General features: G+C 70.0%; 54 protein-coding genes (1 of these 54 cut by a window edge). 33 read left to right on the top strand and 21 right to left on the bottom strand.

What is annotated here, in order from left to right:
* The 4 genes from AC1PPL_RS17310 to AC1PPL_RS17295 form a co-directional block, all read left to right on the top strand.
* The coding region (locus AC1PPL_RS17310; protein WP_479973769.1) for an ABC transporter substrate-binding protein at nucleotides 1–889 on the top strand (889 nt) is incomplete at its 5' end.
* A gap of 132 nt (nucleotides 890–1021) precedes the next feature.
* On the top strand, nucleotides 1022–2929 hold the full coding sequence (locus AC1PPL_RS17305; protein WP_479973768.1) for an ABC transporter permease: 1908 nt from the start codon (nucleotides 1022–1024) through the stop codon (nucleotides 2927–2929).
* Entirely contained in the window at nucleotides 2926–3684 is a 759-nt protein-coding gene (locus AC1PPL_RS17300; protein ID WP_479973767.1) for an ABC transporter ATP-binding protein, read from the top strand. The genes AC1PPL_RS17305 and AC1PPL_RS17300 overlap by 4 nt, the downstream gene beginning before the upstream one ends.
* A complete protein-coding gene (locus tag AC1PPL_RS17295; protein ID WP_479973766.1) occupies nucleotides 3681–4460 on the top strand; it encodes an ABC transporter ATP-binding protein in 780 nt (259 codons plus the stop codon). Before AC1PPL_RS17300 ends, AC1PPL_RS17295 begins: the two co-directional genes overlap by 4 nt.
* A 30-nt stretch (nucleotides 4461–4490) precedes the next feature.
* On the opposite strand, the gene AC1PPL_RS17290 is transcribed toward AC1PPL_RS17295, so the two are convergent.
* Complete coding sequence (locus AC1PPL_RS17290) at nucleotides 4491–5408, bottom strand: LysR family transcriptional regulator (RefSeq protein ID WP_287965690.1); 918 nt, start codon at nucleotides 5406–5408, stop codon at nucleotides 4491–4493.
* Nucleotides 5409–5516: 108 nt separating this feature from the next.
* On the opposite strand from AC1PPL_RS17290, the gene AC1PPL_RS17285 reads away from it, so the two are divergent.
* Nucleotides 5517–6326 (top strand): SDR family NAD(P)-dependent oxidoreductase, encoded by an 810-nt coding sequence (locus tag AC1PPL_RS17285; RefSeq protein WP_479973765.1) that lies wholly within the window; start codon nucleotides 5517–5519, stop codon nucleotides 6324–6326.
* Nucleotides 6327–6455: 129 nt separating this feature from the next.
* On the opposite strand, the gene AC1PPL_RS17280 is transcribed toward AC1PPL_RS17285, so the two are convergent.
* Entirely contained in the window at nucleotides 6456–8189 is a 1734-nt protein-coding gene (locus AC1PPL_RS17280) for a methyl-accepting chemotaxis protein (RefSeq protein ID WP_088887903.1), read from the bottom strand.
* Nucleotides 8190–8234: 45 nt separating this feature from the next.
* On the bottom strand, nucleotides 8235–9773 hold the full coding sequence (locus AC1PPL_RS17275; protein ID WP_287740221.1) for a YifB family Mg chelatase-like AAA ATPase: 1539 nt from the start codon (nucleotides 9771–9773) through the stop codon (nucleotides 8235–8237).
* Nucleotides 9774–9992: 219 nt separating this feature from the next.
* Between AC1PPL_RS17275 and AC1PPL_RS17270 the strand changes: the two genes are divergently transcribed.
* From AC1PPL_RS17270 to AC1PPL_RS17220, 11 genes are all read left to right on the top strand, one after another.
* Nucleotides 9993–10724, top strand: coding sequence for a TorF family putative porin (locus AC1PPL_RS17270; RefSeq protein WP_479973764.1), 732 nt, complete (start codon nucleotides 9993–9995; stop codon nucleotides 10722–10724).
* 20 nt (nucleotides 10725–10744) lie between these two features.
* The gene (gene glnK, locus AC1PPL_RS17265) at nucleotides 10745–11083 is read left to right on the top strand and encodes a P-II family nitrogen regulator (RefSeq protein ID WP_011803632.1); all 339 of its coding nucleotides are present in this window, start codon (nucleotides 10745–10747) and stop codon (nucleotides 11081–11083) included.
* A 46-nt stretch (nucleotides 11084–11129) separates the two neighbouring features.
* Nucleotides 11130–12557 (top strand): ammonium transporter, encoded by a 1428-nt coding sequence (locus AC1PPL_RS17260; protein ID WP_479973763.1) that lies wholly within the window; start codon nucleotides 11130–11132, stop codon nucleotides 12555–12557.
* A gap of 131 nt (nucleotides 12558–12688) precedes the next feature.
* Complete coding sequence (locus tag AC1PPL_RS17255; protein WP_479973762.1) at nucleotides 12689–13639, top strand: SMP-30/gluconolactonase/LRE family protein; 951 nt, start codon at nucleotides 12689–12691, stop codon at nucleotides 13637–13639.
* 103 nt (nucleotides 13640–13742) lie between these two features.
* Nucleotides 13743–14852, top strand: coding sequence for a glycolate oxidase subunit GlcE (glcE, locus tag AC1PPL_RS17250; protein WP_012655287.1), 1110 nt, complete (start codon nucleotides 13743–13745; stop codon nucleotides 14850–14852).
* Between the two features lie 2 nt (nucleotides 14853–14854).
* Entirely contained in the window at nucleotides 14855–15652 is a 798-nt protein-coding gene (locus AC1PPL_RS17245; protein WP_088887897.1) for a YoaK family protein, read from the top strand.
* A 26-nt stretch (nucleotides 15653–15678) separates the two neighbouring features.
* Nucleotides 15679–16917, top strand: coding sequence for a glycolate oxidase subunit GlcF (glcF, locus tag AC1PPL_RS17240; protein WP_088887896.1), 1239 nt, complete (start codon nucleotides 15679–15681; stop codon nucleotides 16915–16917).
* Nucleotides 16918–16978: 61 nt separating this feature from the next.
* The gene (locus AC1PPL_RS17235) at nucleotides 16979–17848 is read left to right on the top strand and encodes a ProQ/FINO family protein (RefSeq protein ID WP_479973761.1); all 870 of its coding nucleotides are present in this window, start codon (nucleotides 16979–16981) and stop codon (nucleotides 17846–17848) included.
* A 98-nt stretch (nucleotides 17849–17946) separates the two neighbouring features.
* A complete protein-coding gene (locus tag AC1PPL_RS17230; RefSeq protein ID WP_479973760.1) occupies nucleotides 17947–18336 on the top strand; it encodes a VOC family protein in 390 nt (129 codons plus the stop codon).
* Between the two features lie 92 nt (nucleotides 18337–18428).
* Nucleotides 18429–18899 carry a GyrI-like domain-containing protein gene (locus AC1PPL_RS17225; protein ID WP_012655292.1) on the top strand — a complete coding sequence of 157 codons (471 nt, stop codon included), beginning with the start codon at nucleotides 18429–18431 and terminating at the stop codon, nucleotides 18897–18899.
* 77 nt (nucleotides 18900–18976) lie between these two features.
* On the top strand, nucleotides 18977–19705 hold the full coding sequence (locus AC1PPL_RS17220) for a helix-turn-helix transcriptional regulator (protein ID WP_012655293.1): 729 nt from the start codon (nucleotides 18977–18979) through the stop codon (nucleotides 19703–19705).
* Nucleotides 19706–19967: 262 nt separating this feature from the next.
* Here the strand turns inward: AC1PPL_RS17220 and AC1PPL_RS17215 are convergent, their stop codons facing one another.
* The 3 genes from AC1PPL_RS17215 to lplT form a co-directional block, all read right to left on the bottom strand.
* Nucleotides 19968–20453, bottom strand: a complete 486-nt coding sequence (locus AC1PPL_RS17215; protein ID WP_479973759.1) for a glutathione peroxidase — start codon at nucleotides 20451–20453, stop codon at nucleotides 19968–19970.
* Nucleotides 20450–21391 (bottom strand): DMT family transporter, encoded by a 942-nt coding sequence (locus AC1PPL_RS17210; protein ID WP_088887892.1) that lies wholly within the window; start codon nucleotides 21389–21391, stop codon nucleotides 20450–20452. Before AC1PPL_RS17210 ends, AC1PPL_RS17215 begins: the two co-directional genes overlap by 4 nt.
* A gap of 151 nt (nucleotides 21392–21542) precedes the next feature.
* Entirely contained in the window at nucleotides 21543–22820 is a 1278-nt protein-coding gene (gene lplT, locus AC1PPL_RS17205) for a lysophospholipid transporter LplT (protein WP_479973758.1), read from the bottom strand.
* Between the two features lie 140 nt (nucleotides 22821–22960).
* Here lplT and alr point away from each other — a divergent pair, with 140 nt between their 5' ends.
* The 3 genes from alr (at nucleotide 22961) to AC1PPL_RS17190 (ending at nucleotide 26156) form a co-directional block, all read left to right on the top strand.
* Nucleotides 22961–24058 carry an alanine racemase gene (gene alr, locus AC1PPL_RS17200; protein WP_313145549.1) on the top strand — a complete coding sequence of 366 codons (1098 nt, stop codon included), beginning with the start codon at nucleotides 22961–22963 and terminating at the stop codon, nucleotides 24056–24058.
* An 8-nt stretch (nucleotides 24059–24066) separates the two neighbouring features.
* Nucleotides 24067–24900: a hypothetical protein gene (locus AC1PPL_RS17195; RefSeq protein ID WP_479973757.1), complete on the top strand. Its 834-nt coding sequence runs from the start codon at nucleotides 24067–24069 to the stop codon at nucleotides 24898–24900.
* A gap of 236 nt (nucleotides 24901–25136) precedes the next feature.
* On the top strand, nucleotides 25137–26156 hold the full coding sequence (locus tag AC1PPL_RS17190; protein ID WP_103736850.1) for a cytochrome-c peroxidase: 1020 nt from the start codon (nucleotides 25137–25139) through the stop codon (nucleotides 26154–26156).
* 105 nt (nucleotides 26157–26261) lie between these two features.
* On the opposite strand, the gene AC1PPL_RS17185 is transcribed toward AC1PPL_RS17190, so the two are convergent.
* Together AC1PPL_RS17185 and AC1PPL_RS17180 are read right to left on the bottom strand one after the other, a co-directional pair.
* On the bottom strand, nucleotides 26262–26876 hold the full coding sequence (locus AC1PPL_RS17185; protein ID WP_088887887.1) for a glutathione S-transferase family protein: 615 nt from the start codon (nucleotides 26874–26876) through the stop codon (nucleotides 26262–26264).
* A 148-nt stretch (nucleotides 26877–27024) separates the two neighbouring features.
* Nucleotides 27025–27207, bottom strand: a complete 183-nt coding sequence (locus AC1PPL_RS17180) for a hypothetical protein (RefSeq protein WP_012655300.1) — start codon at nucleotides 27205–27207, stop codon at nucleotides 27025–27027.
* A 109-nt stretch (nucleotides 27208–27316) separates the two neighbouring features.
* Here AC1PPL_RS17180 and radA point away from each other — a divergent pair, with 109 nt between their 5' ends.
* The 8 genes from radA (at nucleotide 27317) to AC1PPL_RS17140 (ending at nucleotide 35048) form a co-directional block, all read left to right on the top strand.
* Complete coding sequence (radA, locus tag AC1PPL_RS17175; RefSeq protein WP_011803649.1) at nucleotides 27317–28699, top strand: DNA repair protein RadA; 1383 nt, start codon at nucleotides 27317–27319, stop codon at nucleotides 28697–28699.
* Nucleotides 28700–28768: 69 nt separating this feature from the next.
* Entirely contained in the window at nucleotides 28769–29209 is a 441-nt protein-coding gene (locus AC1PPL_RS17170) for a hypothetical protein (RefSeq protein ID WP_011803650.1), read from the top strand.
* A 46-nt stretch (nucleotides 29210–29255) separates the two neighbouring features.
* Nucleotides 29256–30194 carry a branched-chain amino acid transaminase gene (locus AC1PPL_RS17165; protein ID WP_047350207.1) on the top strand — a complete coding sequence of 313 codons (939 nt, stop codon included), beginning with the start codon at nucleotides 29256–29258 and terminating at the stop codon, nucleotides 30192–30194.
* Between the two features lie 4 nt (nucleotides 30195–30198).
* A complete protein-coding gene (locus AC1PPL_RS17160) occupies nucleotides 30199–30405 on the top strand; it encodes a zinc-finger domain-containing protein (RefSeq protein ID WP_088887884.1) in 207 nt (68 codons plus the stop codon).
* Between the two features lie 102 nt (nucleotides 30406–30507).
* A complete protein-coding gene (locus AC1PPL_RS17155) occupies nucleotides 30508–31815 on the top strand; it encodes an O-antigen ligase family protein (protein ID WP_454536393.1) in 1308 nt (435 codons plus the stop codon).
* 9 nt (nucleotides 31816–31824) lie between these two features.
* Nucleotides 31825–32982 carry a glycosyltransferase gene (locus AC1PPL_RS17150; protein WP_479973756.1) on the top strand — a complete coding sequence of 386 codons (1158 nt, stop codon included), beginning with the start codon at nucleotides 31825–31827 and terminating at the stop codon, nucleotides 32980–32982.
* Nucleotides 32979–34058: a glycosyltransferase family 2 protein gene (locus AC1PPL_RS17145; protein ID WP_479973755.1), complete on the top strand. Its 1080-nt coding sequence runs from the start codon at nucleotides 32979–32981 to the stop codon at nucleotides 34056–34058. The genes AC1PPL_RS17150 and AC1PPL_RS17145 overlap by 4 nt, the downstream gene beginning before the upstream one ends.
* A gap of 3 nt (nucleotides 34059–34061) precedes the next feature.
* Complete coding sequence (locus tag AC1PPL_RS17140) at nucleotides 34062–35048, top strand: glycosyltransferase family 32 protein (RefSeq protein ID WP_479973754.1); 987 nt, start codon at nucleotides 34062–34064, stop codon at nucleotides 35046–35048.
* A gap of 68 nt (nucleotides 35049–35116) precedes the next feature.
* Here AC1PPL_RS17140 and AC1PPL_RS17135 read toward each other — a convergent pair whose 3' ends face one another.
* A complete protein-coding gene (locus AC1PPL_RS17135; RefSeq protein ID WP_479973753.1) occupies nucleotides 35117–36181 on the bottom strand; it encodes an NAD(P)H-dependent flavin oxidoreductase in 1065 nt (354 codons plus the stop codon).
* Nucleotides 36182–36194: 13 nt separating this feature from the next.
* Nucleotides 36195–37088, bottom strand: coding sequence for a LysR family transcriptional regulator (locus tag AC1PPL_RS17130; protein WP_479973752.1), 894 nt, complete (start codon nucleotides 37086–37088; stop codon nucleotides 36195–36197).
* Between the two features lie 79 nt (nucleotides 37089–37167).
* Here AC1PPL_RS17130 and AC1PPL_RS17125 point away from each other — a divergent pair, with 79 nt between their 5' ends.
* Nucleotides 37168–38436: a YbfB/YjiJ family MFS transporter gene (locus AC1PPL_RS17125; RefSeq protein WP_479973751.1), complete on the top strand. Its 1269-nt coding sequence runs from the start codon at nucleotides 37168–37170 to the stop codon at nucleotides 38434–38436.
* A 7-nt stretch (nucleotides 38437–38443) separates the two neighbouring features.
* Here AC1PPL_RS17125 and AC1PPL_RS17120 read toward each other — a convergent pair whose 3' ends face one another.
* The 5 genes from AC1PPL_RS17120 to AC1PPL_RS17100 all read right to left on the bottom strand — a co-directional run bounded on the left by AC1PPL_RS17120 (nucleotide 38444) and on the right by AC1PPL_RS17100 (nucleotide 43243).
* Nucleotides 38444–39172, bottom strand: a complete 729-nt coding sequence (locus AC1PPL_RS17120; RefSeq protein WP_479973750.1) for an MOSC domain-containing protein — start codon at nucleotides 39170–39172, stop codon at nucleotides 38444–38446.
* A complete protein-coding gene (locus tag AC1PPL_RS17115; RefSeq protein ID WP_479973749.1) occupies nucleotides 39169–39732 on the bottom strand; it encodes a redoxin domain-containing protein in 564 nt (187 codons plus the stop codon). The genes AC1PPL_RS17120 and AC1PPL_RS17115 overlap by 4 nt, the downstream gene beginning before the upstream one ends.
* An 84-nt stretch (nucleotides 39733–39816) precedes the next feature.
* Entirely contained in the window at nucleotides 39817–41043 is a 1227-nt protein-coding gene (locus AC1PPL_RS17110; protein WP_088887875.1) for an ATP-binding protein, read from the bottom strand.
* 28 nt (nucleotides 41044–41071) lie between these two features.
* Complete coding sequence (locus AC1PPL_RS17105) at nucleotides 41072–41788, bottom strand: response regulator transcription factor (RefSeq protein ID WP_047350236.1); 717 nt, start codon at nucleotides 41786–41788, stop codon at nucleotides 41072–41074.
* Nucleotides 41789–41908: 120 nt separating this feature from the next.
* Nucleotides 41909–43243 carry an AmpG family muropeptide MFS transporter gene (locus AC1PPL_RS17100; RefSeq protein WP_479973748.1) on the bottom strand — a complete coding sequence of 445 codons (1335 nt, stop codon included), beginning with the start codon at nucleotides 43241–43243 and terminating at the stop codon, nucleotides 41909–41911.
* A gap of 61 nt (nucleotides 43244–43304) precedes the next feature.
* On the opposite strand from AC1PPL_RS17100, the gene AC1PPL_RS17095 reads away from it, so the two are divergent.
* The 5 genes from AC1PPL_RS17095 (at nucleotide 43305) to AC1PPL_RS17075 (ending at nucleotide 48369) form a co-directional block, all read left to right on the top strand.
* The gene (locus AC1PPL_RS17095) at nucleotides 43305–44006 is read left to right on the top strand and encodes a helix-turn-helix domain-containing protein (RefSeq protein WP_479973747.1); all 702 of its coding nucleotides are present in this window, start codon (nucleotides 43305–43307) and stop codon (nucleotides 44004–44006) included.
* Between the two features lie 98 nt (nucleotides 44007–44104).
* On the top strand, nucleotides 44105–45010 hold the full coding sequence (locus AC1PPL_RS17090) for a DMT family transporter (RefSeq protein WP_123675298.1): 906 nt from the start codon (nucleotides 44105–44107) through the stop codon (nucleotides 45008–45010).
* Between the two features lie 116 nt (nucleotides 45011–45126).
* The gene (locus AC1PPL_RS17085) at nucleotides 45127–45462 is read left to right on the top strand and encodes a hypothetical protein (RefSeq protein WP_012655318.1); all 336 of its coding nucleotides are present in this window, start codon (nucleotides 45127–45129) and stop codon (nucleotides 45460–45462) included.
* An 84-nt stretch (nucleotides 45463–45546) separates the two neighbouring features.
* Nucleotides 45547–46422, top strand: a complete 876-nt coding sequence (locus AC1PPL_RS17080) for a M48 family metallopeptidase (protein WP_454536382.1) — start codon at nucleotides 45547–45549, stop codon at nucleotides 46420–46422.
* A 282-nt stretch (nucleotides 46423–46704) separates the two neighbouring features.
* Nucleotides 46705–48369, top strand: a complete 1665-nt coding sequence (locus tag AC1PPL_RS17075; protein ID WP_479973746.1) for a fibronectin type III domain-containing protein — start codon at nucleotides 46705–46707, stop codon at nucleotides 48367–48369.
* A 397-nt stretch (nucleotides 48370–48766) separates the two neighbouring features.
* On the opposite strand, the gene AC1PPL_RS17070 is transcribed toward AC1PPL_RS17075, so the two are convergent.
* The 6 genes from AC1PPL_RS17070 to AC1PPL_RS17045 form a co-directional block, all read right to left on the bottom strand.
* A complete protein-coding gene (locus AC1PPL_RS17070) occupies nucleotides 48767–50425 on the bottom strand; it encodes a PepSY-associated TM helix domain-containing protein (protein ID WP_479973745.1) in 1659 nt (552 codons plus the stop codon).
* Entirely contained in the window at nucleotides 50422–50721 is a 300-nt protein-coding gene (locus AC1PPL_RS17065) for a hypothetical protein (RefSeq protein ID WP_312791909.1), read from the bottom strand. Before AC1PPL_RS17065 ends, AC1PPL_RS17070 begins: the two co-directional genes overlap by 4 nt.
* On the bottom strand, nucleotides 50702–50974 hold the full coding sequence (locus tag AC1PPL_RS17060; RefSeq protein ID WP_479973744.1) for a hypothetical protein: 273 nt from the start codon (nucleotides 50972–50974) through the stop codon (nucleotides 50702–50704). Before AC1PPL_RS17060 ends, AC1PPL_RS17065 begins: the two co-directional genes overlap by 20 nt.
* Before the next feature lie 69 nt (nucleotides 50975–51043).
* A complete protein-coding gene (locus tag AC1PPL_RS17055; protein ID WP_479973743.1) occupies nucleotides 51044–53194 on the bottom strand; it encodes a TonB-dependent receptor in 2151 nt (716 codons plus the stop codon).
* A 45-nt stretch (nucleotides 53195–53239) separates the two neighbouring features.
* Complete coding sequence (locus AC1PPL_RS17050; RefSeq protein WP_287803951.1) at nucleotides 53240–53548, bottom strand: DUF2218 domain-containing protein; 309 nt, start codon at nucleotides 53546–53548, stop codon at nucleotides 53240–53242.
* Nucleotides 53545–53790, bottom strand: the 3' end of a protein-coding gene (locus tag AC1PPL_RS17045; protein ID WP_424296785.1) for an ABC transporter ATP-binding protein. It continues 564 nt past the right edge of the window; the window shows 246 of its 810 coding nt (coding positions 565–810); the start codon falls outside the window, past its right edge; its stop codon occupies nucleotides 53545–53547. Before AC1PPL_RS17045 ends, AC1PPL_RS17050 begins: the two co-directional genes overlap by 4 nt.

Raw genomic sequence — 53790 nt, 5'->3', positions numbered from 1 at the left:
CGTGGGCCTGGCACTGACCGACTTCGCGCAGCAGAAGAAGCGCTTCTTCCTGGCGGCCGAACCGCTCACCGACAAGATCGTGTGGGAGCACGGCAACCGCTACACCTTCCGCCTGCGCCCCTCCACCTACATGCAGGTGGCCATGCTGGTGCCCGAAGCCGTGGCGCTGAAGAAAAAGCGCTGGGCCATCGTTTACCCCAACTACGAGTACGGCCAGTCGGCCGTGGCCACCTTCAAGCAACTGCTCAAGGCCGCGCAGCCGGACGTGGAGTTCGTTGCCGAGCAGGCCACGCCGCTCGGCAAGGTGGATGCCGGCAGCGTGGCCCAGGCGCTTGAAGACGCCAAGCCCGATGCGATCTTCAACGTGCTGTTCGCCGCCGACCTCGCCAAATTCGTGCGCGAGGGCAACACCCGCGGGCTGTTCACGGGCCGCAGCGTGGTGAGCCTGCTGTCGGGCGAGCCGGAATACCTGGACACGCTCAAGAGCGAGACGCCCGAGGGCTGGATCGTCACCGGCTACCCCTGGTATGCCATCCAGACGCCCGAGCACAAGGCCTTTCTGGACGCCTACATGAAGCGTTTCAAGGACTACCCGCGCGCGGGCTCGGTGGTGGGCTACAACGCCGTGCAGTCGGTTGCGGCGGGGCTGGCCAAGGCTGGATCGGCCGACACCGAGAAACTCATCACCGCCTTCCGCGGCCTGCAGGTGGCCACGCCGTTCGGTCCCATCACCTACCGCACGCAGGACCACCAATCCACCATGGGTGCCTACGTGGGCAAGACCGCGCTGCGCATGGGCAAGGGTGTGATGGTGGACTTCACCTACCGCGACGGCGCCAAGTACCAGCCCAGCGACGCCGAGGTGAAGCGGCTGCGCAAGGACGAGTGACCGCCGCACTCTGCGCCTGCGCCCTTCCCGTGGGGGACGGCGCGGCTGCTACCGCCGGGCGACCCGGGCGCTATGGCTGCGGGCTTCACCCGCGCGGGCTGCGGTGGCACTGTGCGGCATTGGACGACTGACATGGATGTTTCGGGGCTGCTGGCCCAACTGCTCAATGGCCTGGCGGGCGCTTCCACGTTGTTCCTCGTGGCGGCGGGGCTGTCGCTGATCTTTGGGGTGATGCGCATCGTCAACTTCGCGCACGGTTCGTTCTACATGCTGGGCCTGTACCTGGCCTATGCCCTGGTGGAGCGTCTGGGCGAGGCCCTCGGCTTCTGGCCTGCGCTGTTGCTGGCGCCGCTGGCGGTGGGCCTGCTGGGCGCGGCGGTGGAGGTGCTGCTGCTGCGCCGCATCTACCGCGCACCCGAACTGTTGCAGCTGCTGGCCACCTTCGCCTTGGTGCTGGTGATCAAGGACGCGGCGCTGTGGCTCTGGGGGCCGGAGGAGCTGTTCGGCCCGCGCGCGCCGGGCCTGGATGGCGCGGTGGACCTGCTGGGCCGGCGCTTCCCGGCCTACGACCTGTTCCTCATCGCCGTGGGGCCGCTGGTGCTGGTGCTGCTCACGCTGCTGCTCACGCGCACGCGCTGGGGCACGCTGGTGCGCGCCGCCACGCAGGACCGTGAGATGGTCGGTGCGCTGGGTGTGAACCAGGCCTGGCTGTTCACCAGCGTGTTTGCGCTGGGGGCCCTGCTGGCAGGCCTGGGCGGCGCGCTGCAGCTGCCGCGTGAGCCCGCCAGCCTGGAGCTGGACATGCTCACCATCGGCGCCGCCTTCGTGGTGGTGGTGGTGGGCGGCATGGGCTCGCTGCCCGGCGCCTTCGTGGCGGCGCTGGTGATTGCCGAGCTCAAGGCCGTGTGCATCTGGCTGGGCGTGGTCGAGGTCGCGGGGGTGGAGGTGGCCTTTCCCCGGCTCACGCTGGTGGTGGAATTCCTGGTGATGGCGTCCGTGCTCATCTGGCGGCCCTGGGGCCTCCTGGGCCGCCCGCAGGCCGTGGCGCGCGGCGTGGGCGCGCCCGAGGCGCCGCTGCGCCAGGCGGGGCAGGGTGCCACGGCCGCCTGGTGCGCGCTGGTGCTGGGCCTGGCGCTGCTGCCGCTGGCGGTGGAGCCGGGCAGCTACGCCACCGTGTTGCTGACCGACATCGCGATTGCCGCGCTGTTCGCCGCCAGCCTGCATTGCATTCTGGGGCCGGGCGGGCTGCATTCGTTTGGCCATGCGGCGTACTTCGGCCTGGGCGCCTACGGCGCGGCGCTGCTGGTGCGCTGGCTGGACTGGCCCATGGGCACGGCGCTGCTGCTGGGGCCGCTGGTGGCGGCGGCCGGTGCGCTGGTGTACGGCTGGTTCTGCGTGCGCCTGTCGGGCGTGTCGCTCACCATGCTGACGCTGGCGTTCGCACAGATCACCTGGGCCATCGCCTACCAGTGGGACGGGTTCACCGGCGGCAGCAACGGCATCACCGGCGTGTGGCCGCCGCAGTGGGCCGCGCAGGGCGCGGGCTTCTATTGGTTGGTGCTGGCGCTGGCCGTGGCGGGCATCTACCTGCTGCGGCGCATGCTGTTTGCGCCGTTGGGCTGGGCGCTGCGCGCGGCGCGCGACTCGGCGTTGCGGGCCGACGCCATTGGCATCGACGTGCGCGGCGTGCAGTGGGCCGCCTTTGTGGTGGCGGGGCTGCTGGCCGGTCTGGCGGGGGCGCTGTACGTGTTTTCCAAAGGCAGCGTGGCGCCCGATGCGCTGGGCGTGTCGCGCTCGGTGGACGGGCTGGTGATGGTGCTGCTGGGCGGCATGCAGCAGCTGGCCGGGCCGGTGGTGGGCGCGGGCGTGTTCACCTGGCTGCACGACACCGTGGCGCGCAGTACCGACTACTGGCGCGCGCTGCTGGGCGGCATCATGCTGCTGCTGGTGCTGCTGTTTCCTCAAGGAATCTCGGGTTTTGCGCAGATGTGGCAAGCGCGAGCAGCTATCAAGAACAAAGCACAGGAGGGCGCGCCGTGAGCCTGCTGCAGGTCCAGGAGCTGCGCAAGTCCTTCGGCGGCGTGCAGGCCGTGCAGGGCGTGTCGTTCACGCTGCAGCCGGGTGAGCTGCTGGCGCTGATCGGCCCCAACGGCGCGGGCAAGAGCACCACCTTCAACCTGGTGGGCGGGCAGCTCTTGCCCGATGCGGGGCGCGTGCTGCTGCAGGGGCAGGACATCACCGGCCTGGCGCCACGCGCCGTCTGGCGGCGCGGCGTGGGCCGCACCTTCCAGATCGCGCAGACCTTTGCCAGCTTCACCGTGCTGCAGAACGTGCAGATGGCGCTGCTGTCGCACGACCGCCACGCCTGGCGCTGGTGGCGCCGTGCCGATGCGCACCGCCCGCACGATGCCCTGGCGCTGCTGGAGCAGGTGGGCATGGCTGCCCAGGCGCAGCGCCCGTGCAGCGCGCTGTCCTACGGCGACGTCAAGCGCGTGGAGCTGGCCATGGCGCTGGCGCATGCCCCGGCGCTGCTGCTGATGGACGAGCCCACCGCCGGCATGGCACCGGCCGAGCGCCTGGCGCTCATGCAGCTGGTGCAGCGCATCGCGCGCGAACGGCACATGGGCGTGCTGTTCACCGAGCACAGCATGGACGTGGTCTTCGGCCTGGCCGACCGCGTGGCCGTGCTGGTGCGTGGCCAGCTGCTGGCCGAGGGCACGCCGCAGCAGATCCAGGACGACGCGCGGGTGCAGGCCGCCTACCTGGGCACGGGGCTGGCGCTGGAGTCCGCATGACGAATCAAAACGATAGCGCCTTGCACTTGCCCAGCAAGGTTCTAAAAGCAAAAACACCCTTGCTGGAGGTGGCAGACCTGCACGCCTGGTACGGCGCGGCCCACATCCTGCACGGCGTATCGCTGAGCGTGGGGCCCGGCGAGGTGGTGGCCCTGATGGGGCGCAACGGCGCGGGCAAGTCCACCACGCTCAAGGGCATTGCCGGCCTGCTGGAGCGGCGCAGCGGGCGCATCGAATTCCTGGGCCAGCGCATCGACCGGCAGCCGCCGCACGCCATCGCGCGGCGCGGCCTGGGCTACGTGCCCGAGGACCGGCGCATCTTCACCGACCTCACGGTGCTGGAGAACCTGGAGGTCGGCCGCCAGAAGCCCCGCCACTGGCCCGACGGCACGCCCGCGCCGCTGTGGACGCCCGAGCGGCTGTTCACGCTGTTCCCCAATCTGGGCGAAATGCCCGACCGCCCCGGCGGACGCATGAGCGGCGGAGAGCAGCAGATGCTGACCGTGGCGCGCACCCTCATGGGCCAGCCGCTGCTGGTGCTGCTGGACGAGCCCTCGGAGGGCGTGGCGCCGGTCATCGTGCAGCAGATGGCGCGCACCATCCGCGCGCTGAAGGCCCAGGGCATCGGCATCCTGCTGAGCGAACAGAACCTGCCCTTCGCCGAGGCCGTGGCCGACCGCGCCTGCGTGCTAGAGCAGGGCCGCATCGTGTACAGCGCCGGCATGGCGCAGTTGGCGGGCGACGCCGCGGCGCGGCGGCAGTACCTGGGCGTCTAGCGGCCCAGGGACACGTGGGGGCCAGGCCGCTCAGGCGGCGGCCACCTGCGCCAGATGCTCCGCCACCACCTGCGCCAGCCAGTCCATCACCGTGCGCACACGCCGCGGCAGGTTGCGGCGGTTGGCGTACATCAGCGTGAGCGGCATCGGCGGGGCGGCCAGTTGCGGCAGCACTTCGACCAGATCGCCGCGCGCCAGCAGGTCCACCACGCCCAGGTGCGGCACCTGGATCAGGCCCAGCCCCGCCAGGCAGCCGGCCATGTAGGCCTCGGCATTGTTCACCGTGAGGGCGCCCTGCATGGGGGTGAGCACGAGTGCGCCATCCACCACGGCCTCGAAGCCTGCAGAGCGGGCGCCCAGCGTGTTCACGAAATGCACCAGCCGGTGGCCCGGCAGGTCGGCGAGCGAGCGTGGCGTGCCATGCGCGCGCAGATAGGCCGGGCTGGCGCAGTTGACCAGCCGCACCAGCCCCAGCGGGCGCGCGACCAGGCTGCTGTCCACTACAGCGCCCGTGCGCAGCACGCAGTCGAAGCCCTCGCGCACCACGTCCACGCGGCGCTCGGTGCTGCTCAGCTCCACCTCCAGACCGGGGTGGCGCGCCAGCAGTTCGGGCAGGCGGGGCACCACCACGTTGCGCGCCATGCCGGTGGACATGTCGATGCGCACGCGTCCTTTCAGGCCGGCGCCGTCGGGGTGCTGGAACATAGACTGCAGCTCGTCCACGTCCGCCAGCAGATCCTTGCACCGCTCGTAATAGGCCTGCCCGTCCTGCGTGAGCTGGACGCGCCGCGTGGTGCGATGCAGCAGGCGCGTGCCAAGCTGGGTTTCGAGTTGCTGCACGGCGGTGGAGGCGCTGGCCTTGGGGATGCCCAGCGCTTCGGCGGCCTGCGTGAAGCTGGCCAGCTCGGCCACGCGGACGAAGATGTGCATGCGGTCAAACGGGCTCATTGTTCGTACCCAAATAACGATGCGATCAATTTTCAGTGATTTATGGATGCAGCGCGGATCAATAGAGTCCGTTCACTGCTTCTCACTCCTCACTGAAAGGTTCCCGCCATGACCCACGCCGCATCTTCTTCCTCCTCTACGGCCACCGCCGGCATGGCCGTCCGCCCGGCCATCGCCCTCATCACCGGCGGCAGCCGGGGACTGGGCCGCAATGCCGCGTTGCACGTGGCGCGGTCCGGCACCGATGTGATCCTGACCTACCGCAGCCAGGCCGCCGAGGCGCAGGCCGTCGTCGCAGAGATCGAGGCCCTCGGCCGCCGCGCCGTGGCGCTGCCCCTGGACGTGGCGGCCAGCGCCACCTTCACCGCTTTCGCAGGCCAGGTGCGCGACGTGTTGGCGCGGCACTGGCAGCGCGAGCGTTTCGACTTCCTCGTGAACAACGCGGGCGTGGGCGTGTATGCCAGCTTCATGGAAACCACCGAGGCGCAGTTCGACGACATGGTCAACATCCACCTCAAGGGCGTGTTTTTCCTCACACAGAAGCTGTTGCCGCTGATGAACGACGGCGGGCGCATCCTGAACGTGTCGTCGGGCTTGGCGCGGTTCGCGCTACCGGGCTACGCGGCCTATGCGGCGATGAAGGGCGGGGTGGAGGTGCTGACGCGCTACCTGGCCAAGGAACTGGGCGCGCGCGGCATTGCCGTGAACGTGGTGGCGCCTGGCGCGATCGAGACGGATTTTGGCGGCGGCGCCGTGCGCGACAACGCGCAGCTCAACGCCTTCATCGCCGGCCAGACCGCGCTGGGCCGCGTGGGCCTGCCGGACGACATCGGTGGCGTGATCGCTGCGCTGCTGCAGCCGGGCACGGGCTGGGTGAACGCACAGCGCATCGAGGCATCGGGCGGCATGTTCGTTTGACGCCCGGCATCGGGGCTGCGCCTGGTTGCTTTACTGCATTTTTGGGCTGTAGCGCTTGTTAAATCAGCGCTAACAGCTATAAATAACGTAGCAAAACGCGGCGGGTGAGGCATTCCCGCCCCGGGGCGCTCAGAAGGCTTCCCAATCGTCGTCGCTGTGGCGCGCGGCGGCCGGGGCCGCCTTGGCCGCTGCCGGCGGGCGGGCGGGCGCCGCCAGCGTGCGCGCTGCTGCGGGGGGCTTGGTCGTTGTGGTCGTTGTGGCCGGTGCGGGCCGGCGGAGGGGGGCGGGCGCTGCCGCTGCCGTTGCCGTCTGGGCGGCCTGCAGGCCTTCCACGCGGAACACGCTCACTGCCTGCGCCAACTGGCCAGCCTGGGCCTTGAGCGAGCCCGTGGCGGCGGTGGCTTCCTCCACCAGTGCGGCGTTCTGCTGCGTGACCTGGTCCATCTGCGTGATGGCCTGGTGCACCTGCTCGATGCCCGCGCTCTGCTCTTGGCTGGCGGCGGTGATCTCGGCCACCAGGTCGCTCACGCGCTGCACGCTCTGCACGATGGCGTCCATGGTGCGGCCAGCTTCCTCGACCTGGTGGGAGCCTTCCTCCACCTTGGCGACCGAGTCGCCGATCAGGCCCTTGATGTCCTTGGCGGCAGCCGCGCTGCGCTGTGCCAGTGCACGCACCTCGCCGGCCACGACGGCAAAGCCGCGGCCCTGCTCGCCGGCGCGTGCGGCCTCCACCGCGGCGTTCAGCGCCAGGATGTTGGTCTGGAAGGCGATCGAGTCGATCACGCCGATGATGTCGCTGATCTTGCGGCTGCTGGCGTTGATGGCGCCCATGGTCTGCACCACGCCGGCTACCACCTGGCCGCCCTGCGTGGCCGTCTGCGCGGCGGAGGAGGCCAACTGGTTGGCCTGGCGCGCGTTGTCGGCGTTCTGGCGCACGGTGCTGGTCAGCTGCTCCATCGAGGCGGCGGTTTCCTGCAGCGAGCTGGCCTGCTCCTCGGTGCGCGAGGACAGGTCCTGGTTGCCTGCGTCGAGCTGGCTGGACGCCGTGGCGATGCCGTCGGTGCCCGAGCGCACGCGCGCCACCACCTGCGACAGGCTGGCGTTCATCTCCTGCAGCGCCTGCAGCAGCTGGCCGGTCTCGTCGCGCGAATCGACCTGCACGCGGCTGGTGAGGTCGTTGGCCGCCACGGCGCGCGCCACCTGCACGGCCTGCGCCAGCGGCCGCGTGATGCCGCGTGTGAGCCACCATGCGCACAGGGCGCCTGCGCCCAGGCCGAGCACGCCCAGCACGATCAGCCACAGCCGGCTTTGCCCATAGGTGACATTGATCCCCTGCGCCGTGGCGTCGATGCGGGAGCGTTGCATGTCCAGCAGGCGCTGGATCAGCGCCACGTACTGGTCAGTGGCGGGCAGGTACACCTGGGTGAGCAGGCGTTCGGCCTCCTCCAGCTGGCCCTCGGCCTTGGCCTTCACGGCCTGGTCGCGCGAGGACAGGTAGGTCACGCGCGCCTTCTGAATGTCGGCCCACAGGGCCTTTTCCTCGTCGCTGGTGAGCAGCGTCTCGATACGCTTTTGCAGCTCGGCCGATTCGCGCGTGGAGGTGGCGGTGTCCGCCGCGAAGAACTGGCCGAGCGAGGGGTCCGTGCTCTTGACGATGGCCGAGGTGCGCCGCGCCGCGCTGTACACGTAGCGGTACCAGTCGCTGATCATGCGCTCCACCGCCAGGGGTTGCTGCGTCATCTCGTTGGTGGCTTGCGCCACGGTCTGCAGGCGCCATACGCCAAAGGCCGTCATCAGGGCCATCAGCAGCAGGACAAGGGCGAAGCCGCCTCCCAGGCGGGTGCCGATGCTGAGGTTTTTCATAGGATCTTCAGGAGGATTCAAACAAGGAAGGGCAGCGGTGGAGCGTCACGCCGGTGCGCGCAGGGCGCGCCGGTATTGCACGGCTTCGGCCACATGGGCGGCGCCCACGGTCTCGCAGCCCGATAGATCGGCAATAGTACGTGCAACCTTGAGGGCCCGGTGCGTGCTGCGCGCCGACCACGCCAGGCGCGCCGCCGCGGCCTGCAGGAACCGCGCGGCCGGCGCGTCCAGCGCCGCCATCTGTTCCAGCTCCTGGCCCTGCAATGCCTGGTTGGCCTTGCCCTGGCGCTGGAGCGCTCGTTCGTGCGCGCGGGCCACGCGTTCGCGCACGGCGCCGCTGGGTTCGCCGGGTGGGGCGCCCAGCAGCTCCTCGGGCGGCAGCGCGGGCACCTCCACATGCAGGTCGATGCGGTCCAGCAGCGGGCCGCTGAGCTTGCCCTGGTAGCGCGCGATCTGGTCGGGTGTGCAGCGGCAGGCGCGCTGGTGCGAGCCCGCAAAACCACAGGGGCAGGGGTTCATGGCCGCCACGAGCTGAAAGCGCGCCGGGAACTCGGCGCGCTGCGCCGCCCGGGCAATGGTGATGCGCCCGCTCTCCAGCGGCTCGCGCAGCGCTTCCAGGGCGCTGCGGGCGAATTCGGGGAATTCATCGAGGAACAGCACGCCTTCGTGCGCGAGCGAGATCTCGCCCGGGCGCGGCGGCGAGCCCCCGCCCACCAGCGCGATCGCGCTGCAGCTGTGGTGCGGGCTGGCTGTGGTGCGCTGCATCCACTGTGCGGGGCTGAAGCGCCCGGCCAGGCTGGCAATGGCCGCGCTCTCCAGCGCTTGCTCCACCCCCATCGGGGGCAGCAGCCCGGCAAAACGCTGGGCCAGCATGGACTTGCCCGAGCCCGGGGGCCCCACGAGCAGCAGCCCGTGCCCGCCGGCGGCGGCGATCTCCAGTGCGCGCTTGGCCGCGGCCTGCCCCTTCACGTCGGCCAGGTCCGGGCCATCGGTGGCCGGGGCCGGCGGCGCGGGTTGCAGCCGCTGCCAACCGCCGTCGTCCGCGCCATCATCGTTCGGCGGGGGCACGGGCACGAACTGGCGCACCACGTCCAACAGGTGGTTCGCGCGGTAGATCTCGGTGCCCGGCACCAGCGCAGCTTCTTCGGCGCTGCCGGGGGGAAGCACCGTGCGTATGGGCTGCGCCAGCGCGCGCAGCGCCAAGCTGGTCGCCAGGGCGCCGCGCACCGGGCGCAGCAGGCCCGACAGCGATAGCTCGCCGGCGAACTCCCAGCCGTCCAACCGGGCCGCGTCGATCTGCCCGCTCGCGGCCAGGATGCCCAGCGCGATCGGCAGGTCGAAGCGGCCGGAGTCCTTGGGCAGATCGGCCGGCGCCAGGTTCACGGTGATCTTCTTGTTGGCCGGGAATTCCAGCCCGGCGTTTTGCAGCGCGGAGCGCACGCGCTCGCGCGCCTCCTTGACCTCGACATCGGCCAGGCCCACCAGCGCGAAGCTGGGCAACCCGTTCGCCAGGTGTACTTCCACAGTAACGGCGGGCGCGTGCAGGCCCAGCAGGGCGCGGCTTTGCACCAAAGCAAGACTCATCGCAACGGATCTCCCCAGGCATGTGCGTGCAACCATGGCGACGGGATGCGCAAGGGGGCCGCCCTGCACCAGGCTGGTGCGAAATGCGCCGGGCTGCAACCCCTGTGACTGCACGTATGCCTCAGGATGGTACCCGGCAGGCCGTCGCGGGGCGGATTTCGGGGTGGCACGGTCCATGCATTGAGGGGGTGTCAACCGTCGCCCAACACTGGAGGAACCATGCACCGCTTTTCCCTCAAGACCCTGGCCCTCGCTTTTGCGGCCCTCGCCGTACCGGGCCTTGCCAGCGCCCAGCTCACTGCCAATGTGTCGCTGACCAGCAACTACAAGTTCCGCGGCCAGGACCAGGACGTGAACCGCATCAAGGCCGTGAACCCGGCCATCCAGGGCGGGTTCGACTACAGCTTTGGCGACAGCGGCTTCTACGTGGGCAACTGGAACTCCAGCGTGGACTGGCTGTCCGGCAACTCCATCGAGGCCGACTTCTACGGCGGCTACAAGCTCAAGGTCGGTGAGGTGGACCTGGATGTGGGCGCGCTCACGTATGTGTACCCAGGCAACACCAACGGCAACACCACCGAGCTGTATGGCGCGGCCACGTACGGCCCGTTCACGGCCAAGTACTCGCACACCGTGTCCAAGGATTACTTCGGCTGGGCGGGCGCCAAGACCTCCAGCAACCGTGGGCGCAACACGGGCTACCTGAACCTGGCGTTTGCGCAGGAGGTTGCGCCCAGCGTCACGCTGAAGGCGTCCGTGGGCTACACGCGCTTTGCCAGCGACATCAAGGATCTGGGCGTGCCCAACTACGTGGACTACAGCGTGGGCGGCGCCTACGACTTCGGCGCCGGCCTGTCGTTGTCCGCGGCGGTTGCCGGAGCCAACAAGAAGGGCTTCTTCGGCGATGCCAACAAGGCCCGCCTGATCGTCTCCCTCACCAAGACCCTCTAACTCTCGACAAGGAATCGATCATGAAAATGGTCACCGCCATCATCAAACCCTTCAAGCTCGACGAGGTGCGCGAGTCCCTGTCGGACATCGGCGTGCAGGGCATCACCGTGACCGAGGTGAAGGGCTTTGGCCGCCAGAAGGGCCATACCGAGCTGTACCGCGGCGCCGAGTACGTCGTGGACTTCCTGCCCAAGGTGAAGATCGAGGCCGCCGTGGCCGACGAGCTGGTGGAACGCGTCATTGAGGCCATCGAAGGCGCGGCCCGCACCGGCAAGATCGGCGACGGCAAGATCTTCGTGGCGCACCTGGAGCAGGTGGTGCGCATTCGCACCGGCGAGACCGGCCAGGAAGCCCTGTGAGCGCGCGCCGCACAGGCATTCGTCCCTCCCGACCCAGAGATCTGCCATGAAAAAACTATTTGCTTCCCTACTGATCGGTGCAAGCCTGCTGGCCGGTGGCGCCGGCGCGCTGGCCCAGGCACCCGACGCGGCCGCGGCGGCTTCGGAGCCCGTGGCCGTCGCCCCCGCGCCTGCGCCCGCTGCCGAGCCCGTCGCAGCACCTGCTGCGGCACCCGCACCCGCGGCAGCGGCAGCGGCGCCCGCCGCGCCCAAGGTGGACTCGGGCGACACCGCCTGGATGCTGACCTCCACGCTGCTCGTGATCCTGATGATCATCCCGGGCCTGGCCCTGTTCTACGGGGGGCTGGGCCGCACCAAGAACATGCTGTCTGTGCTGATGCAGGTGTTCGTGATCTTTGCCCTGGTGTCGCTGCTGTGGTCCATCTATGGCTACAGCCTCGCGTTCTCCGGCGAGGGCCAATTCGTGGGCGACCTGTCCAAGCTTTTCCTGAAGGGCGTGAGCCAGGAAACCTTTGGTGCGCTGGCGACCATTCCCGAATACGTGTTCATCGCCTTCCAGGGCACGTTCGCGGCCATCACCGTGGCGCTGATCGTGGGCTCCTTTGCGGAACGCATGCGTTTTGCGGCCGTGCTCATCTTCGCGCTGCTGTGGTTCACCTTCAGCTACGTGCCCATGGCCCACATCGTGTGGGGTGGCGGCCTGCTGGCGGCCGACGGCGCGCTCGATTTCGCGGGCGGCACCGTGGTGCACATCAACGCCGGTATCGCGGGCCTGGTGGGTGCCTACATGGTGGGCAAGCGCATCGGCTTTGGCCGCGAAGCGTTCACTCCGCACTCGCTCACGCTGACCATGGTGGGCGCGTCGCTGCTGTGGGTGGGCTGGTTCGGCTTCAACGCCGGCTCTGCAGGTGCCGCCAACGCCGTTGCGGGCCTGGCCTTCGTGAACACGGTGCTGGCCACCTCGGCCGCCACGCTGTCGTGGATTGCCGGCGAGGCGCTGCACAAGGGCAAGGCCTCCATGCTGGGCGCGGCCTCGGGCGCGGTGGCCGGCCTGGTGGCGGTCACGCCCGCCGCGGGCTTCGTGGGCCCCATGGGCTCCATCGCGATCGGCCTGATCGCCGGCCTGGTCTGCCTGTGGGGCGTGGGTGGCCTGAAGAAGATGCTGAACGTGGACGACGCCTTCGACGTGTTTGGCGTGCATGGCGTGGGCGGCATCGTGGGCGCCATCCTCACCGGCGTGTTCGCGGCCCAGGGCTTGGGCGGCACCGGCGGCCTGACGCCCGACACCTTCAGCATGGGCGCGCAGGTGTGGGTGCAGGTCAAGAGCGTGCTGTTCACCATCGTGTGGTCGGGCGTGGTGTCCTTCATCGCCTACAAGGTCGCCGACCTGCTGGTGGGCCTGCGCGTGAGCGAGGAAGCCGAGCGCGAGGGCCTGGACATCACCTCCCATGGCGAGACGGCTTACCACCGTTGAATGGCGGGCGCCGCGTGGTGGCGCGGCGGCCCTCCGACTACAAGCGAGTAACTCCCTGTCCCGTGTTTGGGCCCGCCCTTGGCGGGCCTTTTCTTTGGGCGGCGCGCAGGCCCGGGGCCAATAATGCCTGTATGAACACTGCCTGGACGCCCCTGGCCGCCGCGCCTGCGCAACTCGGCGAATCTCCCTTCTGGCACCCCCTGGAGTCCCGTCTGTACTGGGTGGACATCGCCGGCCGCGCGCTGTGGCGCAGCGGCGCGCACGGAAGCGATGCGCAATGCTGGCCCCTGCCGGCCGAGCCCGGCTGCATCGCGCCGGCGCGCCAGGGGGGCACACCCGCAGGCCTGGTGGTGGCGCTGCGCGACCGCATCTGCCACGCGCCGCGCTGGGGCGGGCCGCTCCTCACGCTGGCGCACTTGCCCATCGACCCGGCGACCGAGCGTGCCAACGACGGCAAGTGCGACGCGCTCGGGCGCCTGTGGGTGGGCACGGTGCATGAGCCCGCCCAGGGCCCGCGCCAGCCCGTCGCTGCGCTGTACTGCATCGACCTGCGCGGCGGGGACCAGGGCGGTCCCGATGCTCCCACGGTGCGCCGCATGCTGGACGGCGTGGCCACCGCCAACGGCCTGGCCTGGTCGCCGGACGGGCGCACGCTGTATTGGAGCGACACGCCCTCGCACACCATCCGCGCCTGGGACTGCAACGCGCAGTTGGAGCCTATCGGGGCGCCGCGTGTGTTGCACCGCTTTGCGACGCGCGATGAGGCAGTCCCCTATGGCGGCCGCCCGGACGGTGCCGCTGTGGATGTCGAAGGCGCCTACTGGTGCGCGCTGTACGAGGGCGCGCGCGTGCTGCGCTTGTCGCCGCGCGGCGAGGTGCTGGCCGAGCTGCCCACGCCGCTGTCCTGCCCCACCATGCCCTGCGTCGGTGGGCCGGACGGGCACACGCTGTTCGTCACCTCTGCACGCAAGGGCCGCAGTGCCGATGAGCTGGCGCGCTGGCCTCAGTCGGGGCAGGTGCTGTCCACCCGCGTGGCCGTGGCGGGGTTGCCCGTGGCCTGGTGCGAGGTCGGCCAGCGCTGACCCCTGCGGCGCGCATGGCTGCCAGCGCCATTCACGCCGCGCGTTCAAAAAAATCAAACCTGCGCCACGGCCGGCCGAAAGGGCAGGGCAGTACCATCGCCGGATGGACGCAGCCCTTCGCCAGATCATCGACCGCGTGCGCGACAGCGCAGACCGCCGCAGCGCCGTGCGCATCTGCGGCGGAGGCACCAAAGACTTCCATGGCCCGGGCGCGCCGCAGCATGCCGGCGAGCCGCTGGACATGCGGCCCCTGGCCGGCATCGTGAGCTACGAGCCCAGCGAACTGGTGGTCACCGCGCTCGCCGGCACGCCGCTGGCAGAGCTGGAGGCGCTGCTCGCGCGCCATGGCCAGAGCCTGCCGTTCGAGCCGCCACGCTTTGCCGAAGGCGGCACCGTGGGGGGCATGGTGGCGGCCGGCCTGTCGGGGCCGGCGCGCGCCAGCGTGGGTGCGGTGCGCGACTACGTGCTGGGCGTGGAGATCATCAACGGGCGCGGCGAGCTGCTGCGCTTTGGCGGCCAGGTGATGAAGAACGTGGCGGGCTATGACGTCTCGCGCCTCATGGCCGGGGCCTGGGGGCAGCTCGGAGTGATCACCGAGGTCAGCCTGAAGGTGCTGCCGGTGCCGCCGGCCGAGGCCACGCTGCGCTTTGACTGCGACCAGGCCGAGGCGTTGCGCCGCCTCAACGCCTGGGGCGGCCAGCCGCTGCCGCTCAACGCCAGCTGCTGGGTCGAGGATGCGGGCCGCGGCCAGCTCTACGTGCGCCTGCGTGGCGCGCAGGCGGCGGTGCAGGCCGCCTGCCGCAGCATGGGAGGTGAGTTGCAAGACGCTCCCACCGTGCCGGACGACTGGCAGGCTTGCCGCGACCAGCGCCTGCCCTGGTTCGCCGCGCGCGCGGCGGACCATGCGCTGTGGCGCCTGTCGGTTCCCCAGACCGCGCCCGTGCTGGCATTGCCCGCGGGCGTGGCGCCGCCGCTGGTGGAGTGGCACGGCGGTCTGCGCTGGGTGCAGGCGCTGCCGCAGCACGGCGATGCGCTGCACGCACTGGCCGCCGAGGTGGGGGGCAGTGCTTCTCTATTCATAGCTGCTAGCGCAGATGGGATAAGCGCTAGAGCCATTTTTGATGCAAATTCTGCGGCGCTCGCTGCGATCCACCAGCGGCTCAAGCAGGCGTTCGACCCGGCCGGCATCTTCAACCCCGGGCGCCTCGTCTAGCCATGCGCCTGCTGCGCCACCTGACCGGGCGGCACCGCACCACGGTCACCAACCGCACGCTGGGCCTGCTGCTGGCGTTCAACGCGGGGGCGATCAACGCGGGGGGCTTTCTGGTCGTGCACATGTACACCTCGCACATGACGGGCTTCCTTTCGCTGGTGGCCGACAACCTGGTGCTGGGCAACATGACGCTGGTGCTCAGCGCCATCGGCACGCTGTGGGCGTTCATGTCGGGCGCGGGCTCCACGGCGATCCTCGTCAATTGGGCGCGCCACCAGCATCTGCGCAGCGGCTTTGCGCTGCCGCTCTTGCTGGAGGCGGTGCTGATGCTGCTGTTCGGCCTGATGGGGGCCATCACGCTGGGCTGGCGCACGCCGTTCGCCGTGCCGCTCACGGTGCTGCTGCTGGCCTACATCATGGGGCTGCAGAACGCGGTAGTGACCAAGATGTCCTCGGCCCAGATCCGCACCACGCACATGACGGGCATCGTCACCGACCTCGGCATCGAGATGGGCAAGGCCCTGTACTGGAACCGCAGCGGGACGCCGCGCGAGTCGCAGGTGCATGCCAACAAGACGCGCCTGCGCATGTTCGCCAGCCTGCTGGGCATGTTCACCGCCGGCGGCGTGGTCGGCGCGGCGGGGTTCAAGTACGTGGGCTTCATCTGGGTGGTGCCGCTGGCGTCCATCCTGCTGGCGCTGTCGCTGCCCCCCCTCGCCGCCGACCGCCAGCGCCTGGCCCAGCTGTGGCGCGCGCGCCGCGCTCCCGCACCCGCCGAAGACGCACCCGCGCGCCGCTAACCCTTCCACGATCTCCACGACACACCATGCAGACCCAGCTCGCACCCCAGTACCAGGGCACGCCCGAAGGGCAGGAGGCCGAGGCCATCCTGCGCAAATGCGTGCACTGCGGCTTTTGCACTGCCACCTGCCCCACCTACCAGTTGCTGGGCGACGAGTTGGACGGACCGCGCGGGCGCATCTACCTCATCAAGCAGGTGCTGGAAGGGGCCGAGCCCACGCGCAAGACGCAGTTGCACCTGGACCGGTGCCTGACCTGCCGCAACTGCGAGAGCACCTGCCCGAGCGGCGTGCAGTACGGGCATCTGGTGGACATCGGCCGGCGCATCGTCGAGGAAAAGGTGCCGCGCCCGCGCGGCGAGGCGGCTGCCCGCTGGATGCTCAAGGAAGGCTTGCCATCGCCGCTCTTTGCCCCGGCAATGAAGGTGGGCCAGGCCGTGCGCGGCCTGCTGCCCGAGCGCCTGCGCGCCAAGGTGCCGCCGCGCCAGGACGCCGGCGCCTGGCCCACGCGCAGCCATGCGCGCAAGGTGCTGCTGCTGGAGGGCTGCGTGCAGCCGTCGATGGCGCCCAACATCAACAATGCCACGGCGCGCGTGCTGGATGCTGCAGGCATACAGACCGTGGTGGCGCGCGAGGCGGGCTGCTGCGGCGCGGTCAAGTTCCACCTGAACGATCAGGAAGGGGGCCTCGCCCAGATGCGCGCCAACATCGACGCCTGGTGGCCCTATGTGGAACGCGGCGAGGTGGAGGCCATCGTCATGAATGCCTCGGGCTGCGGCGTCACCGTGAAGGAATACGGCCACCTGCTGCGCAACGACGCGCAGTACGCCGAGAAGGCGGCGCGGGTGAGCGCCCTCACGCGCGATCTGTCGGAACTGCTGCCCGATCTGGTGGAGCGTCTGCGCGGGCGCATCCAGCCTCCCGCGGCGCCGCTGGCCTACCACCCGCCCTGCACCCTGCAGCACGGGCAGAAGCTGCGCGGCGGCGTGGAGCGGCACCTGGCGGCGCTGGGCTTCGAGCTGCGCGTGGCGCGCACCGAGTCGCACCTGTGCTGCGGCTCGGCCGGCACCTACTCGGTGCTCAACCCGGAACTGTCGTACCAGCTGCGCGACCGCAAGCTGGGCGCGCTGGGCGAGGCCTTCACCGAGCAGCCGCCTGCGGCCATCCTCTCGGCCAACATGGGCTGCATCACCCACCTGCAAAGCGGCACGGGCATTCCCGTGAAGCACTGGGTGGAGGTGCTGGACGCTGCATTGCTGGCATGATGGCGGGTTTTGACCGCCGCGCGGGGCGGGCTTTCGGGGCCCGGCCGCGCGCTTTCGAGCCATGAACGACACCGTGAACGCACCCGCTCCGATCCACGACGAAGGCGTGCCACCCACCGCTGCTGCGGTCCCCGCGGCCGAAGGCCATGCGACACCGGAGAGCCCCGCGTCGGCCAGCCCGGCAACCGCCGCTGACAGCGGCGCCGCACGCGCGCCCAGGGCCAATCGCCGCGGCGGCCGTGGCCGCGCGGGGGGGCGGCGTGAGCCGGGAGCGCAGGCCGCAGGCGATGCGCCCCAGGCCGGCGCCAAGGGCGGCCCCGCGGCGGGTGCACCCCGCCGTACGCACCCGCTGCTGGAGCAGTTGGCGGGCTGGTATCCGCACTTGTTCGGCGCGCAGTTCCTGCCGCTCAAGCGCGGCATCTTCCAGGACCTGCTGGCCGCGCATGGCGAAGCCATCGACAAGGACGCGCTCAAGCTCGCCCTCTCCATCCACACGCGGTCCACGCGCTATCTGAATGCGGTGGCCCAGGGCATGAAGCGGCACGACCTGCAGGGCCAGCCCGTGGAGGATATGGCGCCCGAGCATGTGCACCACGCGCTGCTGGAGGTGTTCCGCCGGCGCAAGCCGCAGGACGGCGAGGACCTGACGGCCAAGCTGCGCCGGCGCATTGCCCAGGCGTTCGAGGCCAGCGGCCTCACGCGCGAGGCCTATGACGCGCTGGTGCGCGGCCGCGACGAGAAGGCCAACGCCCTGCTCGATGAAGCCTTTGCCGAGGTGGCCGAGCGCGATGCCAAGGCCGAGGCGCTGCTGCGTGCCTTCGAGGCCAGCGGCCAGACCCCCGAGGCCTTTGCCGACATGTACGGCCTGCCCGCTCGGCAGGCTGCGCAGATGCTCGAGCGGGCACGCCAGCGCCGCGCACCGGGCGCCTGAGCGCGGCGCGAGGGGTGGTGACAGGCTGCTGACACGACGCTGTCAGCAGCTTCCCCGCAGCATGGAGTCCTTCGCAACTTGCTTTCAAGGACCCCTCCATGACCACCCCCTCATCCAGCCAGGCCATCAACTGGTTCGAGATTCCGTGCGCCGATCTCGGCCGTGCGCAGTCCTTTTACGAGCGCATGCTGGACCGGCCCATGCGCCGCGAAGACTTCGGCAGCGAACCCATGGCCCTGTTCTCCAAGGACGATCCCGCGACGGGCGGCTGCCTGGTGGCGGGCCCGCAGCGCCGCGCGGCGCCTGACGCGGGCGTGCGCATCTACCTGGACTGCGAGCCCAGCGTGGAGGCGGCTTTGGCCCGTGTAGTGCCTGCTGGTGGACAGGTCGTGGATGCCTGCACGCAGCTGCCCCAGGGCATGGGGTACATCGCCCACGTGCGCGATACCGAGGGCAACACCATCGGCCTGCACGCCATGGCGCGCTGAGGCGCCGACTCGCACAGCCTGCTGACACCCCGTTGTCAGCAGGGTGGCGGCAGCATCGGCGCGTTCTTGGATTCCGTTCAGGAGAGATTTCCATGACCCCAATCACCGTCCAGGTGCCGGCGTTCAGCGTGGCGGGCGTTGCCGTGCGCACCTGCAACCGAGACGAGGCCCAGCCCGAACGGGCGCGCATAGGCGCACTGTGGGACCAATTCTTCACCGAAAGCTGGGCGCGCCAGTTGCCCGGCCCTGGGGCCGACGGGCGCCTCTACGGCGTCTACAGTGCCTATGAGTCCGATCAGCATGGCGCCTTCGACGTGACGGCCGGCGTGTCGGCCGCCGTGCAGGCCGATCCGCCGGTGGGCGCGGCCCGCATCGAGGTGCAGCCGGGCAGCTATCTGGTGTTCCACTGCGAGGGGCCCATGCCGCAGATGGTGCTCGACGCCTGGGCCGCCGCATGGCGCTACTTCGAGGAACATCCCGAGGTGCGGCGCCGCTTCGACACCGACTTCGAATGCTACGAGGGGCCCGAGTGCGTCGCCCTGCACATCGGCGTGCTGCTCTGAGTGCAGGCCCGGGCGCGGTCCTGCCTGGCACCCGGCACCGTACCATGCGGACCATTCCTTCCGTGGCCTGAGATTCCATGCGCCGTGCCGACCGCCTGTTCCAGATCGTCCAGCTCATCCGGGGCCGGCGCCTGTCCACGGCCGCCTTTCTCGCCGGGCGGCTGGAAGTGTCGCTGCGCACCATTTACCGCGACGTGGCCGACCTGCAGCACCAGGGCATACCCATTGAAGGCGAGGCCGGCGTGGGCTACCGCCTGGGCGCGGGCTTCGAGTTGCCGCCCCTGATGTTCAGCCAGGGCGAGGCCAACGCCCTCGTGGCCGCCGCGCGGCTTGCGCAGACCTGGGTCGATGGCGGCATGGCGCGCGAGATCGAGGGTGCGCTTGGCAAGATCCTCTCGGTGCTGCCGCCCGCCGCGCGCGCGGCGGCCGAGGCGCAAGCGCTCTACGCGCCGGGCTCTGGGCTGGATACGCGCGCCCAGGCCGCGCTGCAGGCGCTGCGCGAGGCCGTGCAGTCCTGCCATGTGGTGCGGCTTGACTACGCCGACGTGCAAGGTCGGCCCAGCCTGCGGCGCGTGCGGCCGCTGGGCTGCTTCTACTGGGGCAAGGTGTGGACGCTGTCGGCCTGGTGCGAGCTGCGCGATGACTTCCGGGGCTTTCGCATCGACCGCATCGCGGCCTTCGAGGTGCTGGACGAGCGCTTCCGCCAGGAACCCGGCAAGACCCTGGCCGACCTGCTGCGCCAGGTCGAGGCCCGGATGCGTGACTGCCCGGCCGAGGGGCTGGACGGCGCCGCGTTCTCCTCCTGACCTTTTTGCTCCTCCGCTGCGGGGATGGATTGCCATGGGCCGTCCTGACCGCCGGCCGCAGTCCAGCGCCGGGCCTGCACGCGCTGCAAACCTGCCCCACGGCGTACCCACGCAGCATGGCACGGTGAGAACCGCGGGCCGTGGCCCGCTTGCTGCCTTGGCTGGTCTTGGCAGGCCCGGAGGCCGGTATCGGGGCTGTACTTGCCGCGGCCTTTGTGGAGCGTGTATGTCGCGCCGGGCCGCTTGTGAAAACCGCTTGGCGTCAGGCCGCCAGCGCTGCCTCGATGTCGACCGTGAGCTTCTCGGGAGCCTCCTGCGGCGCGTAGCGGCGGATCACCTGGCCGTCCCGACCGACCAGGAACTTGGTGAAGTTCCACTTGATCGCCTTGGTGCCCAGCACGCCGGGCGCTTCGGCGGTGAGCCAGCGGTACAGCGGGTGCGCGTCGCTGCCGTTGACGTCGATCTTGGACATCATGGGAAACTGCACGCCATAGTTGCGCTGGCAAAAGCCCGCGATGGCGTCGTTGCTGCCCGGGTCCTGGTGGCCGAACTGATTGCACGGAAAGCCCAGCACTACCAGCCCGCGCGGCCCATAACGTTCGTGTAGCGCCTGCAGGCCGGCGAACTGCGGCGTGAAGCCGCAGGCGCTGGCGGTGTTGACGATGAGCAGCACCTGACCGCGGAAGTCGCTCAGTGGCTGGGGCGCGCCGTCGATGCGTGTCGCGTCGAAGTCATACGCAGTGGTCATGGGGCCTCCGGTCGTGTGTCCGTCACCTTATCACTGGGGGCATGGGGTGTGCCTGCTGCATGCGCCCGTGGCCGCCAGACCGACCAGCCGGCCGCCAGCAGGATCAGCGCGCCGCCGGAGAGGGTCCCGCCCGTCAGCTGTGCCGCGCCCAGCAGGGTCGAGGAGCCGCTGGCGAACACCACCTCCGACAGCATGATGATCGCCGTCGTTCCTGCAGCCAGGCGCGCGGCGCCAAACTGCAGCGCCCAGTTGCCGATCAGCAGCACGACCGCCAGAAGCGCCGCCACCCAGGCCCAGGTGGCGTTCAGCGGTGGAAAGGGCGGCACCAGGCCCAGGGATCGGCCCAGCTGGGCCGCCAGCAGCGCCATGAGCATGCAGCCGCCGAACATGGCGACCATGCGCGCCTGGCCCGGGACGGCGTGCAGGCGGCGCAGGGTGACGTTGGTCACGGCGAACGTGAAGCCGCCGAGGATCGCGAGCAGATCGGCCAGCGTCAGGGCGGCGAGCAGGCGCGGCAGGCCGCCCTCGGCGGGCCACAGCACCAGCAGCACGCCGCTGAAGGCCAGCAGCAGCCGCGCCAGCGCCTGCGGCGTGGGCCGCTCGCCCAGGAAGCGCCAGGCCAGCAGCACGCTCCAGGCTGGCATCAGATAGAACAGCAGGATCACGCGGACCACGTCGCCAATGGTGATGGCCCAGTTGAAGGCCACATTGTTCAGGCCCGAGCACAGCGCCAGCAACCACAGAGCCCGGTGCTGCCGCAGCTGCGCGGAAATGCCCGGCCGCAGCGCCAGCAGCACAAGGAGGATGGCCCCATACATGAGCGCCGTGGCCCACAGCGGGTGCAGTCCCGCGCCGTGCATCTGCCGGAACGGCCACCAGGACAGTCCCCAGATGAAGGCGTTGAACAGCAAGGCCAGGGCGGGAAGCGGAGATTGCATGCAAAAAGTGGCCGTAGCGCTTATCTAGCAAGCGCAAGTAGCTATCAAAAACAGAGTGGTGAAGGCACGAAGATGCCCAGCCTTTGCGGCGCATTGTGCCGGCGCGACGGCGGGCGCGCGGGGCTGCGCGGGGGTAGCCCCACGCGCCGGTTCAGTGGTGGTCGTGCCGGGCGATGGAGAGCAGGTGCTCCACTTCCTCGGGATGGCTGCGCACGTTGTGCGCGTGCCAGCGGCCGATCAGCCACATCACGCCCGCCACCAGCATGCCGAAGGCCGTGATGGCACCGAAGGCCGACAGCCCGAACTTGGTGGACAGGCTGTAGAACGCGCCCATGCCCAGGATGGCGGCCTGCTCGTTGAAGTTTTGCACGGCAATGGAGCGGCCCGCGCCCATCAGGTTGTGGCCCCGGTGCTGCAGCAGCGCGTTCATGGGCACGACCAGGAAGCCCCCCAGCCCGCCCAGCAGGATCAGGAACGGAATGGCCAGCCAGATGTTGCTGATGACATTCATCAGGATCACCAGCAGGCCCATGGCGATGCCCATCGGGATCACGCGCGTGGCCATGTCCAGACGCATGTGCAGGGACGCCGCCACCGCGCCCGCGGCCGTGCCGATGGCTACCACGCCCACGAGGGCCGAGGCCTGCGTGGTGCTGTAGCCCAGGGCCGCGGCGCTCCAGGCCAGCACGATGTAGCGCAGGTTGCCCGACACCCCCCAGAACAGCGTGGTGGTGGACAGCGAGATCTGCCCGAGCTTGTCGCGCCACAGGCGCCCGTTGCAGGTCCAGAAGTCGGGCAACAGTGCCAGCGGGTTGGGCGGCAGGGGGCGCATCTCCACGTCGGTGTGCGGGATGCGCAGGTTGAACCACGCTGCCAGCATGTACACCGGCACCAGCGCCAGGATGGCGGCCTCGGCCGCGAGGTCGATGCCCAGATCGATGCCCGGCATGTCCAACGCCAGCAGATGGCTGGCGATGTGGGGTGCGACCAATTGGCCGCCCACGAGCACGCCCAGGATGATGGAGGCGATGGTCAACCCCTCGATCCAGCCGTTGGCCTTGACCAGCTGCGACGCGGGCAGCAGCTCGGTGAGGATGCCGTACTTGGCTGGCGAATACGCCGCCGCGCCCAGCCCCACCACGGCGTAGGCCAGCAGCGGGTGGTGGCCAAACAGCATCATCAGGCAGCCCACCACCTTGATGGCATTGCTGATGAACATCACCCGCCCCTTGGGCATGGAATCGGCGAATGCGCCCACCCACGGCGCCAGCACCACGTAGAACAACGCGAACATGGGCACCAGCGCCGCGCGCTGCCACTCCGGCGCGCCACTGGTACGCAGCAGTTCCACCGCGGTCACGAACAATGCGTTGTCGGCCAGCGAGCTGAAAAACTGCGCCGACATGATGGTGTAGAAACCGCGCTTCATCGGGTGGATGGTGGCTCCATCAGCGGGAATGATGGCCTGTGAAAATTCGAAACACTCCGAGGAGCGACGGGCGGTTATATCACGCGACCCTGCGCGCCCAGTGCCAGAATGGCCCCCGTCCAGTCCGTAGAAACACCCCCATGCCGCGCCCCATTCTTGCGACCATCCACCCCGCAGCCGTGCACCACAACCTGGAGCGCGCGCGCCGTGCCGCGCCCGATGCGCGCGTGTGGGCGGTGGTCAAGGCCAATGCCTACGGCCACGGCATCGAGCGCGTGTTCGAAGGCCTGCGCGCCGCCGACGGTTTCGCTTTGCTGGACCTGGCCGAGGCCGAGCGCGTGCGCGCTCTCGGCTGGCGCGGCCCGATCCTGCTGCTGGAGGGCGTGTTCGAGCCGCGCGACCTGGAGCTGTGCTCGCGCCTGGGCCTGTGGCATGCCGTGCACTGCGATGCGCAGATCGACTGGCTGGCCGCGCACAAGACGCAGGTGCCGCACCGCGTGTTCCTCAAGATGAATTCCGGCATGAACCGCCTGGGCTTCACACCCGAGCGCTACCGCAGCGCCTGGGCGCGCCTGAACGCGCTGCCCCAGGTGGACGAGATCTCGTGCATGACCCACTTCAGCGACGCCGACGGCCCGCGCGGCATCGCGCACCAGGTGCAGGCGTTCCAGGCCGCCACGCAGGACCTGCCGGGCGAGCGCTGCATCGCCAACAGCGCCGCGCTGCTGCGCCACGGCGGTGATGCGCAGGTGCGGCTGGACTGGGTGCGCGCGGGCATCGTGCTGTACGGCAGCGCACCCGACCATCCCGAGCGCCGCGCGGCCGACTGGGACCTGCAGCCCACCATGACGCTGGCTTCGCGCATCATCGGCGTGCAGCAGCTGCAGGCGGGCGACACCGTGGGCTACGGCTCGCGCTTCACGGCGCAGGGGCCGCTGGGCATCGGTGTCGTGGCCTGCGGCTATGCCGACGGCTATCCACGCCACTGCGATACCGGCACGCCCGTGCTGGTGAACGGGGTGCGCACGCGCACCATCGGGCGCGTGAGCATGGACATGCTGGCCGTGGACCTCACGCCCGTGCCCGGCGCGGGGCTGGGGGCCGAGGTCACGCTCTGGGGCCGCGCCGCCAACGGCGCCGTGCTGCCCATCGATGAGGTAGCGCAAGCGGGCGGCACCATCGGCTACGAGCTGATGTGCGCGCTGGCACCGCGCGTGCCCGTGGTGGTGCAGGACTGATTCCCTCCATGGTCCGGGTGCGCGGCCGCACGGGCGCCTCGTGGCGCGGCATGCGCCTGCCGCAGCGGCTGCAGGAGGGCCTGCGCCAGCGCCATGCCCTGCGGCTGCACGGCTGGTGCATCGGCAGTCTGATCCTGGGTGTGATGTGGGCGGTGTCCCATGCGCAGATGGCGCTGGGCGTGCCGTCGCTGGCGCTGCGCTACCTGGTCACGCTGGGCGTGGGATATGGGGTCTATCTGTTGGTGCTGCGCCTGTGGGCCGCATGGCTGCTGCGCCGGCGCAGCGATGCGGGCGATGCGCCCGACGGGCTGGACCTGCTACCCGATGCGGGCTGGCCCGCCGGCCCGGGGCCGCAGGGCACCACGCCACCCTTGCACGGCGGTGGCGGCGACTTTGGCGGGGCGGGCGCGACTGGGCAGTGGGACGCGCCGGCCGCAGATGGCGCTGGCGGCACCGGATGGGGCGGTGATCTGGGCGACGCGGCCTCGGGCGTGCTGGAGGCCGCGGGAAGCGCCGACGAAGCCGCCGTGGTGGTCGTGCCGGTGGTGGCGATCTTCGTTGTGGGCGTGGCGCTGCTGGGGGGTGCGGGTGCGCTGGCGTGGCTGTACTTTGGCAGCGAGGTGCTGCTGGCCGTGGCCGTCGAACTGGCGTTCTCCGTGGCCTCGGCACGGGCGCTGATGGGCGCGGAGCGCGCGGGCTGGCTTGGCGCGGCCTGGCGCCTGACGGGCAAGCCCTTGCTTGGCGCCCTGCTGTGCGCGGTGGCCCTGGGCGCGGCGCTGGACCATTGGCTGCCGCAGGCGCGCTCGCTGCCACACGCGGTGCAACTGCTGCGGGGCCGTTGACCTTGCCTCTGGCGGGGCCCTGCGGCCCACGCGGCATGCCTTGGTGATGGCGCTGGGCTGCTGAAAGACCATTTTGCTGAAAATGTTTTTGGCTTTGTTTTGCATCAAGCCATTACCCAGGGTCTTCCCGAAGAATGACTCTCACAGCGAACACCTGCTGTGCGGCCCGCAGGGCGCCCCGGGTGCTCGGGCGTGCAGCGCTTTGAACGTTCGCTGAACAAGAAGTGGAGTCCCCTATGCAAAGCCAGTCCCCCTCCTCCCGTCCCGCCGCGCGGTTCTTCCTGGGCATCGTCTCGGCTGCGGCCCTGCTGTCCATGGGCAGCGCCGGCGCACAGGAGCCCGTGCAGCCCATCGCGCCCCACAAGGTGACCAACCCCGCCCAGGTCACGCTGGGCAAGAAGCTGTGGTTCGATCCGCGCCTGTCGCGCTCGGGCTTCATCTCGTGCAACTCGTGCCACAACCTGAGCATGGGCGGCTCGGACAACCTCAAGACCTCCATCGGCGACAAATGGCAGAAAGGCCCGATCAACTCGCCCACGGTGTTGAACTCCAGCCTCAACCTGGCCCAGTTCTGGGACGGCCGCGCGAAGGACCTGAAAGAGCAGGCGGGCGGTCCTATCGCCAACCCGGGCGAGATGGCCTTCTCGCATGACCTCGCGGTAGACATGCTGCGCTCCATTCCCCAGTACGTGGCGGAGTTCAAACGGGTCTTCGGGCATGACAAGCTCACCATCGACGAGGTGACGGCCGCCATCGCCGCGTTCGAGGAAACGCTGGTGACTCCCAACGCGCGCTTCGACCAATGGCTCAAGGGCGACAAGAAGGCCATCACGGCGCAGGAACTGCGCGGCTACCAGCTCTTCAAGACCAGCGGCTGCGTGGCCTGCCACAACGGCCCCAACCTGGGCGGCAACTCCTTCCAGAAGATGGGCCTGGTCGAGGCATACAAGACGGACAACCCGGCCGAGGGCCGCTCCGCCGTCACGGGCAACGACGCCGAGCGCTTCAACTTCAAGGTGCCCACGCTGCGCAACGTGGAACTGACCTACCCCTACTTCCACGACGGCGCTGCCGACACGCTGGCCGAGGCCGTGGACACCATGGGCCGCATCCAGTTGGGCAAGAAGTTCACCGCGCAGGAGAACGCCGACATCGTGGCCTTCCTCAAGACGCTCACGGGCGATCAGCCGCAGATCGCCCTGCCGATCCTGCCGCCCTCCAGCGATGCGACCAAGCGCCCCCAGCCCTTCGACTGATGCGCCGTCACGGATGAAAGCCGGCCCGCTTGCGGGCCTTTACAGGCCGGGGCCTCGCAAGGGGCGCCGGCTTTTTTTGGGGGGCGGGTATGCCCCGCCTGGGCGTCAGGCCAGGGCGCGCTGCACCGCGGGGCGCTGCGCCATGCGCTGGGAGTGCGCGTGCACCTTGGGAAACTGCGCGATGTCCACGCCGTCGCTCTTGAGCCAGCCCGCAACGGTGAAGAGGTAGCCGTCGGCCACCGAGTACTGCTCGCCCAGCACCCACGGGCCGTCGCCCAGGTAATGGCGCTCGATCAGCGTGAAGCACTCCGTCATGTTGGCGGGCACCTTGCGCTGCATGGCGGCCTGGGCCTCGGGCTCGTCGGCCCAGCGGCTGGCGCGCGGGCGGTGGGCGTGGGCGATGTGCACGGTGGAGGCCAGGTAGCTGTGGAATTCCTGCAGGCGCGCGAAGCCGAAGGGGTCAGCGGGCGCCAGGCGCGCATCCGCGAAGCGCTGCGCCACGTAGGCCAGCAGGGCGGGGGTCTCGGTGAGCGTTCCGTGCTCGGTCACCAGCGCGGGCACGCGGCCCTTGGGATTGACCGCGAGGTACTCGGGCGAGCGCTGCTGCTGGCTGGCGAAGTCCACGCGGACCAGGGTATAGGGCGCTTGCGCTTCCTCCAGCGCGATGCGCACGGCCTGTGCGCAGGTACCGGGGGTGAAGTAGAGGGTGAGAGAGGTCATGGACGGCGGGCGTGATCGAGGATGGATGATCGTATCTATAAAAAGAGGAGCGGCTTGCGCTCAGTTCCAGTCCATTTCGATGCAATAAGTACCTGAATGTGGCTTGTGGCAAGCGCTGGCAGCTCCTTTTTTTGATGCGCCAGGAAACTCAGGAGCCCACGCTGGCCGGCTGCGCGCCGGGCAGGGGCGCGGCGGGCGCCGAGGGCTTGGGCACGGCGGGTACCGAGGGCAGGTGCGGCGGATCGGCGGGCTTCTTGTCGCACGCGGCCAGCGCCAGTGCGCAGGCGGTCAGCAGCGGCGCGGCCAGGGGGCGAAGTGTCGGCAGGGGCATGGCGGGTCCTTCCTGAGTCGGTGTTCGCCCGGCGGGGCGGCACTGCCCGTTAGGATAGGACAGATCCCCCGCGCCGGCCCACCGCCGGCCTACGTTGCGTCCTGCCACCATGGCCAAAGAAAAAACCATCTTCTCCTGCACCGAATGCGGTGGCACCAGTCCGCGCTGGCTGGGCAAATGCCCCTCCTGCGGTGCGTGGAACACCCTGATCGAATCCGTGCCCGACGCCGGACCGGGCAAGAACCGCCTGAGCGGGGCCGGCCAGTACGCGGGCCTGGCCCAGGCGCAGGCGGTGATGCCGCTGGCCGCCATCGAGGCGACCGAGGTGGCGCGCACGGCGAGCGGCATCGAGGAACTGGACCGCGTGCTGGGCGGTGGCGTGGTCGAGGGCGGGGTGGTGCTCATCGGCGGCGACCCGGGCATCGGCAAGTCCACGCTGCTCTTGCAGGCGATGGACGCGCTGCAGCGCGCGGGCCTGCCCACGCTGTACGTGACGGGCGAGGAGAGCGGCGCGCAGGTGGCGTTGCGTTCGCGCCGGCTGGGGCTGGATGCGAGCCAGGTGAACGTGTTGGCCGAGATCCAACTCGAAAAAATCCTCGCCACCGTGGAGGCCACGCAGCCCGCGGTGTGCGTCATCGATTCCATCCAGACCGTCTATTCTGACCAGCTCACCAGCGCCCCGGGCTCGGTGGCCCAGGTGCGCGAGTGCGCAGCCCACCTCACGCGCATGGCCAAGGCCACGGGCATCGCCGTCATCCTGGTGGGCCACGTGACCAAGGAGGGTGCGCTGGCCGGCCCGCGCGTGCTGGAGCACATGGTGGACACGGTGCTGTACTTCGAGGGCGACACGCACAGCAGCTTCCGTCTGGTGCGCGCCATCAAGAACCGCTTTGGCGCCGTGAACGAGATCGGCGTGTTCGCCATGACCGAGAAGGGCCTCAAGGGCGTGGCGAACCCCAGTGCCATTTTTTTGAGCCAGCACAGCGAGCCGGTGCCCGGCAGCTGCGTGCTGGTCACGCTGGAGGGCACGCGGCCCATGCTGGTGGAGATCCAGGCGCTGGTGGACGGCGGTGGGCCCAGCCCGCGGCGCCTGTCGGTGGGCCTGGAGCGCGACCGCCTGGCCATGCTGCTGGCCGTGCTGCACCGCCACGCGGGCGTGGCCTGCGCCGACCAGGACGTATTCGTCAATGCCGTAGGGGGCGTGCGCATCAGCGAACCCGCGGCCGACCTGGCCGTGATGCTGGCCATCACCAGCAGCCTGCGCGGCAAGGCGTTGCCCAAGGGCTTCATCGCGTTTGGCGAGGTGGGCCTGGCTGGCGAGGTGCGCCCCGCACCGCGTGGCCAGGAGCGCCTGAAGGAAGCCGCCAAGCTGGGCTTCACGGTGGCCGTGGTGCCCAAAGCCAATGCGCCCAAGAAGCCGATCGCCGGGCTGGAGATCCACGCAGTGGAGCGCGTGGACGAGGCCATGACTGCCGTGCGCGGGCTGGACTGACGCGTCGTGTCGCAGGGGCTACGCAGCTTCCACAGCGGCGCTGGTGGTGCTGCGTAGGACAATGCGGCCATGAATCTGCGCAAGATATTGATCCCAGCGGGCATCGTCGTCCTGGTCATCGCCGCCTACCGCGCCTATGGCCCGCAGGGCATCCTCACCGTGAGCGGAGGGCTGGTCATGTGGGGGCTGCTGCATTACACGCGGCTCATGAACGTGATGCAGAAGGCGCGTAACCACCCGATCGGCTACGTGGGCAGCGCGGTAATGCTCAATGCCAAGCTGAAAGCCGGTGTGAACCTGCTGCACGTGGTCGCCATGACGCGCGCGCTGGGCCAGCAGCTGTCGGCGGACGGCCAGCAGCCCGAGCTCTACCGCTGGACCGACGGCACGCAGTCGCACGTGACCTGCGAGTTCGTCAACGGCCGCCTGGTGCGCTGGGAACTGGTGCGACCCGCCCCGCAGGAGGACGCCGGCCCGCCTGCCGCCGCCAACCCGGCGGGCCAATCGTAGAATTGCGTGCTTTGCGACCCACGCAGTTCTCTCGAAAAGGATCTCCATGAGCCCCGTTGTTCCCTCCATGGCCGACCGTGACGGCAAGATCTGGATGGATGGCCAGATGGTGGATTGGCGCGACGCCAAGATCCACGTGCTGACCCATTCGCTGCACTACGGCTGCGGCGCCTTCGAAGGCGTGCGCGCCTACAAGACGGAGCAGGGCACGGCCATCTTCCGCCTGGAAGAGCACACCAACCGCCTGTTCAACAGCGCCAAGATCCTGCGCATGACGATCCCCTTCACCAAGGACGAGGTGAATGAGGCACAGAAGGCCGTGGTGCGCGAAAACCAGCTCGAATCCTGCTACCTGCGTCCCCTGACGTGGATCGGCTCGGAAAAACTGGGCGTCTCGCCCAAGGGCAACAAGATTCACCTGATCGTCGCCGCCTGGGCCTGGGGCGCGTACCTGGGCGAGGAAGGCATGCAACGCGGCATCCGCGTGAAGACCAGCAGCTTCACGCGCCACCACGTCAACATCACCATGACGCAGGCCAAGGCGTCGAGCAACTACACCAACTCCATCCTGGCCAACATGGAGGCCACCGACGATGGCTACGACGAAGCCCTGCTGCTGGACAGCGCTGGCTTCGTGTCCGAAGGCTCGGGCGAGAACGTGTTCATCATCAAGGACGGCGTGGTGTACACCCCCGACCTGTCGGCCGGCGCGCTCAACGGCATCACGCGCAACACCGTGTTCCACATCTGCAAGGACCTGGGGCTGGAGCTGGTGCAAAAGCGCATCACGCGCGACGAGGTGTACATCGCCGACGAGGCCTTCTTCAGCGGCACGGCCGCCGAGATCACCCCGATCCGCGAACTGGACCGCGTGCAGATCGGCAGCGGCAGCCGCGGCCCGCTGACCGAGAAGATCCAATCGGCCTTCTTCGACATCGTGAACGGCCGCAATCCCAAGTACGCCCACTGGCTCACCAAGGTCTGAACCCATGTCACAAGCCATCGTTGAACTGCTGGCCAAGGATCTCAACCTCCAGGGCGGCGTGTATTGCCCGAGCCCCAAGGCCGACATGAAGCTCTGGAACAGCCACCCCAAGGTCTACCTGGACGTGGCCCACACGGGCGAGGCCAAGTGCCCCTACTGCGGCACCGTGTACCGCCTGAAGGCGGGCGAGGTTGTCCACGCCGGGCATTGATGCGGCGTTCGCGCCACGCCTGTGTTGGCACCCCCGTCGCGTTGGCGGTGGTGCGTTGATCACTGCAGGGCTGATCCGCAGGCTCTGGGCTGCGTACTGTTCATGACCCTTGAAAACCTTCTGGGCCCAGGCCCCTGGCCTCGCCGGGTCGCCACGGCGGCCTTGTTCCTGCTGCCTGCGCTGGCGTTGACGGTGCAGTCAGGCTACTCCTATGGCGCCGTGCTGCTGCTGGTTGGTGCGTTGTGCTCTGCGCACCGCTGGCCTCGCCTGCCGCAGGATCGCTGGACCTGGAGCTTTGCGGCCATCATGCTCGGCATGGGCATCCTCTGGTTGGTATTGGCCAATCCCCTGGAGGGACTGGGAGGATGGGACCGGCCGTCCAAATTCGCTCTGGGTATTGCCTGCCTGTTGTTTGTGAGCCCTGTAGGGCCTCGGCCGCGCGCCCAGTTCTGGGGGTTGGTGGCAGGTTGTGCGGGCGCCGGCGCCGTCGCGCTGTGGCAGGTGTGCGTGGAAGGGGCTCCGCGTGCCTCGGGCTTCCCGACAGGCAGGACCAATGCCATTCAGTGGGGCAATCTGGCACTCTTGCTGGGCACCATGCTGGCCGTGCAGACCATTGCGTTGCGCGAGCATCTCAACCGTCGGGATGTAGCACTGGCATGTATCGCCGTGCTGTTGGCATTCAACGCTTCTGTTCTCTCACAGTCGCGTGGCGGCTGGCTGGCGCTGTTGCTGGCGGCGCCGTGGGGTCTGTATCTGCTGTGGCGCTTTTTCTGCCGCGAACTGTGGCGCACCCTGGCGGGTGCTGCCATTGCGCTGCTGGTGCTGGGCGCAGCCAATCATGCGGTGCTGGCAGAGCGCTGGGACATCATGGAGCAGGAAGTGCTGATCTACGGCACCGAACGCGCGGCTGACACCTCCGTGGGTCAGCGGCTGGAGCACTGGCGCTTTGCCTGGGAGGTGGGGCTGGAGAAGCCTCTCCTCGGCTGGGGCATGCGCGGCTATCTGGCCGAAAAGGAAAAGCGGGTGGCGGCGGGGCAGTACGAGCCCTCCATCCTTGAGTACATCTACACCCACAACGAACCCCTGGATATGTTCATCAAGGCGGGCCTTGTGGGCGTGCTGTTGCTGCTGCTGTTCTATGCGGTGCCGCTGGGCATGTTCTGGCCCACCCGCGCGCGCATGGCCGCCTACGCGGGGCAAGCGGCCGAGGTGCGTGCGCAGGTGCTGGCGCTGCGCATGGCGGGCGTGTGCATTCCGTTGCTGTACGCGGGATTCGGAATGACGCAGGTCTTCTTTGCACACAACAGCGGGATCATGTTCTACCTGTTCATGGTGATGACCACCTGGTCGGCGGTGCGCGGCATGGACGCGCTGTACGCGGGCAAGGGATCCGCTGCGGCTGCGGCATAAGGCCACGCCATGGTGTCTGCGGCGTCTGCCCCTGGCCTTCCCGGCGCGGCCGGCACCCCGGCCGTGCGCCGGCCGCGGGTGCTGCATTTCGTGACGGGCGGGTTTTCCGGCGCCACGCAGGTGGCCGTGGATCTGGTACGAGCGCACGCGGCTTCGGGCCGCTGCGAGGCCTTGCTGGTGCTGCGCCGCAAGCGGCACACGCGCAACGAACGCGTGCAGGCCCTGCGGGACCAGGGGCTAACTGTGGAAACCGTGGCCGGCTGGGCGCACGTGGCCACCATCTGGCAGCTGGTCGCGCTCTGCCGGCGTTTCCAACCCGATGTGCTGGTGGCCCATGGGTTCAGCGAGCATTTATGGGGCCGCTATGCCGGATTGATCGCTGGCGTGCCCCACCTGGTGCATGTAGAGCACAACTCCCGCGAGCGCTACACCGCCTGGCGGCTGCGCCAAGCCCTGTGGCTGGCTGAGCGCACCGACCTCATCGTGGGCGTCTCCGAAGGCGTGCGCCAGAGCCTGCTCGCGCGTGGCTTTCCCGCCGCCAAGACCGTGGCCATTCCCAATGGCATCGCGCTGGGGTCGTATGAGCTGGCGCGCCATCCCGCTTGGGCCGACCGTGTGCCGGGCATCGTCATGGCCGCGCGCTTTGCGCGCCAGAAGGACCATGCCACGCTGCTGCGCGCCGTCGCGCTGCTGCGCGATCGCGGCCTCACGCCGCCCGTCAAACTGGCCGGCGGCGGCAAGGCGGCGGCGCAGCGGGCTGCGCGCAAGCTGTGCACGGCCCTGGGGTTGGACGGGCAGGTGGAATTCCTGGGCCATTGCGGCGATGTGCCGGGACTGCTCATGGGCCACCGCATCTGCGTGCTGGCCACGCACTACGAGGGCATGCCGCTGTCGCTGATCGAGGGCATGGCCGCAGGCTGTGCGGTGGTGGGCAGCCGTGTGGTGGGCGTGCAGGAAATCATCGATGACGGCCGCAATGGCCTGCTGGCCGCGCATGCCGATCCCGCATCGCTGGCCGAGGCACTGGAGCGGCTGCTCATGCGCGATGACGAGGCGCAGCGCATGGCCCAGGCCGCGCAGGAAGACGCCCGGCACCTGTACAGCCTGCAGACCATGACGAAGCGGTACGAGGACCTGCTGCTGCGGGGGCTGGAGGTTGCTCAGTGAGCGGCGCCGTGCGCGCGCCGGCTGCGCCCTGGCTCAGCATCCTGGTGCCGGTCTACAACGTGCAGGACTATCTGGAAGCGTGTCTCGCCTCCGTGGTGGAGCAGGTGGCGCAACTGCCGCTTGCCGGGGAGGGGGAGGCGGGCGTGGAGGTGCTGGTGCTCGACGACTGTTCCACCGATGGTTCGCGTGCACTGATGCAGCAATTGGCGCAGCGCTGGTCCGGCCGGCTGACCCTGATGCGCCACGCGGTCAACCAGGGCCTGAGCGCCGCGCGCAACACCATGATCGACGCCGCCCGCGGTGAATACCTCTGGTTTCTGGACTCCGACGACAAGCTGCTGCCCGGCGCGCTGGCCGGTTTGCAGGCCACCGTGCAGCGCCATGCCCCGGATGCGGTGCTGTGCGACTTCATGGTGTGGCGCGAGCGTACGCAACTCAAGCACCGGCTGCGCGGCGAGGGCCATCGCGCCACCTTTGCCGGCCCGGCGGGGGGGCTTCAGCGCGACGGCGCTGCGCTGCTGACGGGCGTGTTGATGACCGGGCAGTTGCATGCCTGGTCCAAGGTCACACGGCGCGCGCTGTGGGGCGCAGACCTGCGCTTTCCCGCGGGCCGCTACTTCGAGGACATGGCCGCCATGCCGCTGGCCCTGCTGCGCGCGCGCAGCTATTGCTACATGCCCCAGCCCTGGGTGGCCTACCGCCAGCGCGGCAGCAGCATCCTGGCGACGATGACCTTGCCTAAGGCGCTCGATCAGTCACGGGCATTGGGCGCGTTTGCCCAGGCGCTGCGCACGGCCGAGGCCGAAGGGGCCTTGCCTGCCAGCGCGGCGCTGCATTTCGCCCTGGCCCACCAGAGTGCGCGCAACCTTGCCGGCGCGGCGCGCTTCCTGGAGCGGGCCGATCTGCCCGTGGCCGAACGCCGAGTCGCAGCGCAGCGATTGCGTGACGACTTCGCTGCGGCATCGCCGTTGTCGGCGCAGGCCTTGCTGAGCGCCTACGTGCGGCGCGGCTGGTGGCTACGCGCTCTGCGGCTGCGCCGTGCCTGGGGTGTCGTGGCGGTCGAAGCAAAAGGCTGACCCATGTCGCATGCGCCATCCTCCACCCACTGGAAGCACCGGGGCGAACTGTGGCTGGCGGGCTGGCTGAAGCGCTGGTACCGCCTGCGCCCGCGCGACCTGGAGCCCGCCCCGGCACCCGTGTTCACGCTGCACGCCACGGGCACCGCAGCCGCAGCGCCGGCCGCGCGCACGGCCATTCCCCGCATTCTCTGGAGCTACTGGCAGGGCGGCACACCGCCGCTGCTGGTGCAGCGCTGCTTCGACCACTGGCGGCGCCTGCATCCGCATTTCGAGATCCGCATCCTGGACGAGCGTGGCGTGCTGCAGTACCTGCCGGCCATCCCTGCTGCACTCGACGGCGCATCGGCGGCCAAGCGTGCCGACTGGATCCGCCTGGAGCTGCTGCGCCGCCACGGCGGCATCTGGCTGGACGCGAGCACCATCCTCACCCAGCCGCTGGACTGGGTTTTGCAGGAGCAGGCGCGCACGGGTGCCGACTTCGTGGGCTACTACCTGCAGCAGTACACCAGTGTCCCGGACCGGCCGGTGGTGGAGAACTGGTTCATGGCCGCGCCGCCCGGCAGCCCCTTCATCGAGGATCTGCAGCGTGAATTCACGCAGGAGGTCATCGCCCGCACCGGCGAGCAGTACATCGCCCACCTGCAGGCCCAGGGCCTGTACACGCAGGCGCTGCAGCGCATCGACATGCCCGCCTACTTGACCATGCACCTGGCGCTGCAGGTGATCCTGCTGCGCGGCGGCAGCTACCGACTGAGCCTGTCCCCGGCGGAGTCGGGGCCGTACTTCCTGCACGTGCAAGGCCGCTGGCGCCGCGCCGCGCTCAAGCTGCGGCTGCTGTTCATGCATGCGCGCGGGCCGCTGCCGCCGCTGATCAAACTGCGTTCGCCCGACCGCCGGCGGCTGGACGACTACCTGACGCAGGGCCTGTACCTGCCGGACAGCGTGGCGGGGCAGTGGCTGGATGGGGATCGCGCCGCCCTCCGATAATTCTCTGCTTTGCTATATATTAAATAGCTGCTGGCGCTTGATGGTAAAGCGCTAGAGCCCCAAAAGACTTAAACCTTCAGGCGCTGCAGTGCGGCCTGCCATTCCTGCGCCAGCAGCGCCACCAGCTGCTGTGCCGGCAGCGCGCGCGCGGCGGCAACGCCCTGGCCGGCCCACAGGGACAGGTAGTCCGCGCGTCCCCGGCTGGCGGCGGCCTTGCGCAGCGGGCCGGTCAGCGCGTTCTGCACCGGGTAGGCGGGCACGGCGGCCTCGTGCGGTGCCAGTTGCTGCATCAGCGTGTTGACGATGCCGCGGGCGGGTCGGCCGGAGTAGATGCGCGTGACGCGCGTGTGCGTGGCCTGTGCGTCGGCCATGGCGGCGCGCTGCGCAGGGCCGATGGCGGACTCGGGGCAGGCGAGGAAGGCCGTACCCAACTGCACCCCCTGCGCGCCCAGCGCCTGGGCAGCCGCAATGCCGCGCCCGTCCATGATGCCGCCGGCGGCAATCACCGGGATGGAGAGCGCATCCACGCACTGCGGCACCAGCGCCAGGGTGCCGACCATGCTGGCCTCGAAGTCGCCCAGGAAGGTGCCGCGGTGGCCGCCGGCCTCCATGCCGCTGGCGACGACCGCGTCCGCACCCACGGCGGCCCATGCCTGCGCCTCGGCCAGCGTGGTGGCGGTGCCGATCACGTAGCAGCCAGCCTCGTCTTGGAGGCGGCGCACCTGCGCGGCGCTCAGGATGCCGAAGGTGAAGCTGGCCACGGCGGGGCGGGCCTCCAGCAGCGCCTCGAACTGGGCGTGGAAGTCCTCGCACCAGCGCGCCGGCGCCTCTGGCGGGGGCAGGCCCAGGTCGGCGTACAGCGGCGCCAGTCGGTCGATGGCCGCCTGCACCGTGGCCGCATCGGGCGTGGGCTGCTCCAGCACGAACAGGTTCATGCCGAAGGGCTTGGCGGTGGCCGCACGCACGGCGGCAGCGGCCTCGCGCATGGCCTGAGGCGACCGCATGCCGCAGCCCAGAAAGCCCAGGCCGCCGGCCTGGGAGACGGCGGCGGCCAACTGGGGCGTGTCCGAACCCGTCATGGGCCCCTGGAAGAGGGGCAGGTCGATCTGCAGGCGTTGCAGCAAGGCATTCATGGGGTCAGCTCCGCTAAGAAGAATCGGGGGCGAGGACAGAGGGGGTGTCCTGGGCGCCGTGCAGCGCTGCTTGCAGCGCTGCCAGCGCGGGCGTGGCGTAGCCCGTGCGGTGCACCAGCACCGTGTCGCAGGGGCCCAGCGGCACCCAGCGCAGCGCTGGCGGTGTGTGCAGCAGATCGACCACCGCCTCAGGCACCACGCCGGCGCAACGGCCCCCGGCCACGCAGGCCAGGATGGCCGGGTAGGACGCGAGCTCCAGCACCTGCGGCGCCTGGCCCGTGGCCTGGCGCATCCAGTCTTCGCCGATGCGGCGGTAGGTGCAGCCGTGCGCAAACGCGGCCAGGGTGTGCACGCGCAGGTCGGCAGGTGTTTCGACGGGCGGGTGGCTGGCCGGCAGGGCCAGCAGCAGCGATTCCGTCCAGACGGGCGTGCGCTGCACCGGGGCCTCCTCGTCCAGGCCCGGCGGCGGCCAGGCCACCAGGGCGCAGTCGAGTTCGTGGGCCAGCACCTGCTCCACGAGTTGGCGCGACGGGGCGGTGCGCAACTCCAGCACCAGCGCGGGCCAGCGCGCATGCAGTTGCGCCAGGGGCGCGGGCAGGCGCGCGGCGGCCGTGCTTTCCATGGCGCCGATGCGCAGGTGGCCGGCGGGGGAGCCCGGGTGCAGGGCCTGCCGCGCCTCCTCGGCCAGCGCCAGCAGGCGCTCGGCATAACCTTGCAGCGTGGCGCCTGCGGGCGTTAGCACCATGCGCCGCCCCTCGCGCAGGAACAGGGCGGCGCCCAGTTGCTCCTCCAGCTGCTGCACGCGCGTGGTCACGTTGGACTGGGCGCGGCCCAGCCGCTCGGCCGCCCGCGTCACGCTGCCCTCATGGGCCACCGTGCGAAAAATCTCCAGTGCGACCAGGTCCATGGATATGTTTGTGAGATGATTTGTCAAAAAATCATCTTAAAAAAAGATTGATGGCGATCATACCGCCGGAGACCGCGCCATGGAACCACAAGCCACCCCGTCGATTGATGTGCCCGCGCCCCGCGGGCCCGCCCTGCACTGGAGCGAGCGGCCCCATGCCGTGGCCCTGGCCGGCATGCTGGCGCTGGCGGTGGCCATGGGCGTGGGACGGTTCGCGTTCACCCCGCTGCTGCCCATGATGCTGCACGACGGGGTGCTGACCCTCACCGAGGGCAGCTGGCTGGCCACGGCCAATTACGTGGGTTACCTGCTGGGGGCGCTGGCCTGCATGGCACTGCCCTGGGTGGCACCGGGCTTCTATGCGCGCTGGCATCCGGCGCGGCTGGCGCGTGCCGGGCTGGTGGCCACGGTGCTGCTCACGCTGGCGATGGCGCTGCCCGTGGCCGCCGCGTGGCCGGCGCTGCGCTTTGCGGCCGGGGCCGCCAGCGCCTTCGTGCTGCTGAACGTGGCGGCCTGGTGCATGGTGCGCCTGGCGGTGCTGGGCCGCCCGGCCATGGGCGGGCTGATCTTCTGCGGGCCGGGCGTGGGCATCGTGCTCACGGGGCTGGCCGCCAGCGCGATGGTGGCGGCGCAGTGGCGTGCGGCCTCGGGCTGGGTGGTGTTCGGGGTGCTCTCGGTGCTGCTGTGCGTGGGCGTGTGGCCCGTGGTGCGCGGCCGCGCGGTCAAGGCCGACCCCGGTGCCCAGCCCCGTGCGGCCGCGCAGGGGGGAAACGCCGGCACCCTGGTGGCGCGCGGCGTGCACGCCGTAGCGTACGGCCTGGCGGGGCTGGGCTACATCGTGACCGCCACCTTCCTGCCCGTGATCGCGCGTGCCGCGTTACCGCCTGGCTCGCCTTGGCCCGACCTGTTCTGGCCGATGTTCGGCGCGGGGGTGGCCGTAGGCGCGGCGCTCAGCACGCGCGCGCCCAGCGCCTGGGACCGGCGCTGGCTGCTGCTGGCGGCGTATGCGCTGCAGGCGCTGGGCATCGTGCTGGGGCTGCTCTGGCCCACGCCGGCGGGCTTTGCACTCAGCAGCGCGCTGGTGGGCCTGCCGTTCACGGCCATCACCTTCTACGGCCTGCAGGAGGCGCGGCGCCTGTGGCCGCAGTCTGCCGACAGCTTTGCGAGCCTGGTCACGGCCGTCTACGGCCTGGGCCAGATCGCGGGTCCGCCGCTGGTGGCGTGGCTGCTCGCGCACGCCGATGCCGGCCAGGGCTTTGCCCGCGGGCTGGCGCTGGCGGCGGGGGCTCTGGTGGCCGGCGCGGCGATGTACGGCTGGTCGGCCTGGCGCTGGCCGCAGCGCGCCTGACAGGCCGTCAGTGCTGCCCTTGCAGGCGCGCGTCCCAGGCCTCGCTCTGTCCGCTGTCCAGGCGCCGCTGGAACAGCCGCTGCCATGACGGCGGCAGCGGCAGAGCGAGGATCTCGCGCAGCGTGGCGGGTGTGCAGTCGCGCCGGTCGATCACCTCCAGCAGCCGTGCGATGGGCCACGCAGGCTGCGGCCGCGCGAGCAGCCAGACGGTGTCGCCCGCCTGCACCGTCCCGGGTTGCAGAACACGCAGATACCAACCCGCCCGCAGGCTGCGTTGCACGCGCAGCGCCATGTCGGGCACCTGGAAGCGGTCGTTCAGCTTCCAGCAGGGCTGGCGGCCCTGGCTGACCTCGAAAACGGCGCTGCCGATGTGCCACTGGTCCGCAATGCACACCTGGGCCTCCTGCACGCCGTCCAGGCTGAAGTTCTCGCCAAAGGCACCGGGCTGCGCGAGCAGCGCCTGCGCCGCGGCGTGGCCCGCCAGCTCCTCGCGCCAGGGCGTGTACTGCGGCCATGCATAGCAGTGCACGGCCTTGTCGGGGCCGCCGTGCACGCGCAGGTCGCCCTGCTCGTCACCGTCCAGTCCCTCCGCGCCTACTGCGACGGGGCCGCTGCGTGCCTGCTTGGCAATGGCGCTGCGGCTGCCGGGGCGGGTGTAGGGTTGCGCGCGGCCGGTGAGCACGGTGCGCAGCGTGCCCAGGGTGATGGGTTCGGAAGGCAAGGGGGTCGTGTTCATGGGCGGGGCTGATCGGGCAGTGGGCAGCCGCCATCGTCGCAGCCCGTGGCGGGCACGGTCGCCGGGGCGGCTGGCGTGGGTTCCGCCAGCAGCCGGCCCAGCAGCGCGCCCAGCCGCAGATCGTCCAGATGGCCGAAGTGGTGCAGGCGCACGCGGCCTTGCGGGTCCAGCACCACCAGGCTGGGCGTTCCGCTGAGCGACAGGCTCTGCATGGTCCGTGGAATGCTGCGCGGCGCATCGGGCTGGTCCAGGCCGATGGGAAAGCGCAGCCGGTATTCGTGGATGAAGGCCTGCAGCGCCTCTGTCGTGCCCTGCACGGCGTGGTGCTCGAACACCGTGTGCAGTCCGATCACGACGAGTTGATCCGACGCAAACGCCTCATGCACGCGCCGCGCCTGCGGGATGCCGTGCTCCACGCAACCAGGGCACAGCATCTGAAAAGCGTGCAGCACCACCACACGCCCGCGCAGGCTGTCCAGCGTGAGCGGCTCGGGGGTGTTGAACCAGTGCGCCACCTGCAGCGGCGGCGCAGGTGCAAAGAAGGACGCGGCGGCGGTCATGGGCAGGCCTTGCGGAACGGGAAAAGCGCCACCCTACAACATGGGCGAATGTGCCTGCTGAGGCAAGGGCGTGTGCGCCGACGCTCAGCGTGTGACCGGCAGGCGCAGCGTGAAGCAGGCGCCTGCCGCGCCATCGGGCCGGTCCTCGCACACCACGCTGCCGCCATGGCGCGCCGCGATGGAGCGCACCAGCGCCAGGCCCAGGCCCACACCGCCCGAGCGTTCGCTGGCGCCCGGCAGGCGGTAGAAGGGCTCGAAGATGCGTTCGCGCTGCGCGGGCGGCACGCCCGGGCCGTGGTCGCACACGCGCAGCACGGCGTCGTGCCCTTCGCGCGTGAGGGTGAGGGTGATCTCGCCCTGGCTGTAGCGCCGCGCGTTCTCCAGCAGGTTGCGCACGGCGCGGCGCAGCAGCTTGGACACGCCCGGCACTTCGACGGGGGCCGTCATGGCGTCTGCACCATCGCCGGACCCCACGTGCAGTTCGGCGTCCACGCGCACGCATTCCTCCACGGCCAGGCCCACCAAGTCCACGGGCTCGACCGTGCCCACATCGGCGGCGCCGGAATCCAGGCGGCTGGCCAGCAGGATCTCGTCCACCAACTGGTCCAGTTCGGCGATGTTGCGTTCAATCTCGGCGCGGAATGCAGGGGAGGGCGTGCCGCCCTGCATCAGCTCCAGCCCCATGCGGATGCGCGTGAGCGGCGAGCGCAACTCGTGCGAGGCATTCGCCAGCAGCGATTTGTGCGACTGCACCAGCGTCTCGATGCGCGCGGCGGCGGCGTTGAACTGGCGCGCCAGCGCCGCCACCTCGTCATGGCCCTGCTCGGCCACGCGCACCGACAAGTCGCCCTCGCCGAAGCGCTGTACGCTGCGCTGCAGCTGCTCCAGCCGCTGCAGCAGCCGCCGGATGATGGGGAACACCCCCACGGTCACGGCAATGCCCACCAGCGCGAGCATCCACAGAAAGCCGAAGGGCGGGCGGAACCACGCGGCGGGACCGCGCTCGTCGGGGCGCGGGCGGGGCGGGCGCGGAGACAGGTGCATCTCGAACACCTCGCCTGTGGCGCTCTCGATGCGGTAGAGCACGCCTTCGCTGGGGTCGCGCCGCTGGCGCAGGCCCACGCCATCCACCAGCGTGCGGCCCGCGGCGTCCGTGATGCGGATCTCGCGCGAGGGCGGCTGCTGCTGGTTCTGCTCGGCCGCCCAGCGCCAGGCCATGCCCACGGCGAAGGCGAACACCAGCACGCCCCCGACCACGGCCAGCCAGATGCGCAGGTACAGGCGGCGGGAGAAGGGGCTGATGAGGGACATGCGTGCGGGGCTTTTCAAACGGGGCAGGTCAGTCCTGCTGCTTGGCGAAGACATAGCCCACGCCGCGCACGGTGAGGATGCGGCGCGGGTTCTTGGGGTCGGCCTCGATGGCCGCGCGGATGCGGCCCATGTGCACGTCGATGGAGCGGTCGAACGCCTCCAGCTCGCGCCCGCGCACGGCCTCCATGATCTGGTCGCGCGTGAGCACGCGGCCCGCGCGCTCGGCCATGGTCACCAGCAGGTCGAACTGGTAGGAGGTCAGCTCCGCCGGCTGGCCGTGCACGCTGACGGTGCGTGCGTCGCGGTCGATCTCCAGCGAGCCGAAGCGCAGCACTTGCGTGGCCGGCTGCGCGCCGCTCTCGCGCCGGCGCAGGATGGCGCGGATGCGCGCCAGCAGCTCGCGCGGCTCGAAGGGCTTGGGCAGGTAGTCGTCGGCGCCGATCTCCAGTCCGATCACGCGGTCCATGGGGTCGCCCTTGGCCGTGAGCATCAGCACCGGCACCTGGGCAGCGGCGCCCGGCAGCGCGCGGATGCGCCGGCACACCTCCAGGCCGTCGATGTCGGGCAGCATCAGGTCCAGGATCACCAGGTCGGGCAGCTGTCCGCCCTCGGGCGCCTGCAGCCGCGCCAGGCCGCTGGCGCCGTCGGCCATGTGCGTGACCTGCAATCCGGACTGGCCGAGGTACTCGCCCACCATCTGCGCCAGGCGGTGGTCGTCTTCGATCATCAGCAGTTGCGAACTCATGGGTGGGTGGGCCTTTCTGGACTGCCATGTTCCCCGCGCGGCATCTCGCAGGGTTGTCGGCCGGGTAAAGTTAGGTAAACCGTTGTAGGTACCGTTTTGATAGCTGCCCGCGCTTGTCCATCAAGCGCTGGAGGCTGATTGGGCTTTGGATGCCAGCGCCACCAGCAGCAGCACCGGCAGGCCCAGCAGGGCCGTGCCTGTGAAGAACGCGCTGTAGCCCTGCGCGTCCACGAACTGGCCCGAGAAGCCCGCGAGCCATTTGGGCAGCAACAGCATCATGGAGCTGAACAGCGCGTACTGCGTGGCCGAATACTGCACGTTGGTCAGGCTGGACAGGTAGGCGATGAACGCGGCCGAGGCGATGCCGCCCGCGAGGTTGTCGGCCGAGACCACCAGCACCAGGCCCGTGAGGTCGTGCCCGCGCTGTCCCAGCCAGGCGAACAGCAGGTTGGACAGCGCCGAGAGCACCGCGCCCAGCATCAGCACGCGCATCACGCCCAGGCGCATGGACAGCACGCCGCCCACGAAGGCGCCGGCCAGCGTCATCACCACGCCGAAGACCTTGGTCACGGCGGCCACCTCGTCCTTGGTGTAGCCCATGTCCACGTAGAACGGGTTGGCCATGATGCCCATGACCACGTCGCTGATGCGGTACACGGCGATCAGCGCGAGGATCAGCGCCGCCTGCCAACGGTAGCGCCGAATGAAGTCGGCAAACGGCGCCACCACCGCGCCATGCAGCCACTCGCCCAGGTTGCGCGCGGGCGGCAGTGGGCGCGGCGTGGGCTCGGGCGACAGCAGCACCGTCATCACGCCCACCAGCATGGATGCGGCCATGACGAGGTAGGCCGTGGTCCAGGCGCCGGCCTGGTAGCCGCTCAGGCTGGCGTCCTCCGCGCGTGCAGCCACCCACAGCACGCCCGCGCCGGCCCAGATCATGGCCAGGCGGTAGCCCGTCTGGTAAGTGGCGGCCAGCGCGGCCTGGTGGTCGGTGTCGGCAGACTCGATGCGGAACGCATCCAGCGCAATGTCCTGCGTGGCCGAGCCAATGGCCACCAGCAGTGCGCACCACACCATGGCGTCCAGCCCCTGGCGCGGGTCGGCCAGCGCCATACCGACGAGGCCCGCGGCCACCACACCTTGCGCCAGCAGCAGCCAGCTGCGCCGCCGCCCCAGCCAGCGCGTGAGCAGCGGCAGCGGCAGGCGGTCCACCAGCGGCGACCAGACCCACTTGAACGCATAGGCCAGCCCTACCCACGAGAGGTAGCCGATGGTCGTGCGGTCGATGCCCGCCTCGCGCAGCCGAAAGCTCAGCGTGCCCAGTACCAGCAGCAGCGGCAGCCCGGCTGAAAAGCCCAGGGCCAGCATGCGCAGGCTCGCGGGCTCCAGGTAGACGAGCCAGGCCTGGCGCCAGGAGCGGCGGGCGGCGGCGGATGCGGGGGCGTCAGGCGGCATGGATGCGGAAAAGAGGCGCGGTCGTGAAAAAGCCAGAGCGGCATTGCCCTAGTATTTGAGCATGGCCCGTTCCGCATCCGCGTTGCTGCACCCCGTCGCTTCGGTGCGCCACTATGGTGGCGAGCACCAGGCCCATGCGCACGCTCATGCGCAGGTGCTGTATGCGCTGCACGGGCGCATGGAGCTGGAGGTGGCCGGCCGCGCCGCCTTCGTGGACACCGCCTGCGGCATGGTGGTGCCTGCGGGCACCGAGCATGGCTACCTGGCCCGCCCGGACACGCGCATCCTGGTGATCGACGTGCCGGCGCAGGCCGCCGTGGACCGCGTGCGCCGCTTCGCCGTGCCCGCGGCGGCGCGCACCGTGCCCGAGCCCGGTGGCGCGGCCGCGCGCCTGGCGCTGCTGCTGCAGGCCCCGCGCGTGCTGGCGCGCCGCGGGCTGGACCTGGCCGCCCTGTGTGCCGCCGTGGACGCGGCCCTGCACGAGGACTGGCCCACCGCCCGCATGGCGCGGCTGTTCCACCTGAGCGCGGCGCGCTTTCACGCGCGGCTGCTGGAACTGACGGGCGACACGCCCCAGCAGTGGCTGCGCGCGCGGCGGCTGGACCTGGCCGAGCGCACCCTGGCACGCGGCCAGTCGCTGGAGGCCACGGCCCTGCGCTGCGGCTACGCCAGCGCCAGCGCCCTGGCCTATGCGCTGCGGCGCGAGCGGGGCCTGGGGGCGCGGGCGCTGCGAATACAAGCCAAAACAGCCTCCAGCGCTTGATGGATCAGCGCAAGCAGCTATCAATAATGAAGTAAAGCGCGCGGCACCACGCGCGTTGCTCGATAGTTGCCCTGCGGCGTGCGGGCACCATCGCAGGCATGAACACTGCATCGATTCGCAGCATTGCCATGGTGCTGCTGGCCGCCATGCTCTGGGGCACCACCGGCACGGCGCAAAGCCTGGCGCCCGCGGGGCTGTCGCCCTACTGGGTGGGCGCTTTGCGCCTGGTGATCGCCAGCGCCTTCTTCGCCCTGCTGGCCTGGCCCGCCTGGCGCGTGCGCCGCGGCGGCGGCCTGCGCTGGGGACCGGTGCTGCTGGCGGGCGCCTGCGTGGCCACGTACAACCTGAGCTTCTTCGCGGGCGTGAAGTCCGCCGGCGTGGCCCTGGGCACGGCCCTGGCCATCGGTAGCGGCCCGATCTGGGCGGGCCTGCTGCAGACCGTGGCGCAGCGGCGGCTGCCGGCCCCCGTATGGTGGCTGGGCACGCTGCTGGGCGTGGCGGGCGGCGCGGCCATGGCGCTGGACGGCGGCAGCACGGTGCGCGCCCCCTGGACCGGCATCGCCCTGTGCCTGCTGGCGGGGCTGGCGTACGCCATGTATGCGCTGACCAACAAGCGCCTGGTGGCGCAGGCCGGCGCGGCCGTCGTGAACCTGGCCGTGTTCGGCACGGCGGGCCTGCTGTCGCTGCCCGTGGCGTTGCTGCTGGGCGGCGCGCCCACGGTGGCGCCGGGGGCGCTGGGCATCGTGCTGTACCTGGGCCTGGTGGCCACGGGCGTGGCCTACCTGCTGTTCAGCACGGCGCTGCGCCACATCAGCGGCGCCACCGGCGTGACGCTGGCGCTGGCCGAGCCGGTGACCGCCTTTGCGTTGGCCGTGGCGGTGGTGGGCGAGTCACCTTCCGCCATGGCCTATGGCGGGCTGGCGGCGGTGTTGGCGGGCCTGTTGCTGGTGATCTGGGCGGAACTGCGCACAACCCGGCCTGCTGCGGGCGCCGCCGCTGCCTGAGCTTGCACTTGCTGGCGTTTGGTTACAGCCGGCGGTCAACCCGGCCGGGCAGGCTGCCGTTGCCTGAAAGGCCAGGGCCGGCGCATCCGCGTCGGCCGGTGCGCAAAGGACAACCCATGAACCATCGCCAGCGCGCGGTCGCGGCCCTCCTGGGCCTGGCGGCCGCCTGTGCCCAAGCCGAAGTGAACGTGAGCGTGGGCATCGGCCTTCCAGGCCCCATCTATGCCGAGCCGGCCCCGGTGTATGTGGCGCCGCCGCCCGCCTACGTCGTGCCCCGCCCCGTCTATGCGCCGCGCCCCGTGATGGTCGTGCCGCAGCCCGTGTACGCGCCCCACTGGCGCGACGACGACGATGACCACGACGAATGGAAGAAGTGGCGCAAGCGCCATCACAAGGAACAGAAGAAGGCATACAAGCGCTGGCGCCGCGAATGGGAAGACAACGACGATTGACCCGCGCATGTTCCGGCTGCCATCGTGGCGCAGTGCCTGCCCGCCTACATGCAGGCGGTGACGCGCGCCGCTAGACTGCTGCCCATGAACAGCCCCACCGTCTCTGTGCCCCCGTTGCCCGTGGATGCGGGCTGCCGTTGCTGTGCCGCGCGGGGCGGCACCTGGCAGGCGCGCCGCGCCTTCGTGCTGGCGGCGGCTGGCACGCTCGTGCTGCCGGTCGCGGCGCAGGTGGAGGTGGGGTCGGCCTCGGGCATGCGCCGGCTGGTGCCGGCCGAGACGCTGGAAGACTCCGCTGTCCAGCAGTACAGCCAGTTGCTGGCGCAGGCCAAGGCCAAGCGCGCACTGGCGCCGGACAACCACCCCCAGCTGCTCAAGCTGCGCGCGATCGCGCGGCAGATCATTCCGTACGCCGCGCAGTGGAACAGCCGCGCCGCGCAGTGGCGCTGGGAGGTCAACCTGATCGGCAGCAAGCAGATCAACGCCTTCTGCATGCCCGGCGGCAAGATCGCGTTCTACACGGGCATCCTGGACCAGCTCAAGTTGACCGACGACGAGATCGCCATGGTCATGGGCCATGAGATGGCCCACGCGCTGCGCGAGCATGCGCGCTCGCGCGTGGCCAAGAGCCAAGCCACCAGCATCGGCCTGTCGCTGGGCGCGCAGCTGCTGGGCCTGGGCGACCTGGGCAATGCAGCCGCCAACCTGGGGACGCAGCTGCTCACGCTCAAATTCAGCCGCTCCGACGAGACCGACGCGGACCTGGTCGGCCTGGAGCTGGCCGCCCGCGCGGGCTACAACCCCCAGGCCGCCGTGAGCCTGTGGCGCAAGATGGGCGAGGCGACGGGCAACGGTGGCATCGCGTTCCTGTCCACCCACCCGTCGGGGCCCGACCGCATCCGCGAGCTGGAGCAGAACGTGCCCAAGGTGCAGGGCCTGTACCAGCAGGCGCGCTCGCGCTAGCCGCCCGAGCGCGTTAGAGTGGCGCCTCCCCCACGGAGGCGGCGGCCTTGCGACGCGGAATGTGCGGACGGTATCCGCAGAAAAAAGCAGACAAAACCATGTTGGCTGTGTAGTCTTCGCTCTTTTTATCAGAGCTACGCGGACGACCACATGCCCCTGACATACGCGATTGCCCCGGTCACGCCTCTCCAACGCCTTGCCAGGCCCGTGGGTCTGGCCCTCGCCATCTTGCTAGGACACACGTCGGCGAGTGCTGCCGGAGTCTGGAATTTCGACACCTCCATGGGCTCGGCGAGAGGGCAGCATGCGGGCGTGCTGCTCGACGATGGCTCTGTCGCTGTCTTGGGTGGTGTCAACAGGCTGGGCTTCATTACTGGTTCGGAACGCTATGCAGGCGGTGCGTGGTCGTCTATCGGCGCCAGTGGCATCACGGGCAATGTGGCGGAGGCGGTGACCCTGGGCACCGGCCAGGTCCTGGTGCGCACCGATGGCTCTTTGCAGGCGCGCCTCTACGACCCTGTGGCGAACACCTGGCTCGACGGGGGAGCCCAGTCGGTGGTACGCGCGCTGCCCTCCATGACACTGCTGCCCGACGGCAAGGTGCTGGTGGCGGGCGGGGGGAGTGCAGGCGGCTCCCAGGCCTCGGCCGAGCTGTTCGACCCGCAGACCCGCAGCTGGACGGTGACCGGCAGCATGGCGCAGGCCCGCCGGGCACACGCGGCGGTGCTGCTGGGCAGTGGCCGCGTGCTGGTGGTTTCGGGTTTCGATATTGGTGGTGAGGTCCCCGGGGCGGAAATCTATGACCCCGCTACCGGCACCTGGTCCCTGGTAGCGCCCCCGCTCCTGCCTCGCCACTACGCCAGCCTGACGCCCCTGCCCGATGGGCGGGCGCTACTTGCGGGTGGCTTCACCGCCACAGGTGTGACGACCCACGCGGAACTCTACGACCCGGTGTCCAATACCTGGACGGCCACGGGAGCGCTGAACTTTCCGCGCAATGGGATGGTGGGATCGCCAATGGCACAGGCCACCCTGCTCCCCACGGGCCGGGTACTGATCGCGGGCGGGGCCGATGGCGCGAGAAACACCCAACCGGTCGCAGAACTGTATGACCCCGCAACCGGATCTTGGGCGGCCGATAGCGTAATGCACATCGGGCGGGAGAACGGTACGGCCCACCTCTTGCCCGATGGCGATGTCCTGGTCGCCGGCGGGTTCTCCTCCAACCCCAGCCTTACGTTTTACGCGGAGGTTGAACGGTATACGCCGGAGCTCCCCGCGGGTCCTCAGCCGGTCGTCAACGCTTTGCCGCTCCTGCAGCGCGCGGGCGCCGCGCTCAGCCTCACGGGGATGGGCTTCACGGGCGGCGGGGGGGCGAGCACGCCGATACTGCAGTTGCAGCGCGCGGACAACAGCGCGCTCATGTGGTGGCCCGCGGCGAGCCACACGGGCACCACTTTCACGTCGCCGCCCTTGGGAACCCTTCCCGCGGCGTTGTACCTGGCGCGCATCGTGGTGGACGGCATCCCCTCGAACGCGACGCTGGTGCGTTTGACGGACCCGCCAGGCACGCCCGTCGGCACAGCCGGCAGTGCGCAGGTGACGGTGACCTGGGCGCCGCCGGCCAACACCGGCGGCAACCCGCCGGATGGCTACACCGTCACCGCCAGTCCCGGCGGCGCAGGCTGCAGCGTCGCCGCGCCTGCCACTCGTTGCACGGTCACCGGGTTGGCGAACGGCACGCCATACACCTTCACGGTGCAGGCGCAGCACCCCAACGGGAGCGGCCCCGTGTCGTCGGTTTCCGCTGCAATCACGCCGGTGGCCGTGATCGGCTCCAGTCCCGTGCCTGTCCCTGGACTGTCGCCCGTCGGGGTGGCGTTGACGGCGTTGGCAGCCGCGGCGCTGGCCGGCCTGGGCCGCAAGGGGGCGCGCCGCCGCGGCTGACACGGCATATCAATTTGCTATGTGAAATATAGCTTTTGGGGCTTGATGGACAAGCGATGACGCCGAATCTTGCGCATGCCTTCCATGGCACCGCCAGCGGGTTCATGTGCGAGCACAGCTTCGCGCGCTCGTCGATGGCGAAGCGCGCGCCAGGTTCTCATCGGTGCAGGCCCCGGGCGTGGCGACCTGGTTTTTGGGCATGGATCATGGGGCGCGGGAGGATGCCTCGGCGGCCAGCACGTTGGCGGCCCTGGGAGCGGCGCTCCACGCGCGCGCACTAGCACCCGTGCCAGGTCGATCCTCTGGCGCTGGTCAGGTCGCCTGGGGCAGCGCCTGCGGCAGGTAGCCCACGCGGTGCAGGTTTCTGAGGTGCTATTTAAAGAATAGCTGCTTGCGCTCACAGAGTAAGCGCTGGAGCCGAATTTTTATCGGACTCTTGCGACACCGCAGGGGCCGACCAGACGCTGTCCAGGGGGCCGCTGCGCACGCGCCGTGCCGTGGCGCGCGCCATCCACGCCAGTGCCAGCGCCCCCGCGAGCGCGGTGATGTCCACGCCCAGCAGCGCGCCGTCCACCCAGGCGCCGGCGCTGGGTGCCAACCAGCCCAGCAGGCTGGAGGCGGGGATGGCCAGCGTGCAGGCCACTGCCAGCCACAGCAGCGGCGCGGCCGCGCGCGCCGCGCCACGAATGAAGGCCCAGGCCACGCTGGCGAAAAACACCGCGTAGTAGACGCCCACGTGCCAGGCGGCCATGTCCTGCACGCGCCCAGGCAGCCACTTGGCTGCGGCCAAGGTCAGCGACAGGCCGGCCACGCAGCCAATGCACACGCCCACCGTCGCGGCGGCCATCAGGGCCGTGTCGCGCCGCTGCACGGGTGGGGCGCCGCTTGCGCCCATGCCCTTGCGTTGCGCCTTGCGCCGTGTCTCGACCCACAGCAGATTGCCGCTGTAGAACAGCCATGCGCCCGCCAGCCCCAGCAGGAAGTACAGCCACAGCACGGCCGTGCCACCGAACGAGGCCATGTGCAGCGCGAAGAAGCTGCTGATGAGCAGGTTGGGCGTACTCTGCGCGCCTGGGAGGTAGTCGGCCGACAGGAGCTTGCCGCTGTACGGATCGATCGCGGCAAACCCGCCCATGGCGCGCGGCGCGATGTCCTGGGGGTGTTTGCCCCACACACGCACCAGGGGCCGCGGGCCCGTCACTTGCGCGTAGTGCAGGGCGGTGGGCTCGAAGCCCGGCGCCGCTTGCCTGGCGATACGCACGAGCTGCGATGGCAGGAGCATGTCGGCGGGGTCGCGCGCGGACGCGGCGCCGGGCGGTGCCGGGGGCCTGGCGGAGGACTGCGACCACTGGCCCTGGTGCAGCAGCCTGTCCTGCAGGGCATAGATCTGGTCATGGTAGGCGAACACCACGGCGCTCAGTGCCATGACCATGTGAAACGGCAGGCTGACGATGCCCACCACGTTGTGCGCGTCCAGCCACATGCGCTTGGTGTTCTTGCCCACGCGCAGTGCGAAGAAATCCTTGGCCAGCGAGGGCAGCAGCACCACGACGCCGGAGACCAGCGCCACGAAGTACAGCGCCGAGACCGCCCCCATGACCCAGCGGTTCGGGTCCGAATCCACGGGCAGTCCGACGACGCGGTGCAGCACGTCGATGAACTCCACCAGCCGTGATGGTGGTTGTTCGCGCACCTGCAAGCTGCCGTCCGCGCCCAGCGTGGCGGAGTAGTGGCGGGCGGCGCCCTCGTCGTGGTCGTCGGCGCCGGGCGCGCGTACCTGCCATTCCAGGCGCGGAATAGCGCCATCGCCCCGCAGCGAGAGCACCGTGGCGCGCACGGAGGGGGGCACGGTGGCCAGGGTTTGCGCGATGAGCGGCTGTGCCTCGTCCATCGGCACGGGCTGCATGCCGGCCGCGGGCGGCGTGGACCATTGGCGCAAGGGCTCCTTGAACACCGTGAGCGCCCCGGCGTAGAACGCGATGAACAGCGCCAGGCCGCTCAGGATGCCCGTCCAGGTATGAACGGACTTGTAGATGCGAACGTGGTCGGCCCTCATGCCGCGCCCCCTTGCCACAGCAGCCACCACAGGCCCAGGCCCACGGCATTGGCGCCCAGCAGCCAGGCCCAGGCGTGCCGGCCGCTTCTGAAGAAATACACGCCGGACAGCACGCCCAGCCACACCGGGGGCACCAGCCACATGGCGAGCTGCCCGCCCAACGCAAGCGGCATGCCGCGCAGTTGCGTCATCAGCAGGGCTGAGGCGATAAGGGCCAGGCAAAGGCCCAGCACCAAGCCGGCCAGGGTTTTGGAGACCCAGTCGGGCCGGATGGGGTCATGGCGTGCGGCGGGCATGGATCAGTGCTCCTGCATAGGGCAGTACGGCGAGCGCCAGCATCAGCGTGGTGCCCAGGACGAAGGCGGCGGCCAGGCGGTGCAGGTCCTGCACCAGCGCCAGCCAGGCGAGCAGCAGCAGCGCCGCGGCCGCGATGCGTGCGGGGCGGCGAGGCCAGGGCGCCGCCCACAGGCGCTGGTGGGGCGAGGCCGCGTAGAGGCACAGGCAGGCCAGCGTGCTGGTGGCCAGGCCGAGGAGGGTGAAGACGGGCATGGCGTGCGTCGGGCATTGGGCAGCGGTCCCGGCCGCATGCATGCGGCCGGCGGGGCGCGCTGAGCCTCGTCAGAACGAGACCGTTGCGGACACCTTGAAGGTGCGTGGTGCGCCAGGCATCACGAAGCCATCGCCGAACGTGCCGATCCAGTAGTTCTTGTCGGTCACGTTCTCCACGCTGGCGTTGAAGCGCACGGGGGTGGCGCCGAAAGTGGCGGCGTAGCTGGCGTTCAGGTCCAGGCGGTTCCACGACGGTACGCGGATGCGGTTGCCGGAGTCGGCCCATTGTGAGCCGGTGTGGATCACGCGGCCCCCCACCTTCAGGCCCTGCACAGGGGTCTGCCAGTCGGCGCCGATGCGCAGCCGCCATTCCGGCACGCCAAAGGTTTCCCGGCCGGTGTTGCGCTGCTCGGACTCGATGCGCGTGATACCGCCCAGCAGCGACAGGTTCTCGGCCAGCATGCCGTACAGGCTCCACTCCAGACCGCGCAGGCGCTGCTCGCCGTCCTCCACCAGGGCGGCGGGGGCAACGCCGGTGAACGAGGGGCGCTTGATCTGGTAGGCGCTAAAGGTGTGCGTCAGCGCACCCGTTTGCAGCTTCACGCCGAGCTCCGCCTGCTTGGTGACGCGGGGGGCGAGCGATTCGCCCGCGTTGGCATAGCCCACGCCCACGGTCTGGCCGGGCTCCAGCCCCTCGGTGTAGTTGCCGAACAGGGCAATATCGTCACCCCAGGGGCGCACGACGGCGGCCACCATGGGCGAGAAGCGGCTCTTGCTGTAGTCGCTGGCCACGCCGTTCACCAGCGGCGTCTTCACCGTCTGGTGGCGCCCGCCCACGGTCAGCAGCAGCTTCTCGCCGGCGAAGGCGAGGGTGTCGGCCACGGCCAGCGAGCGGAACTCGGTCTCGGTGGTGTAGCCCTTCCACACCGGCGCCGCCGGGAAGTTGGGGACCACCGGCTCGTACATGTTCGTGGTGTAGCAGTAGTTGCAGGCCGTGTTCACGCTCCCTTCCTTGTGCTTGAGGAGATTGGCAGACAACTGCAAGCGGTGGCGGACAGCGCCCGTCTCGAACTTGCCGATCACCCCGGCCTCGGCCGTGCGGCGCTCGGACTGGGTGTGCACGTGGTAGATCGCGCCGCGGGTGGTGCCGTCCGCGCCGGTGACGAAGGCGCGGGTGCCGAACAGCAAGCCCTTGCCCTCGGCTTCGGAGCCGCCCAGCGCGAAGTAACCCTGCCAGTCCTGTGTGAAGTCGAACTCCGCGCGGGCCAGCGCGCCGCTGTTGTCGTACTTGCCATGGGTGCCACGGAACATGTTGGTGTCACCCGAGGGTGCCTCCAGCAGGTAGCCGACGCCGCGGATGGACGCATTGCCCAGGAAGTTGAAGATGCCGGGGCTGCCGTTGTCGATCTTGTTGACGCTGTTGTACAGGTCCAGCGAGAAGCGGGAGCGGTCGCCCAGGTAGTCCAGTCCCAGCGCGCCGACGCGGCGGGTCTGGCTCTCGTCCTTGGCGCCCATCTCGCCATCGCCGTAAACACCATTGAAGCGCACGCCCAGGCGCTTTTCATCACCGAAGCGTTTGCCCACGTCGGCGTGGGCCTGGAAGTAGGAGTGCGTGCCATAAGTCAGCGTCAGGTCCGCAATGGGTTGGGCCAGCGCACGCTTGGTCACCATGTTCACGGTGCCTGCCACGCTGGACAGGGGCGGCATGCCGGAGAGCAGCACGTTCGGCCCGCGCAGCACCTCCACGCGCTCGAACATTTCGATCGGCACCGAGTTGGACGGCGCGATGCCGTACAGGCCATTGGTGGCGATGTCCATCGCGTTCATGTCCAGGCCGCGCAGGTTGAAGTTCTGCAGCATGTGGTTCTTGTTGGTGGTGAAGACCACGGCCGCGTCGTTCTCCAGCACGTCCTGCAGCGTGAGGGCCGACCAGTCCTCGGCGAGTTCGCGGGTGTAGGCGTTGACGTGCACGGGCGCCTCCATGATGGAGGTGGCCCCCAGGATGCCCAGGCGCGCGCCCGAGGCGGCCTTGTGGCCGGGCGCACGCACGGGCAGGTCCTCGCGCTCGTATTTGCTGCGCACGGTGACTTGCGGCAGGGCGGCGGCCTCACCTGCGGCGGGCGCTGCCGTCTGGGCCAGGGCCGCCGAGCCGGCCCCGGTTGCCAGCAGCGCCAGCGCGATGGAATGGAGCCGCGGTTGGCGGATCGAAGGGTTCTGCATGGTTCTATCCTCAAGCACAAAAAAACGATGTCTGGTGGAGGGGCGCTACGGCGTGCCTTCGGCTGCAGGTGTGCATGCGTGCCACTGCACCGCCAGCGGGTGCTTGCGCGAGAACAACTTCACGTGCTCGTCGATGGCGAAGCGCACGCGCGCCAACTGCTGCGCGTCCTGCGCACGGCATGCGAAGTGCAGCGCGGTGTCGTCGGCGTGCATGTCGCACAGGCCCCAGGGGAACTCGGCGTGGCCCTCGTGCTCGTCATAGCGCACGGCGATCTTTCGACTGAAGTGGTGGCACAGGCGCTGCAGCCAGCGGCTAGCCTCGGGGGTGCGCACATGGCCGAGGGCGTGGATCATGGGACGTCGTGTGTGGGGGAGATCGCTTCGTCGGCCAGCACCAGGGGGTGGCCCAGGCTGCAGCGTTCCACGCGCGCGCGCACGCCATAGGCGGCTTGCAGCAGCGGGGGCGTGAGGACCTCGGCCGGGCGGCCGGCGGCGAGGAGGCGGTTGTGCGGGTGGCCCTGGCCCAGCACCACGATGTGGTCGCAAAAACGCAAGGCCAGGTTCAGATCGTGCACTGCGATCACGGCGAGCGTTCG

It is taken from the genome of Diaphorobacter sp. B2A2W2, assembly GCF_056730635.1.
The sequence above is the reverse complement of the archived record's forward strand: the minus strand, read 5'-3'. Positions and strand labels throughout refer to the sequence as shown.

Excerpts from the sequence above, each read along its gene's own strand:
- AC1PPL_RS17305 (WP_479973768.1), top strand. The coding sequence starts at position 1,022 with ATGGATGTTTCGGGGCTGCTGGCCCAACTGCTCAATGGCCTGGCGGGC.
- AC1PPL_RS17295 (WP_479973766.1), top strand. The coding sequence starts at position 3,681 with ATGACGAATCAAAACGATAGCGCCTTGCACTTGCCCAGCAAGGTTCTA.
- AC1PPL_RS17290 (WP_287965690.1), bottom strand. The coding sequence starts at position 5,408 with ATGAGCCCGTTTGACCGCATGCACATCTTCGTCCGCGTGGCCGAGCTG.
- AC1PPL_RS17285 (WP_479973765.1), top strand. The coding sequence starts at position 5,517 with ATGACCCACGCCGCATCTTCTTCCTCCTCTACGGCCACCGCCGGCATG.
- AC1PPL_RS17280 (WP_088887903.1), bottom strand. The coding sequence starts at position 8,189 with ATGAAAAACCTCAGCATCGGCACCCGCCTGGGAGGCGGCTTCGCCCTT.
- AC1PPL_RS17275 (WP_287740221.1), bottom strand. The coding sequence starts at position 9,773 with ATGAGTCTTGCTTTGGTGCAAAGCCGCGCCCTGCTGGGCCTGCACGCG.
- AC1PPL_RS17270 (WP_479973764.1), top strand. The coding sequence starts at position 9,993 with ATGCACCGCTTTTCCCTCAAGACCCTGGCCCTCGCTTTTGCGGCCCTC.
- glnK (WP_011803632.1), top strand. The coding sequence starts at position 10,745 with ATGAAAATGGTCACCGCCATCATCAAACCCTTCAAGCTCGACGAGGTG.
- AC1PPL_RS17260 (WP_479973763.1), top strand. The coding sequence starts at position 11,130 with ATGAAAAAACTATTTGCTTCCCTACTGATCGGTGCAAGCCTGCTGGCC.
- AC1PPL_RS17255 (WP_479973762.1), top strand. The coding sequence starts at position 12,689 with ATGAACACTGCCTGGACGCCCCTGGCCGCCGCGCCTGCGCAACTCGGC.
- glcE (WP_012655287.1), top strand. The coding sequence starts at position 13,743 with ATGGACGCAGCCCTTCGCCAGATCATCGACCGCGTGCGCGACAGCGCA.
- AC1PPL_RS17245 (WP_088887897.1), top strand. The coding sequence starts at position 14,855 with ATGCGCCTGCTGCGCCACCTGACCGGGCGGCACCGCACCACGGTCACC.
- glcF (WP_088887896.1), top strand. The coding sequence starts at position 15,679 with ATGCAGACCCAGCTCGCACCCCAGTACCAGGGCACGCCCGAAGGGCAG.
- AC1PPL_RS17235 (WP_479973761.1), top strand. The coding sequence starts at position 16,979 with ATGAACGACACCGTGAACGCACCCGCTCCGATCCACGACGAAGGCGTG.
- AC1PPL_RS17230 (WP_479973760.1), top strand. The coding sequence starts at position 17,947 with ATGACCACCCCCTCATCCAGCCAGGCCATCAACTGGTTCGAGATTCCG.
- AC1PPL_RS17225 (WP_012655292.1), top strand. The coding sequence starts at position 18,429 with ATGACCCCAATCACCGTCCAGGTGCCGGCGTTCAGCGTGGCGGGCGTT.
- AC1PPL_RS17220 (WP_012655293.1), top strand. The coding sequence starts at position 18,977 with ATGCGCCGTGCCGACCGCCTGTTCCAGATCGTCCAGCTCATCCGGGGC.
- AC1PPL_RS17215 (WP_479973759.1), bottom strand. The coding sequence starts at position 20,453 with ATGACCACTGCGTATGACTTCGACGCGACACGCATCGACGGCGCGCCC.
- AC1PPL_RS17210 (WP_088887892.1), bottom strand. The coding sequence starts at position 21,391 with ATGCAATCTCCGCTTCCCGCCCTGGCCTTGCTGTTCAACGCCTTCATC.
- lplT (WP_479973758.1), bottom strand. The coding sequence starts at position 22,820 with ATGAAGCGCGGTTTCTACACCATCATGTCGGCGCAGTTTTTCAGCTCG.
- alr (WP_313145549.1), top strand. The coding sequence starts at position 22,961 with ATGCCGCGCCCCATTCTTGCGACCATCCACCCCGCAGCCGTGCACCAC.
- AC1PPL_RS17195 (WP_479973757.1), top strand. The coding sequence starts at position 24,067 with ATGGTCCGGGTGCGCGGCCGCACGGGCGCCTCGTGGCGCGGCATGCGC.
- AC1PPL_RS17190 (WP_103736850.1), top strand. The coding sequence starts at position 25,137 with ATGCAAAGCCAGTCCCCCTCCTCCCGTCCCGCCGCGCGGTTCTTCCTG.
- AC1PPL_RS17185 (WP_088887887.1), bottom strand. The coding sequence starts at position 26,876 with ATGACCTCTCTCACCCTCTACTTCACCCCCGGTACCTGCGCACAGGCC.
- AC1PPL_RS17180 (WP_012655300.1), bottom strand. The coding sequence starts at position 27,207 with ATGCCCCTGCCGACACTTCGCCCCCTGGCCGCGCCGCTGCTGACCGCC.
- radA (WP_011803649.1), top strand. The coding sequence starts at position 27,317 with ATGGCCAAAGAAAAAACCATCTTCTCCTGCACCGAATGCGGTGGCACC.
- AC1PPL_RS17170 (WP_011803650.1), top strand. The coding sequence starts at position 28,769 with ATGAATCTGCGCAAGATATTGATCCCAGCGGGCATCGTCGTCCTGGTC.
- AC1PPL_RS17165 (WP_047350207.1), top strand. The coding sequence starts at position 29,256 with ATGAGCCCCGTTGTTCCCTCCATGGCCGACCGTGACGGCAAGATCTGG.
- AC1PPL_RS17160 (WP_088887884.1), top strand. The coding sequence starts at position 30,199 with ATGTCACAAGCCATCGTTGAACTGCTGGCCAAGGATCTCAACCTCCAG.
- AC1PPL_RS17155 (WP_454536393.1), top strand. The coding sequence starts at position 30,508 with ATGACCCTTGAAAACCTTCTGGGCCCAGGCCCCTGGCCTCGCCGGGTC.
- AC1PPL_RS17150 (WP_479973756.1), top strand. The coding sequence starts at position 31,825 with ATGGTGTCTGCGGCGTCTGCCCCTGGCCTTCCCGGCGCGGCCGGCACC.
- AC1PPL_RS17140 (WP_479973754.1), top strand. The coding sequence starts at position 34,062 with ATGTCGCATGCGCCATCCTCCACCCACTGGAAGCACCGGGGCGAACTG.
- AC1PPL_RS17135 (WP_479973753.1), bottom strand. The coding sequence starts at position 36,181 with ATGAATGCCTTGCTGCAACGCCTGCAGATCGACCTGCCCCTCTTCCAG.
- AC1PPL_RS17130 (WP_479973752.1), bottom strand. The coding sequence starts at position 37,088 with ATGGACCTGGTCGCACTGGAGATTTTTCGCACGGTGGCCCATGAGGGC.
- AC1PPL_RS17125 (WP_479973751.1), top strand. The coding sequence starts at position 37,168 with ATGGAACCACAAGCCACCCCGTCGATTGATGTGCCCGCGCCCCGCGGG.
- AC1PPL_RS17120 (WP_479973750.1), bottom strand. The coding sequence starts at position 39,172 with ATGAACACGACCCCCTTGCCTTCCGAACCCATCACCCTGGGCACGCTG.
- AC1PPL_RS17115 (WP_479973749.1), bottom strand. The coding sequence starts at position 39,732 with ATGACCGCCGCCGCGTCCTTCTTTGCACCTGCGCCGCCGCTGCAGGTG.
- AC1PPL_RS17110 (WP_088887875.1), bottom strand. The coding sequence starts at position 41,043 with ATGTCCCTCATCAGCCCCTTCTCCCGCCGCCTGTACCTGCGCATCTGG.
- AC1PPL_RS17105 (WP_047350236.1), bottom strand. The coding sequence starts at position 41,788 with ATGAGTTCGCAACTGCTGATGATCGAAGACGACCACCGCCTGGCGCAG.
- AC1PPL_RS17100 (WP_479973748.1), bottom strand. The coding sequence starts at position 43,243 with ATGCCGCCTGACGCCCCCGCATCCGCCGCCGCCCGCCGCTCCTGGCGC.
- AC1PPL_RS17095 (WP_479973747.1), top strand. The coding sequence starts at position 43,305 with ATGGCCCGTTCCGCATCCGCGTTGCTGCACCCCGTCGCTTCGGTGCGC.
- AC1PPL_RS17090 (WP_123675298.1), top strand. The coding sequence starts at position 44,105 with ATGAACACTGCATCGATTCGCAGCATTGCCATGGTGCTGCTGGCCGCC.
- AC1PPL_RS17085 (WP_012655318.1), top strand. The coding sequence starts at position 45,127 with ATGAACCATCGCCAGCGCGCGGTCGCGGCCCTCCTGGGCCTGGCGGCC.
- AC1PPL_RS17080 (WP_454536382.1), top strand. The coding sequence starts at position 45,547 with ATGAACAGCCCCACCGTCTCTGTGCCCCCGTTGCCCGTGGATGCGGGC.
- AC1PPL_RS17075 (WP_479973746.1), top strand. The coding sequence starts at position 46,705 with ATGGGCTCGGCGAGAGGGCAGCATGCGGGCGTGCTGCTCGACGATGGC.
- AC1PPL_RS17070 (WP_479973745.1), bottom strand. The coding sequence starts at position 50,425 with ATGAGGGCCGACCACGTTCGCATCTACAAGTCCGTTCATACCTGGACG.
- AC1PPL_RS17065 (WP_312791909.1), bottom strand. The coding sequence starts at position 50,721 with ATGCCCGCCGCACGCCATGACCCCATCCGGCCCGACTGGGTCTCCAAA.
- AC1PPL_RS17060 (WP_479973744.1), bottom strand. The coding sequence starts at position 50,974 with ATGCCCGTCTTCACCCTCCTCGGCCTGGCCACCAGCACGCTGGCCTGC.
- AC1PPL_RS17055 (WP_479973743.1), bottom strand. The coding sequence starts at position 53,194 with ATGCAGAACCCTTCGATCCGCCAACCGCGGCTCCATTCCATCGCGCTG.
- AC1PPL_RS17050 (WP_287803951.1), bottom strand. The coding sequence starts at position 53,548 with ATGATCCACGCCCTCGGCCATGTGCGCACCCCCGAGGCTAGCCGCTGG.